At 62.7% G+C, this 57,671-nt stretch carries 45 protein-coding genes (2 of these 45 cut by a window edge); 14 read left to right on the top strand and 31 right to left on the bottom strand.

The annotated features are described in order from the left end of the window. Window positions 1-514: the end of a tetratricopeptide repeat protein gene (locus OKA05_RS23880; protein ID WP_264489722.1), read on the top strand. Its footprint begins 755 nt before the window's first position; the window shows 514 of its 1,269 coding nt (coding positions 756-1,269); the start codon falls outside the window, past its left edge; its stop codon occupies window positions 512-514. 193 nt (window positions 515-707) lie between these two features. Here OKA05_RS23880 and pheT read toward each other — a convergent pair whose 3' ends face one another. The 3 genes from pheT to OKA05_RS23865 all read right to left on the bottom strand — a co-directional run bounded on the left by pheT (window position 708) and on the right by OKA05_RS23865 (window position 6,006). Further along, the gene (pheT, locus tag OKA05_RS23875) at window positions 708-3,086 is read right to left on the bottom strand and encodes a phenylalanine--tRNA ligase subunit beta (protein WP_264489721.1); all 2,379 of its coding nucleotides are present in this window, start codon (window positions 3,084-3,086) and stop codon (window positions 708-710) included. 107 nt (window positions 3,087-3,193) lie between these two features. Continuing rightward, window positions 3,194-4,210 carry a phenylalanine--tRNA ligase subunit alpha gene (gene pheS / locus OKA05_RS23870; protein WP_264489720.1) on the bottom strand — a complete coding sequence of 339 codons (1,017 nt, stop codon included), beginning with the start codon at window positions 4,208-4,210 and terminating at the stop codon, window positions 3,194-3,196. Between the two features lie 59 nt (window positions 4,211-4,269). Further along, window positions 4,270-6,006: a cation:proton antiporter gene (locus OKA05_RS23865; protein WP_264489719.1), complete on the bottom strand. Its 1,737-nt coding sequence runs from the start codon at window positions 6,004-6,006 to the stop codon at window positions 4,270-4,272. Window positions 6,007-6,257: 251 nt separating this feature from the next. On the opposite strand from OKA05_RS23865, the gene OKA05_RS23860 reads away from it, so the two are divergent. Beyond that, window positions 6,258-6,788 carry a GNAT family N-acetyltransferase gene (locus OKA05_RS23860; protein ID WP_264489718.1) on the top strand — a complete coding sequence of 177 codons (531 nt, stop codon included), beginning with the start codon at window positions 6,258-6,260 and terminating at the stop codon, window positions 6,786-6,788. Window positions 6,789-6,925: 137 nt separating this feature from the next. Here the strand turns inward: OKA05_RS23860 and OKA05_RS23855 are convergent, their stop codons facing one another. Beyond that, on the bottom strand, window positions 6,926-8,140 hold the full coding sequence (locus OKA05_RS23855) for an MFS transporter (protein ID WP_264489717.1): 1,215 nt from the start codon (window positions 8,138-8,140) through the stop codon (window positions 6,926-6,928). A gap of 70 nt (window positions 8,141-8,210) precedes the next feature. On the opposite strand from OKA05_RS23855, the gene OKA05_RS23850 reads away from it, so the two are divergent. Continuing rightward, complete coding sequence (locus tag OKA05_RS23850) at window positions 8,211-9,086, top strand: LysR family transcriptional regulator (RefSeq protein WP_264489716.1); 876 nt, start codon at window positions 8,211-8,213, stop codon at window positions 9,084-9,086. Window positions 9,087-9,223: 137 nt separating this feature from the next. Here the strand turns inward: OKA05_RS23850 and OKA05_RS23845 are convergent, their stop codons facing one another. Then, window positions 9,224-10,306, bottom strand: coding sequence for a thiamine pyrophosphate-dependent dehydrogenase E1 component subunit alpha (locus OKA05_RS23845; protein ID WP_264489715.1), 1,083 nt, complete (start codon window positions 10,304-10,306; stop codon window positions 9,224-9,226). A 112-nt stretch (window positions 10,307-10,418) separates the two neighbouring features. Here OKA05_RS23845 and modA point away from each other — a divergent pair, with 112 nt between their 5' ends. The 3 genes from modA (at window position 10,419) to OKA05_RS23830 (ending at window position 15,326) form a co-directional block, all read left to right on the top strand. After that, window positions 10,419-11,147, top strand: coding sequence for a molybdate ABC transporter substrate-binding protein (gene modA / locus OKA05_RS23840; RefSeq protein ID WP_264489714.1), 729 nt, complete (start codon window positions 10,419-10,421; stop codon window positions 11,145-11,147). Next, complete coding sequence (gene modB, locus OKA05_RS23835; protein WP_264489713.1) at window positions 11,144-11,809, top strand: molybdate ABC transporter permease subunit; 666 nt, start codon at window positions 11,144-11,146, stop codon at window positions 11,807-11,809. Before modA ends, modB begins: the two co-directional genes overlap by 4 nt. Window positions 11,810-12,506: 697 nt before the next feature. Next, window positions 12,507-15,326 carry an FG-GAP-like repeat-containing protein gene (locus tag OKA05_RS23830; protein ID WP_264489712.1) on the top strand — a complete coding sequence of 940 codons (2,820 nt, stop codon included), beginning with the start codon at window positions 12,507-12,509 and terminating at the stop codon, window positions 15,324-15,326. A gap of 196 nt (window positions 15,327-15,522) precedes the next feature. On the opposite strand, the gene OKA05_RS23825 is transcribed toward OKA05_RS23830, so the two are convergent. The 9 genes from OKA05_RS23825 to OKA05_RS23785 form a co-directional block, all read right to left on the bottom strand. Beyond that, entirely contained in the window at window positions 15,523-15,807 is a 285-nt protein-coding gene (locus tag OKA05_RS23825) for a ribonuclease III domain-containing protein (RefSeq protein ID WP_264489711.1), read from the bottom strand. An 18-nt stretch (window positions 15,808-15,825) separates the two neighbouring features. Then, on the bottom strand, window positions 15,826-16,404 hold the full coding sequence (locus OKA05_RS23820) for an RbsD/FucU domain-containing protein (RefSeq protein WP_264489710.1): 579 nt from the start codon (window positions 16,402-16,404) through the stop codon (window positions 15,826-15,828). A 72-nt stretch (window positions 16,405-16,476) separates the two neighbouring features. Beyond that, the gene (locus OKA05_RS23815) at window positions 16,477-18,012 is read right to left on the bottom strand and encodes a PhoH family protein (RefSeq protein ID WP_264489709.1); all 1,536 of its coding nucleotides are present in this window, start codon (window positions 18,010-18,012) and stop codon (window positions 16,477-16,479) included. Window positions 18,013-18,164: 152 nt separating this feature from the next. Beyond that, the gene (locus OKA05_RS23810; RefSeq protein WP_264489773.1) at window positions 18,165-19,202 is read right to left on the bottom strand and encodes an AMP-binding protein; all 1,038 of its coding nucleotides are present in this window, start codon (window positions 19,200-19,202) and stop codon (window positions 18,165-18,167) included. A gap of 35 nt (window positions 19,203-19,237) precedes the next feature. Further along, window positions 19,238-20,200 carry an enolase C-terminal domain-like protein gene (locus tag OKA05_RS23805; RefSeq protein WP_264489708.1) on the bottom strand — a complete coding sequence of 321 codons (963 nt, stop codon included), beginning with the start codon at window positions 20,198-20,200 and terminating at the stop codon, window positions 19,238-19,240. A gap of 4 nt (window positions 20,201-20,204) precedes the next feature. After that, complete coding sequence (menA, locus tag OKA05_RS23800; protein WP_264489707.1) at window positions 20,205-21,080, bottom strand: 1,4-dihydroxy-2-naphthoate octaprenyltransferase; 876 nt, start codon at window positions 21,078-21,080, stop codon at window positions 20,205-20,207. 316 nt (window positions 21,081-21,396) lie between these two features. Then, the gene (locus tag OKA05_RS23795) at window positions 21,397-22,578 is read right to left on the bottom strand and encodes an autotransporter outer membrane beta-barrel domain-containing protein (RefSeq protein ID WP_264489706.1); all 1,182 of its coding nucleotides are present in this window, start codon (window positions 22,576-22,578) and stop codon (window positions 21,397-21,399) included. 193 nt (window positions 22,579-22,771) lie between these two features. Then, window positions 22,772-23,587 (bottom strand): 1,4-dihydroxy-2-naphthoyl-CoA synthase, encoded by an 816-nt coding sequence (gene menB / locus OKA05_RS23790; RefSeq protein ID WP_264489705.1) that lies wholly within the window; start codon window positions 23,585-23,587, stop codon window positions 22,772-22,774. Between the two features lie 18 nt (window positions 23,588-23,605). Next, window positions 23,606-24,442, bottom strand: a complete 837-nt coding sequence (locus OKA05_RS23785) for an alpha/beta fold hydrolase (RefSeq protein ID WP_264489704.1) — start codon at window positions 24,440-24,442, stop codon at window positions 23,606-23,608. An 84-nt stretch (window positions 24,443-24,526) separates the two neighbouring features. On the opposite strand from OKA05_RS23785, the gene OKA05_RS23780 reads away from it, so the two are divergent. Beyond that, window positions 24,527-24,913 (top strand): hypothetical protein, encoded by a 387-nt coding sequence (locus OKA05_RS23780; RefSeq protein ID WP_264489703.1) that lies wholly within the window; start codon window positions 24,527-24,529, stop codon window positions 24,911-24,913. A 3-nt stretch (window positions 24,914-24,916) separates the two neighbouring features. Here the strand turns inward: OKA05_RS23780 and OKA05_RS23775 are convergent, their stop codons facing one another. The 4 genes from OKA05_RS23775 to OKA05_RS23760 all read right to left on the bottom strand — a co-directional run bounded on the left by OKA05_RS23775 (window position 24,917) and on the right by OKA05_RS23760 (window position 27,510). Then, entirely contained in the window at window positions 24,917-25,210 is a 294-nt protein-coding gene (locus OKA05_RS23775) for a hypothetical protein (protein ID WP_264489702.1), read from the bottom strand. 815 nt (window positions 25,211-26,025) lie between these two features. After that, complete coding sequence (locus OKA05_RS23770) at window positions 26,026-26,469, bottom strand: hypothetical protein (protein WP_264489701.1); 444 nt, start codon at window positions 26,467-26,469, stop codon at window positions 26,026-26,028. 204 nt (window positions 26,470-26,673) lie between these two features. Next, window positions 26,674-27,048, bottom strand: coding sequence for a nuclear transport factor 2 family protein (locus tag OKA05_RS23765; RefSeq protein WP_264489700.1), 375 nt, complete (start codon window positions 27,046-27,048; stop codon window positions 26,674-26,676). Window positions 27,049-27,105: 57 nt separating this feature from the next. Next, window positions 27,106-27,510 carry a YybH family protein gene (locus tag OKA05_RS23760; protein ID WP_264489699.1) on the bottom strand — a complete coding sequence of 135 codons (405 nt, stop codon included), beginning with the start codon at window positions 27,508-27,510 and terminating at the stop codon, window positions 27,106-27,108. Window positions 27,511-27,601: 91 nt separating this feature from the next. On the opposite strand from OKA05_RS23760, the gene OKA05_RS23755 reads away from it, so the two are divergent. Further along, entirely contained in the window at window positions 27,602-30,079 is a 2,478-nt protein-coding gene (locus OKA05_RS23755) for a hypothetical protein (protein ID WP_264489698.1), read from the top strand. A 345-nt stretch (window positions 30,080-30,424) separates the two neighbouring features. Here OKA05_RS23755 and rplQ read toward each other — a convergent pair whose 3' ends face one another. Together rplQ and OKA05_RS23745 are read right to left on the bottom strand one after the other, a co-directional pair. Further along, a complete protein-coding gene (gene rplQ, locus OKA05_RS23750) occupies window positions 30,425-30,931 on the bottom strand; it encodes a 50S ribosomal protein L17 (RefSeq protein WP_319800666.1) in 507 nt (168 codons plus the stop codon). Between the two features lie 21 nt (window positions 30,932-30,952). Then, window positions 30,953-32,035: a DNA-directed RNA polymerase subunit alpha gene (locus OKA05_RS23745; RefSeq protein WP_264489697.1), complete on the bottom strand. Its 1,083-nt coding sequence runs from the start codon at window positions 32,033-32,035 to the stop codon at window positions 30,953-30,955. Window positions 32,036-32,316: 281 nt separating this feature from the next. Between OKA05_RS23745 and OKA05_RS23740 the strand changes: the two genes are divergently transcribed. Genes OKA05_RS23740 through OKA05_RS23730 form a run of 3 tightly spaced genes read left to right on the top strand, consistent with a single transcriptional unit; the run spans window position 32,317 to window position 34,744 of the window. Then, the gene (locus OKA05_RS23740) at window positions 32,317-32,577 is read left to right on the top strand and encodes a hypothetical protein (protein WP_264489696.1); all 261 of its coding nucleotides are present in this window, start codon (window positions 32,317-32,319) and stop codon (window positions 32,575-32,577) included. A gap of 50 nt (window positions 32,578-32,627) precedes the next feature. Further along, window positions 32,628-34,043: a cryptochrome/photolyase family protein gene (locus tag OKA05_RS23735; RefSeq protein WP_264489695.1), complete on the top strand. Its 1,416-nt coding sequence runs from the start codon at window positions 32,628-32,630 to the stop codon at window positions 34,041-34,043. Window positions 34,044-34,099: 56 nt separating this feature from the next. Next, entirely contained in the window at window positions 34,100-34,744 is a 645-nt protein-coding gene (locus tag OKA05_RS23730) for a hypothetical protein (protein WP_264489694.1), read from the top strand. Window positions 34,745-34,753: 9 nt separating this feature from the next. On the opposite strand, the gene OKA05_RS23725 is transcribed toward OKA05_RS23730, so the two are convergent. The 8 genes from OKA05_RS23725 to OKA05_RS23690 all read right to left on the bottom strand — a co-directional run bounded on the left by OKA05_RS23725 (window position 34,754) and on the right by OKA05_RS23690 (window position 40,531). Beyond that, entirely contained in the window at window positions 34,754-35,752 is a 999-nt protein-coding gene (locus OKA05_RS23725; RefSeq protein ID WP_264489693.1) for a S1C family serine protease, read from the bottom strand. Then, a complete protein-coding gene (locus OKA05_RS23720) occupies window positions 35,742-36,734 on the bottom strand; it encodes a S1C family serine protease (RefSeq protein ID WP_264489692.1) in 993 nt (330 codons plus the stop codon). The genes OKA05_RS23725 and OKA05_RS23720 overlap by 11 nt, the downstream gene beginning before the upstream one ends. 20 nt (window positions 36,735-36,754) lie before the next feature. Next, the gene (locus tag OKA05_RS23715) at window positions 36,755-37,387 is read right to left on the bottom strand and encodes a methyltransferase domain-containing protein (protein ID WP_264489691.1); all 633 of its coding nucleotides are present in this window, start codon (window positions 37,385-37,387) and stop codon (window positions 36,755-36,757) included. 4 nt (window positions 37,388-37,391) lie between these two features. Beyond that, a complete protein-coding gene (locus OKA05_RS23710; RefSeq protein ID WP_264489690.1) occupies window positions 37,392-38,399 on the bottom strand; it encodes a hypothetical protein in 1,008 nt (335 codons plus the stop codon). Then, a complete protein-coding gene (locus OKA05_RS23705; protein ID WP_264489689.1) occupies window positions 38,396-39,025 on the bottom strand; it encodes a TPM domain-containing protein in 630 nt (209 codons plus the stop codon). Before OKA05_RS23705 ends, OKA05_RS23710 begins: the two co-directional genes overlap by 4 nt. A 116-nt stretch (window positions 39,026-39,141) precedes the next feature. Then, a complete protein-coding gene (locus OKA05_RS23700; RefSeq protein ID WP_264489688.1) occupies window positions 39,142-39,531 on the bottom strand; it encodes an RNA-binding S4 domain-containing protein in 390 nt (129 codons plus the stop codon). Between the two features lie 78 nt (window positions 39,532-39,609). Beyond that, complete coding sequence (locus OKA05_RS23695; protein ID WP_264489687.1) at window positions 39,610-40,089, bottom strand: type II secretion system protein GspG; 480 nt, start codon at window positions 40,087-40,089, stop codon at window positions 39,610-39,612. Between the two features lie 34 nt (window positions 40,090-40,123). Further along, window positions 40,124-40,531: a type II secretion system protein GspG gene (locus OKA05_RS23690; RefSeq protein WP_264489686.1), complete on the bottom strand. Its 408-nt coding sequence runs from the start codon at window positions 40,529-40,531 to the stop codon at window positions 40,124-40,126. A 173-nt stretch (window positions 40,532-40,704) separates the two neighbouring features. On the opposite strand from OKA05_RS23690, the gene OKA05_RS23685 reads away from it, so the two are divergent. Further along, the gene (locus OKA05_RS23685) at window positions 40,705-43,239 is read left to right on the top strand and encodes a peptidase U32 family protein (protein WP_264489685.1); all 2,535 of its coding nucleotides are present in this window, start codon (window positions 40,705-40,707) and stop codon (window positions 43,237-43,239) included. Between the two features lie 385 nt (window positions 43,240-43,624). After that, window positions 43,625-45,172: a type II secretion system protein GspG gene (locus tag OKA05_RS23680; RefSeq protein ID WP_264489684.1), complete on the top strand. Its 1,548-nt coding sequence runs from the start codon at window positions 43,625-43,627 to the stop codon at window positions 45,170-45,172. Window positions 45,173-45,272: 100 nt separating this feature from the next. On the opposite strand, the gene OKA05_RS23675 is transcribed toward OKA05_RS23680, so the two are convergent. Then, entirely contained in the window at window positions 45,273-46,685 is a 1,413-nt protein-coding gene (locus tag OKA05_RS23675) for a retropepsin-like aspartic protease (protein ID WP_264489683.1), read from the bottom strand. An 8-nt stretch (window positions 46,686-46,693) separates the two neighbouring features. Continuing rightward, entirely contained in the window at window positions 46,694-47,944 is a 1,251-nt protein-coding gene (locus OKA05_RS23670; RefSeq protein WP_264489682.1) for a hypothetical protein, read from the bottom strand. A gap of 256 nt (window positions 47,945-48,200) precedes the next feature. Here OKA05_RS23670 and OKA05_RS23665 point away from each other — a divergent pair, with 256 nt between their 5' ends. Continuing rightward, a complete protein-coding gene (locus OKA05_RS23665; RefSeq protein ID WP_264489681.1) occupies window positions 48,201-51,698 on the top strand; it encodes a hypothetical protein in 3,498 nt (1,165 codons plus the stop codon). Window positions 51,699-51,898: 200 nt separating this feature from the next. Here the strand turns inward: OKA05_RS23665 and OKA05_RS23660 are convergent, their stop codons facing one another. Next, window positions 51,899-57,671, bottom strand: partial view of an alpha-2-macroglobulin family protein gene (locus tag OKA05_RS23660; protein ID WP_264489680.1) — the 3' portion only. It continues 191 nt past the right edge of the window; only the last 5,773 of its 5,964 coding nucleotides appear in the window; its start codon lies off the right edge, out of view; it ends in the stop codon at window positions 51,899-51,901.

Below are 57,671 nucleotides of genomic sequence, written 5' to 3'. Positions count from 1 at the left end.
GTCTGCATCGATCACACCGAACCACGACGCACTCGCCGCCTTGGTCACCCTCTATCAGCTCACGGGAGATCAGGAGAAGGCAAAGAAGCAGATCGAACGCGTGATCGCCTTTCACGAGGTGCATGAGCACGATGGCCATGCTCATTCACACGGCAGCGGCAATGCCCAGCTCGCGCGTTTCCTTGCCGACCTGGATCGCCAACCGGAACTGGCGCTGAAGGAAGCGCAGGCTTCCTACGAGACCTACAAGAACGTTGGCACCACCGACACTCTCGCCTGGTGCCTCCTGAAAGCCGGCAAGCCGGAGGAGGCCAAGCGAATGATCCAGCGCGCGATGAAATGGAACACGCCCGACGCCGAGATCTGGTTCCACGCCGGGATGATCGAGCAAGCACTCAAGAACCCCGACGCCGCCAAGCGCCATTTCAGCAAGGCGCTCAGCATGAATCCGCAGTTCCATCCGCAGCATGCGAAGACGGCTGCGGATCTGGTCTCGCAGCCGCCGTCGACTTGAGCCTTCTTATCGCTGGCTGACCGGCAGGTCGCCGGTCAGCGCGGCCACCAAGGACCCCGCATTTCTCTTCGTCCCAATCGGGACGACTCATAAAAGCCCGGCACGAAGTGCCGGGAAAAACGCGCAAAGCCAGCGTGTCCTGAAGGGACACCTCATGCTGGGCACGGTCCGCCTCACCAGACCGCCGAAGATCCTATCGCTGGCTCACCGGCAGTCCCCCGGTCAACGCCGTGACGACGATCTTGTGCGCAGCATCGATCTCTTCCGCCTTTAACGTGCGGTCCGACGCACGATAGTGCATGCGATAGGCGATCGACTTGCGATCGACAGCAAGCTTCTGCCCGCTTTCATCGCGGAACACGTCGAAGCATTCGAAGCCCGTCAGCAACGGCTCCTTCACCTTCGCCAGCACGCGCTCGATCTCGGCATTCGCCAGCACGGCCGGTGCCTCCAACGCAAGGTCCCGCGAGGATCCCGGGAACTGCGGCAGCTCGGCAATCTCGCGGCTTCCCGCGACAAACTTCCGCAGCTTCGACAGATCAAGCTCGGCCACGAACACCGGAGTGGGAGCATCGAGCTCGCGTTGGCGCGAGGGCAACAGCATCGCGAACGTGCCGAGGTTCTGGCCATCCGCCTGAATGTCCGCGGCAAGCGCGAAGCCTTCACGGGCGCGCGGCAAAAGCTGCAAGGAAGCCGTCGGCACCAGCGCAGCGATGACCGCCTTCAGGTCGTAGAGATCGGCAGCCGCCTCGGGATGCGCCCAGCTCGCAGGCGAGGCATGGCCGGATAGCAGCAGGCCGAGCGAATCGCTCTCGAGATCCTTTGCCTTGCCCCCGCCTGCATTGCGGAAGACGCGGCCGAGCTCGAAGAAACGCAGCGCCTTGTTCCCCTGGCGCACGTTGCGTTCAGCAGAAGCGACGAGCCCCGGGGTCAAGCTCGGGCGCATCACCGCGTGGTCCTCGCTGAGCGGCAGGCTCACGCGGATCGTGTCGCCCGGCTGCAGCGGCTTCAGCGTCAGCGCATCGGTCACCTGAACATCGGAGATCAGCTTGATCGTCTGGCACTCGTGGAAGCCGAGGCCCGCAAGTCGCTCGCGCAAGCGCATGTCGGCATCGTAAGCGGCATCCACCGCGCTCGATGGCACGAAGGTTCCGCGCAGGCGCGACGGCACCGCATCGAGGCCCTTCACGCGGACGATTTCCTCAACGAGATCGATATGGCGCTGCAAGTCGGCGCGGAACGAAGGAACGCGCCAAGAGCCATCCGCGTTCTTCGAAAGACCGAGGCGGGTGAGGATGGTCGCGGCCTCGTCGTGAGGAATGCTCGCACCCGTGAGTTGGTCGAGCTTGGCCAGATCGAGCGCCACCGGTTGCGTGAGCACGGGTGCCTCACCGGCCTTGATGGTCATCGCTTCGGCAGTGCCGCCCGCGATCTCCATGATCAGCTTGATTGCCAACGCCGAGCCCGCGAGCACGCCATCCGGATTCACACCGCGCTCGAAGCGATACGATGAATCCGAGGATAGCGCCGTGCGCCGCGAAGTGCGCCGGATGCGCGACGGCGTGAAGTACGCCGACTCCAGTAGAATGTCCGTGGTCGCCTCGGCCACGCCGCTGTCCGCGCCGCCCATCACGCCACCGAGGGCGAGGGCGTTGCCCGCTTCATCGGAAATCACGCAGTCATCGGCGAGCAGCGGATAGGTCTGCCCGTCGAGCGCGAGAAATTCTTCGCCATCCTTTGCAGTGCGAATCACCAGCGCACCGGAAACCTTCGCGGCATCGAAGGCATGCAGCGGCTGTCCAAGCTCGTGCAGCACGAAGTTGGTGATATCGACCACGTTGTTGATGGGCCGCAGTCCGATCGACTCGAGTCGTTCAACCAGCCACGCAGGGCTCGGGCCGATCTTCACGCCAGAAATGCGAACCGCGGTGTAGAACGGGCACGCGTCCGGGGCCTCGATCTTCACGCCATCCGCGACGAAACTCTCGCGCACCGGGATCTCAAGCGGCTTCAGCGGCACTTCTAACAGCGTCGCCATTTCCCGTGCCATGCCATGATGGCTGAGCAGGTCCGGACGATTCGGTGTCACCTCGACTTCCAGCAAAACATCGCCGTGAAAGAGTTCCTTCACGGGCTTCCCGATGGGAGAATCCGGCGGCAAAATCATCAGTCCGTCCTCGGCATCCACGAGGCCGATCTCCGAAGCGGAAGCGAGCATGCCCTTCGACTCCACGCCGCGCATCTTCGCTTCACCAATCGTGAAGCCACCCGGCAGCACCGCCCCGGGAAGACAGCAAGGCACCTTGTCGCCGACCTTGTAGTTCTTCGCGCCGCAGACGATCTGGCGGAGCTGGCCCTCACCGGCATCCACCTGCGTCACCTTCAGCTTCTCGGCATCCGGGTGCTGCACGGCCTCCATGATCTGTGCGACCACGATCTTGTCCGAAGCGACACCCTTCACCTCGATCCCTTCGACTTCCACACCGGCGAAAGTCAGAAGACGGTCCAACTCCTCAGGGGTCTTTCCTTTCAAATCGACGTGTGTCGCGAGCCAGTTGAGCGAAACATTCATGGTAGGTCGGGAGAAATGAGCACCGCAAGGACGCCAAGCAGGGCATGGTGAAAAATAAGATCAGAAAACTTGGCGAACTTTGCGTCTTGGCGGTTCCAACATCAGCCTCAAGCGAACTGCTTCAGGAAACGCGCGTCGTTCTCGATGAGGAGACGGATGTCCTTGATGCCCCAGCGGATCATCGCGAGACGGTCGAGGCCCATGCCGAAGGCGAAGCCAGTCACCTTCTCCGGATCGTAGGCACCATCCTTGCGCGACACATTGATCTGCGCGAAGACCGCAGGATCGACCATTCCGCAACCGGCGACCTCGATCCACCGCGGGGCCTGGCCCTTGACGTGGAGCTTCACATCGATCTCGAAGCTTGGCTCGGTGAAGGGGAAGAAGTGCGGGCGGAAACGGACCTCTGTCCCGGAGCCGAACATCTCCTGGAAGAAATACTCCAGCGTGCCCTTCAGGTCGCCGAGCGAGACGTCGGTGTCGACGTAGAGCCCTTCGAGCTGGTTGAAGACCGAGAGGTGGGTCGCGTCGATCTCGTCCCGGCGATACGCCGAGCCGGGGGCGATGATGCGCACCGGCGGCACCTGGCTTTCCATCGTGCGGACCTGCACCGAGGAGGTGTGCGTGCGCAGCAGCTTGCCGGAGTCGAAGTAGAAGGTGTCCTTTTCGTTACGCGCGGGGTGATCGGCCGGCGTGTTAAGCGCGTCGAAGCAGTGAAACTCATCCTCGATCTCCGGCCCCTCGGCGAGCGCGAAGCCCATGCGGCGCAAAATGGAAATCGCCTGATGGCGAAGGATCGTCAGTGGATGCAGCGAGCCGTGGTGCAGCGCGCGAGCAGGCAGGGTCAGGTCGATCCCTTCGAGCGCCTGCTTGTCGGCGGCGTCCTGCAGGGACTGCTGCTTTTCATCGAGCGCGGCGGTGATCGCGGTGCGGGCGGTATTGAGCAGCGCGCCCACGGCGGCCTTGTCCTCCTTCGGCACGTCGCGCATGCCGGCGGAGACCTCGGTGAGGGTGCCTTTTTTCCCGAGCACGGCGACACGGGCGTCCTCCAACGCGCGGGCGTCGTTGGCTGTGGCTATCCGGGCGAGCGCCTCGGCCTGAATGGCTTCGATCTGGTCCTTCATGGCAGGGATAAGCGGGGCGCAGGGCTTAGCGGCTGCCGCGGGCGGAGTCAAAGGCAGTTCTAGCCCGCCCGCGTAAAGAGCTCCCGGCGGATCCGCTCGCTCTCCCGCTCGATCTGCTCCGGCGTCGCCCCGAAGCTACCCAGGATGCTCTCTGTCATCGACAGCGCCACCTCGCCTTCTCCGGAGAAAACCGCGTTCGCCCCGGCCTCGATCAGCTCGTCCGCCTCTTTCAGATAGGTGGTCCGGGCGACCACCCGGATCTTCGGATTCAGCTTCCGCGCCTCGCGGATCACCTCCTGCCCCATGCCCACGCTGGACGCGCTCAGCACCAGGATGTCCGCCTTCGCCGTCCCGGCGGCTTCCAGCGTCGCGGGGTGGCTGGCGTCGCCATACTGCGCCTTTTCGCCCGAGGTATTCAGCTCCCGCACGGTATCCACGTTCATCTCGATGATGATCGGGGAGAATCCATTGTCCTTCAGCAGGCGCACCACCATCTTCCCCACCGGCCCGTACCCGACCACCACCGCGCGGCGGTGAATGCCATCATCCTCCCAATCCGCACCCTCGCCGGTAGGCCGGCGGTGAAAGATCTTCCACAAGGCCGGCCGCTTCGCCACCCAGCGCTCGACCGGATCGACGGCCTTGTAGAGCAGCGGAGCGAGGGTGATCGAGACGATCGCCGTGGCGACCAGCGCATTGAAAGCCTCTGCCGCCACCAGGCCATATTTCATCCCGAGTGTGGCGACGATGAATGAGAACTCACCGATCTGCGCCAGCACCGCACTCACGGAGAGCGCGGTTTTCAGCGGGTAACCGAGCGCCACCGTGATGACCAGAGCGGCCACCGGCTTGCCAATGATGACGATCGCCATGGTGGCCAGCGCCAGCCACGGATTCTCCAGCAACCCCTGGAAATCGAAGAGCATCCCGACGGAGACGAAGAACAGCACCGCGAAGGCGTCCTTCATCGGCAGCGCATCCGTCGCGGCGCGGTTGCTGAATTCCGAGCGGCCTACGACCATGCCGCCAAGGAACGCCCCGAGCTCCATCGACACGCCGAAGAACTTCGCCGCGCCCATCGCAATCCCGAGCGCCAGCACCAGGATCGCCAGGGTGAAGAGTTCCCCCGAGCCGGTCCGCGCGATCTTCGTCAGCAGCCGCGGGATCGCCCAGCCGCCGACCACGAAAGTGAAGGCGACCAGCGCGCCGATCTTCACCGTGGTGGTCAAGAGGGCCATGGCAATTGCTCCGACTCCACCGGCACCACTCATGGCTCCCACCTGCGGATCGAAGATGGCGGGGATTAAGACCAGCACGAAGACCGTGAAAATGTCTTCCACCACCAGCCAGCCGATCGCGATGTGCCCGACCGGCGTGTGCAGGTGCTTGTGATCCACCAGGATGCGGGTGAGCACCACGGTACTGGCCACCGCGATGGCCATGCCGAAGACCGCGCCGGACGTCCACGTCCAGCCGAAGCTCCGCATGATGATCATGCTCAAGACGGTGGCCACCGCACTCTGGACGATCGCTCCCGGCACCGCGATCCGCCGCACCGCCAGCAGCTCCTTGAAATGGAAATGCAGCCCGACCCCGAACATCAGCAGGATCACCCCGATGTGTGCCATCTGCTCCGCCAGATGCCGGTCCGCCACGAAGCCCGGCGTGTTCGGGCTCACCACGATCCCGGCTAGCAGGTAGCCGACGATCGGCGAGAGCCCCAGCCGGTGGGAGAGATAGCCCAAAACAAGAGCGATACCGAGGCCGCCAGTGAAGGTGAGGAGAAGATCATCCATGTTGGGATAAGGGGAAAAAGCCGCCCCACCCTACGGACCGATGCCGCCTTGTCCGCGATTTTTTAATCCAGTGGAAAATTTCGCTTATTCCCAATCAGAAATACCAATCGCATCGGATCAGCATGAGATTCCCGCTGTAAGGGCCACCCCCTACATGCGGTGTCACTGTAAGGAAATTCCCGGTTTCGCGGGTGGTGGAGCCGGCAACATCCGTCATCGCCAGAGCCGGGATACTGCGGGAATCTCTCGCGATGGCCCCCGGCGACCAAATCCACGATCGCATCTCGATCCGCCCATGGCGCGAGCACGACCCGATCCCGAAAATCACCCGGCTCTTGCATGCGGCCTATGCACCGCTCGCAGCGATGGGACTGCGCTACACCGCGACGCATCAGAGCGATGAGGTCACGCTCAGCCGCCTCCAGCGCGGGAGACCGTTTGTCGGCGAACTCGACGGTGAAATCGTAGCCACTGTCACGCTCTACCCCACCGCCGGACCGAATTCCTCATGCGCGTGGTATCGCGAGCCCGGCGTGTTTTCCTTCGGCCAATTCGCCGTGCGCCCGGACCTCCAGCGCCTCGGCCTGGGCCGTCGCATGATCGGGACGTTAGAGAATGAAGCCGTCGGACGCGAAGGCCGTGAACTCGCTCTCGATACCGCGGAGCAAGCGCATCACCTGCGGCAGTGGTATGAGAAGCTCGGCTACCGCTTCATCGAGTTCGCCGACTGGTCGACCACGAACTACCGCAGCGTCATCCTTTCCAAATCACTCGTCCCATGAACATCCGCGAATCCGTGCATTCCTCAGTAGGCGCATTGGTGACAATGCGGAAGCACGCGAACTGCCCGCCTCCAAAGACCGCTCCGCACTTCCACAAGTGCGACTACGCAAAAGGTACCTCGCGCTTCATGCCTACATCAGTCCGAAGATGATCCTGATGGCGCGCCGCTATTCACCGAAGCCCTCCCCAAAACCCCCGGCCCCCACACCGCAAGCAGCAGCGCGAACACGACCACCACGCCAAAGGCCCCGGGCAGCCCGATCCAGTGGCTGAGCCCACCGATCGCCGGCGGGCCAGCGAGGAAGCCGAAGTAGCCGATCATCGAAACGGTCGCAACCCCTTGGCCGACGCTTTCCTCGTGCGCCCGGCCACCGGCACCCACCAGCACGGGCACCAAATTCGCAAGGCCGAGGCCGGCAAAGCCAAGGCCGAGGAAAGTCACCGGCCACGCATGCCAAGCGATGATCAAGAGCAGTCCGACAAAGGTCAGCAGCCCGCTCACCCGCAGCACCGCGAGTCCACCATGGCGCGCCGTAACCCGGTCACCGAGCAAGCGGCCCGTCGCCATCGAAAGCGAGAACATCCCGTAAGCAAGCGGCGCCAGCCAGGCTTCCGCACCCGCCACGGTCCGCGTGTAAACGGCGCTCCAGTCCATCATCACACCCTCGGCAAACAACGCGAGAAACGCGAGTGCGCCGATCCGCAGGATCCTCCCATTCGGCAGCGCGAATCCGCGCTTGCGCTTCGTGGTCGAAGCATCGCCTCCCGCGAGCGCGCCGGAACTCACCAGCGCGGCCACCAAGAGCGCCGCGGCGATTACCAGCGTGGTCACGAGTGGGGCCACACCTTGCTTCAAGGCAAGCCCGACAAGAACCGCCGCGACCAGACCGCCGATGCTCCACAGCGCCTGAAACGTCGCCATGATCGGCTTGCTACCCGCGCTCTCGATCGTGATCGCCTGGGCATTCACCGACACGTCGAGCGACCCCTTGAAAGCCCCGAAAATCATCGCCGCCCCGAGCAACCAGCCGAAGCCAGGCGCGAGTGCGATCAAGGCCAGCGCGACCGCGTAGCCCGGTGCCAGCCACGCCAGCATCCTGCCGCTCCCATACCGCGACAAAGCCCGGCCGATCAGCGACATCGACATCAGCGCCCCGGCGACGATCGCCAGCAACACGATGCTCAGCCCGGATTCACTCAGGGCGAACTTCTGCTTCACCGACGGAATCATCGCCGCCCAGGTGCCGAAGCCGATGCCATCGACGAGGAACATGACTGATGCCGCCCAGCGGGCACGCGAGCGATCCAGCGGCGCGGTCGTCAGCCCCGTGCAAGTGGCTTCCCGATTCATGGGCGCATCATCCTCGCAATCTGGCGATTCTTCCAATGGCATGATTTCATGACGGTGATAACCTCGGGCGATGGAAATGCGCGAATTGAAATCCTTCGTCCTGCTCGCGGAGCAGCTTCATTTCGGCCGGGCCGCGCGGCTATTGAATCTGAGCCAGCCCGCCCTGACCAAGCAGATCCGCCGGATGGAAGACGAATTGGGCGCACCCCTTTTCGAGCGCGGACGCCATGGCACCACGCTCAGTTCACTGGGGAAGCAGTTCCTCAAGGACTCCCGCGACGTCGTCGCCAGCTTCGATCGCCTGCTGGGAAGCGCCCGCGCGGCGGCGCTCGGTGAATCGGGCAAGCTCGCCCTCGGCTTCGGCATGCACACGATGGAGTTGGTGCCGCGCGTGATCGTGAAGCTTCGCAAGAACGCTCCGGGCATCCAGATCGGCCTGCGCGACATGTCCACGGAGGAGCAGGTGGCCGGGCTGCGGAATGGCTCGCTGGACCTCGGCATCATCCGCCTGCCCGCACCGTCCGAGTTCAAGTTGCTACCGGTGATCAAGGACCGTCTTACGCTGGTCTCGTCGGCCGCCTTTCCCCTGCCTGCCAATGCCACGATCGCAAGCTGCCGCGATCTGCCCTTCGTTAGCATCTCGAAGGAGCGCTCGCCCGGCTTCTTCGGGCACGTGTTGCGGCTGTGCGGGAAGCACGGCTTTCACCCGCGCATCGTCCAGCAAGTGCCGGAATTCAGCACCGCCCTCGCCCTGGTCGAGGCCGGCCTCGGCGTCACCGTCATCCCCCAGTCCGGCGGTACCAGCCGCTTCCCCGACCTCCGCCAGCACCCGCTGCGCGACAAGGAAGCCGCCTGGTCCGTCGCCGCCGCGTGGCGGAAAGGCGACACCAATCCGGCCCTCGCGAAGTTCCTCGCGGTCCTCAAAGCCGAAGTAGAAGAGGCGTGAGCCACGGAGTGCGGGGACCCGTCACCGCTTTCGGGCAGGCGACTCGTCGCCGTGAAGAATCGTTCCAGGAACGTTTTACCCTCGGCAAGCCTCGGAAAGAAAAGCGCCGACAAGCCACCGCACTCCAAAGGCCGCACCTACTCGCCGAAGAAATGCCGCCCAATCCGCGACGCCTCCGTGTCGTGATCACTCTCCCAATACACATCGCGGACGATATCAGAAATCGAGGGCACTTCTCCTGCCCCGGCAAATCGGACGGCTTCCATCGCCTCCTCCTTGGCCTGCAGATCCAGGTCTCCAGCCGCCGCTTCATCGAGAATACCATCATCCAGCAAGTGCTTCCGCCAAAGCCCGAGTGGATCACGCGCCCTTCGTTCCTGGACTTCCTGCCGCGTGCGATACTTCTGGTGGTTCGCATCGGCGATGTGAAATCCGTAGAAGCGATACGTTTCGATTTCGACCACCGTCGGCCGGGATTCCAGACGAGCCCGCTGAAGCGCATCAGAAACGCGTGCCCGGATTTCGTAAGGATCACTGCCGCCAAAGTGATCCCAGTCGATGTCGTAGCCCTCCGCCCGCCGGGCGAGGCATTCCTTGAAGCGCGACGAGCGCGACACCGACATGCCCATCGCATACCCGTTGTTCTCGATTAAATAGACCACTGGCAGTCCGAACAGTCCGGCGAGGTTCAATGCCTCGTGATAGACGCCTTGATTGACCGAGCCATCGCCCATGAAACAAACTACCGCCCCGCGGATCTCCCGTTGCTTCAAGGCAAATGCCAACCCCGCAGCCAAAGGCGTGTGGGCGGCAGCCAGACCGTATGCACCCCAATGATGCAGAGCCGGGGAGTAATGAGAGACAGCGCCGCCCTTTCCTTTAGAGACGCCGTTCAACTTGCCGAACAACTCCGCCATGATCGGCCCCATTCCGATCCCCGCCGCCAACGCGTGCCCAATGCCGCGGAAGCCACTCAATGAGTGGTCGTCCATCCCCATCACCGACCGCACGGAGATCGCGATCGACTCTTGGCCGATGTCGAGCGGAAGCCAGCCACCAATTCGCCCTCCTTGGTAATACTTCATCGCCTCCTGCTCGAATCGCCGGATACGCAGCATCTGGCGGAACAGGTCGATCTTGTCCTCCGCGGACCAGTCCCGGTTGATGGCGTGCTCGCGATAATCCATGGCCACCGATTCTCTTGCCGGATCGCCGGGCAATTGGCCAGCATGGAGACATGCCTGAGGACCGTCCGCTGCATTCCCGCGCTCTTGCAGTATATGATGCCGGTGCTTCTGTCTGAGCCAAAGCTTCGCCCCAGACTCTCATTTCATGAAAGCCCTGTTTCTCCTCCTGCTCTCCTCGCTCGCCGCCGCAGCAGGTGAACTCCGCGTCGCCGCCGCCGCCAGTCTCGCGGAAGCCGTCAACGAAGTCGCCGCCGCGTACCAGAAAGCGCACGGCACCAAGGTCACGCCGGCCTTCGCCGGATCGAACGTGCTGGCCCGCCAGATCGAGGAAGGCGCGCCGCTCGATGTCTTCATTTCCGCCGACGAGGTGACGATGGCGAAACTCGAGAAGGCCAAGCTGGTGCGCGACGTCACCAAGCTGCTTACCAACTCCCTCGTCATTGCGGTGCCCGCCGAATCCGACGCCAAGGTGTCCAGCGGAGCCGACCTCGCGAATTTCAAGCGAATCGCGATCGGCGATCCCGTCGCGGTCCCGGCCGGCGTCTATGCCAAGACCTGGCTGACCCAGCAGAACCTCTGGGAAAGCATCGGCCCGAAGTGCGTGGGCAGCGAGAATGTCCGCGCCGCGCTCGCCGCCGTGGAAGCCGGCAACGCCGATGCTGCCATCGTTTACAAAACCGACGCCGCCATCTCGAAGAAGGTGAAGGTCACCTGGACCGTCCCCGCCGGGGAAGCTCCGGCGATCGTCTATCCGGTGGCCATCTGCACCGCGACCAAGCAGGCGGACGAAGCCAGGAAATTTGCAGACTTCCTGAAATCGGATGAAGCGTCGAAGATCTTCACAGCCCCCGGGTTCGGGCTGGCGGAGAAATGACGGCGGACGATTTCAGGCTCATCCTTTTCACGCTCGGCGTGTCGGCAGCGGCGATCATCGCGTCGCTGCCCTTCGGCCTTGCGTTCGGCTGGTGGCTCGCCCGCAAACAGTGGCCGGGCAAGGCCCTGGTCGAGACCCTCGTCATGCTGCCGCTGGTGGTGCCGCCGGTGGTCACGGGTTTGGTGCTGCTCAAGCTATTCGGGAGAAAAGGCCCGTTTGGCAGCATGTTAGATAAATGGGGCATTGAAGTCATCTTCACTTGGAAAGCAGTCGTTCTCGCGCTAGCGATCATGGCCTTCCCGCTGTTGCTGCGCTGCATCCGCACCGCCTTCGAGGAAGTTCCACGGCACCTTGAAGAAGCCGCCGCCACGCTCGGCAAAACCCCGTGGCAAGTCTTCTCCCGCGTCAGCGTCCCACTCGCACGGCGCGGTATCGCCGCGGGACTGGTACTCGGCTTCGCAAGGGCCCTCGGCGAATTCGGCGCCACCATGATGGTAGCCGGCCTCATCCCCGGCGTCACCGAGACCATCCCGCTCGCGATCTACCGCAGCTTCCACTCCGGTAATGACGACCGCGTCTGGATGCTCGCCGGCGTTTCCGCAGGGATCGCTTTCGTTGCCCTGTGGGTAGCGGGAAGGCTGACGAAGGGGCGGTCGCTGTAAGGCCAGCCTTCCTCGACCGCGTAACCCACGGCCCACCGCATACGGTGACCTGGTGTCGCATCGCGATACTGGAATCCGAGCTCTTGCGGAACGTTCCCATTGGCGGTTTGTCCCATGTCAGTTCCGATGTCCCTCTGCGACACGCTTCAAGACCATGCTATTCCTGTGGCTATACCGCCTGCCAAAAGCCATTGCCGGAACATGCATCATACACTCGTGCGATTGCTTTGAGAGGATCATGCCCGGGAATCTGCCATCCCCGTCAGCTTCCTAATCCTGTGACCTGTCCAGCTCGGAGATGTCCGGGCATGGGCAGCACCTGCTCCGGACGTGGCTGAAGCCGCGCAACGTCTGGTAGGATTAATGAAGCTGAGATATTCGCCAGTCAAAACGACCTTCATCGGCGCGCCATATTCGCTCGGCGGACGGCGGGCAACTGCGAGGGATCGCCACTTGCAAACGACGTTTGGCGGTGGCACAAGCCGCTGACCAAAAGCCGGTCGGGGTGGGTTCAGTCGGGGTGGGGGTTTTTGAACACACACTCCTCACGTGCTCTTTTCGGTTTCAGGCTACTGATATTCCCCCAGACCATACTCTTTCCTCCTATCGCCGCCGTCTTCACATGCCCCCTGTATCACGTAAATATCATAACCGCCTTTTTCTTGGGACTTCGTTGGCGGCTCTTTTGATCTCGGTCATGCCCGGCAGCCTCCGGGCCCAGACACCGGAATACACGAACTTGGGCAGCCTTTATGGCATCCAAATGGCACCTGCGACGACCGCCAACCTCCACTTGGACGTCGCGGATATCGACGGAGACGGCCTCGACGAGGTGGTCCGCACGGGCTTTCCCCGGGGCAACGCTTCCACCCATGCCCTGGTGTCGCGAGGCGGGATTCACCTCACGGTGGACGCCTACCCGATCGCCGGCTTCGGCATCCCGCGCTTCGGCGACGTCAACAAGGACGGCAAACTCGACATCGTGGTCGCACAGACCGGCACGTCCCAACTGAGCCCGTCCCTGGAGGTCTTGCTTGGCAACAGCAACGGCACCTTTCAGGCGGCGACCTCCGTGCCAATCACCTACACGGCCAGGGAAATGGACCTGGTGGACGTCGATCAGGACGGCAAACTCGACGTCGTGATGATCGGATACCCGGGCAGTCCGCAGCTGACGAGCGCGGTCGTCTTTCCGGGCAACGGGAACGGCACCTTCGGCTCGCCCGTGGCTTACTCCACGTCCGTGCGCAGCTTCGCCCCCATGGCCCGGTCGATGGCCGTCGGCGATATCAACGGGGACACCTGGCCCGATTTGGCCGTCGTGAACCAAGTGAACTTGGGTGAGGTGGGCATCCTGTTGAACGCGGGCGATGGCACCTTCAGCGAGCCGACCTTAGCCACCTCCTACGTCGCGACGGCCTCCTTGCAGATGTTTGTCCGGCTGGCGGACTTGAACCATGATGGGAAGCTGGACCTGATCACGGCGCTGGGCGACGAGCCCGGGGTGGGCAGCAGTTTTCCGGGCCACCTGATCGGCGTCCGGCTCGGCAACGGCGATGGAACTTTCGGCGCCTACACGGCCTACAATGTCGCCGCCGGCGCCGACTACCTCGGCAGCAATAACGCGCGCATCGACATCGCCGACATGAATGCCGACGGCCATCTCGACGTGTTGTTGCCGGCCTTGCCGATCTCGGGCGCCTTCAGCCCCATCTTCGCCGTGCTGCTCGGCAATGGCGACGGCACCCTGCGAGTCGGTTTGCGGGTCACCACGCCCGGCATTAATTTCATCAATACGGCCACGCTCAGGGTCAATGAAGACGCGGCACCGGACGTCGTCGTGTCCAGCAACTCGGCGAGCATCGAGTTTTACCGGGCCTCCATCCCACAAGTGCCGGTCACCTTTTCGACCACGGAGCTGACGCTGCGCGCCGATGCCGCCGCGGTGAATTTGGCAAGCGCCAGTGGAGCCGCGCCGGCCGGGGGAACCTTCTCCGGGCCGGGCGTAAGCGCCGGGATCTTCACCCCGGCGACCGCCGGCATTGGCGTTCACACCATCACCTACCAATCCCCGGCCAGTCCCACGGGCAATACGAGCTCGGGCACGCTGACCATCACCGTGACCGAATTGCCGGGCCTGACGGTCACCACGAGCTCGGATACGAGCACCTCGACCGACGGGATCACCAGCCTTCGCGAGGCGCTGGCTTACTCCCGGTCGCTCCCGGGTGCCCAGACCATCACCTTCTCGCCCACGCTCGCCGGCTCGACCATCACCCTTTCCCAAGGCTGGAACGACTCGAGCGACACGGCGGCGCTGAGGATCTTCGACACCGTCACCCTCCTCGGCCCGACCACAGCTCCGGGTATCACGCTCGATATCGCCAACGACTCCGGGCGCCGGCATTTCCTCGTCGAGGGTTCGGGCAGCCTGACCATCTCGCACCTGACCTTGCGCGGCGGCTCAGTCGAAGACTCCGGCGGCAGCATCTGGTCCTTTGGCTCGCTCGTGGTCCGGAGCTGCACCTTCACCGGAAACTCCGCCTACGAGGGCGGCGCGGTCCAGGCCTGGGGAGGATCTCCATTGCTGGAAATCGAAAACTCCACCTTCCATGGCAACACCGGCACCGGGCTCGCCTCGGCCATCAGCGCCGGAGCCGTCGCCACTTCGCTCCGTCACCTCACGGTGACCGGCAACACCTCCCCCGGCGGCATCCTGTGGATCTGGGAGACCCCGGTGACCCTGGTGAACTGCTTGCTCACCGGAAACTCGGACAACGCGATTCGCACCTTCGGCGGAAACGGAACCGGGACCATTTCCGCCGGAAGTTCCAACAACCTTTTTGGCGCGACCAGCGCCACCGGTGTGGTCCACGGAACGAATGGCAATCTCCTGGGTGTGACCTCCGCCCAGGTGTTGCTCGGTATCTTGGGAAACAATGGCGGCCCGACCGCCACCATCGCCCTGCAGCCCGGCAGCCTCGCGATCAATCGCGGAGGCGTGATCGCCGGCCTGGCTGGCGACCAGCGAGGTTCGACCCGTGAAAGCGGCCCGGCCCCCGATATCGGGGCATACGAATTCAGCTTCCCCGGTGAACTGGCTTACTGGCGCATGATCCACGGGCTCGCATCCGACGGCTCCCAAGACTTGTCCGAGCCGGCCGGCGATGGCGTCGAGAACCTGCTGAAATATGCCTTCAACCTGGCTTCGCAGGCGGGCGATCTGGCCACGCCGAACCGCACGATCTTGCCAGAAGGCGGCACCGCCGGGCTACCGCGCATCGAGGTCGATGACCAAGGCCGGCTGGTGATCGAGTTTGTGCGCCGTCGTGCCTCCGTGGCCCCGGGCATTCAGTACGAGGTTATAACCGCCGAAAACCTGTCGGACGTGAATGCGCTGGACCTCGCGGGAGCGATGATCACATCCATCGATGCTACTTGGGAGCGCGTCCGGGTGGTCGATCCCGTGGTCACGCCGCGGCGCTTTGGCCGCGTGCAAGTCACGGGCGAGCCGTGAGGAGATGGATTGACATGAGACGATGGCGAGTGCGCTGTAGAAGTTGATCGCAGCCAAGAAAGCCGAGTCATCGTCGGATCGCTTATCATGGCAGCGAGAACAATGGAATGGCACTTGTTCATGCCTGCCAAGAGACCGCAACCGACACATTTTCGAATAACGAGAGCAACTTCGTTTGCTCGTCAGCGCAAATCCCTTACCGCTTCGCCATCTGCTTCCTGAACAGCGGGATCAACTCCGCCTCGATCCACGCAAACGCCGCATCCAGCCCTTGCTCGCGGTAGATCTTGCCGATCTTCGCTTCCACCGCCGTCGGCGCTCCGAAGGCACTCAGGAAGCCATTCGACGTCAGCCGCGTGAACCACTCGCCGTCCATGTTCCCGCGCTCTTTCAATACCCACGAGCGGGCATAAAGCGCCAATACGGCATCGCCGATCCACGCGGATTCGCGCTCGATACGGATTTCCTCGGTCTTGTTCATCGCCGCGGCAGCCTGCCTTCAGGGAATCGGGCGGGCCAGCTTTTCCATCCGCTGGCGCTCCAACTTGTCGCGCAGGGCCGACTCGGAATCGGCATTCCAGTAGCCCGGCTGGAGTTCCATGAAAACGCTGCTGTAGGGCAGCGCGGTTTTGGTGCGGATCACCAGCACCTCGAAGGTCTTGTTCGAGTCCTCCATCAGCGTGAGCAGCGACTGCTGCTCCAGTTCCGTCGTCTCATGGGCGTGCATCGAGCCCTGAAGCCGCTTCCGGAACTCATCGATGCCCGGCGCGTAGTCGTTTTCCACCGAACGCAATTCCCGCGACACGTAAATCCGCGGCGTCACGTGCTCGGTGCGCTCCAGGGTCCGCAGCACCTCGTCCACCACCACGGGGATTTCCTCGTCGGCATTGATCTGGCGGACGCCGCCGCGGCTATGGGCCGGAAACGAGGCCTCGGCGATGACGATCCAGTTCCGGTAGCCGAGCTGGGCGGCGTGCATCGCCAGATCGTCGCGCCAGCCCCCGGACTGGGGAACCACCCCGCATCCTGGCATCAGGAGGGGGGTAAGGACCAAGCAGCGGCGGAGCCAGGGCGACATCGGCATGAGTAAAGGGCGGCGCCGATTGCCTGTCAACGGGGGCGCTTTCACACGCCCCCGTTACCGGACGATTCACATCAGTTGCGCACCGGCATCCGCCAGCTCCGAACGCTCGCCCCGGTTGAGGGAAACGTGCGCGACGAAGGGCAGGCCTTTGAGCCGGTTGCGGGTATAGACTAGGCCGTTGCTGCGGCTATCGACATACGGATTGTCGATCTGCGCGGGGTCCCCGAGCATGACCAGCTTCGAGCCACGGGACATGCGGGTCACCACGGTCTTGGCTTCCTGCGGCGTGAGCTGCTGGGCTTCATCCAGCACGAAGAAGCGGTTCGGAATCGAGCGGCCGCGGATATAGGCGAGCGCCTCGATCTCGATGATCCCCTGCTCCATTAGGTGCTCCCACGGCTTCTTGACCGGACCACCGCCTTCGCCGCCTTCGTTCTTCGGCTGTTTGCGGCGCGGGCCGAGCGGGGTCGCGGGGCGCATCAGCAGGTCGAGCGCGTCGTGGATCGGCTGTAGCCACGGCCGCATCTTTTCATCAAGCGTGCCGGGCAGGAAGCCGAGTTGCTCGCCCATCGCCACAACCGGGCGGCTGACGGTGAGGCCATTGTAGCGGCGGTTGAACATCTCGTGGAGACCCGCGGCCACGGCGACCAAGGTCTTGCCAGTGCCGGCCTGACCGTAACAAGTGACGAGGGAAATGTCGGGATTGAGCAGGGCATCGATCAGGCAGCGCTGGCCGAGGTTCATCGGCTTGAGCGCGCCGCCGTCCTGGATCTTCAGCGCCTCGGGGATTTGCAGGCGGACCAGCTTGCCACCGGAAGTCATGCGTGCAGGCATCGTCTGCCGCTCGCCGGCTTCCAGCAGCACGTACTGGTTCAGCACCAGCTCGGAAATCCGCTCACTTTCGATCTCCAGTTCTCCGGAACTCGCGAAACGCTGCATCTCCGATCCCTCGACCTCGATACGACGGACATCGTAGCTGGAGACCTCGCGGGCATCGACCTTGTCATTGAGATAGTCCTGACACTCGATCCCGACCGCGCGGGCCTTGAGCTGCATGTTGAGGTCCTTGGTGACCAGCACCACGGGAGCCTTGTTATAGGCCATCAGCAGCAACGTGCAGGCGAGGATGCGGTGATCGACGCGCTCCTTGTCGGGAAAGATCCGGTGGAAGCGCTGCAGCATGTCCGAGTTCTTCGGGCACAGCGCGGAATCATAGACCACCAGCCGGATCGTGCCGCCGCCATCGGTGGCCACGCCTTCGGTCACGCGCTGCGAGCAGGAAAACATTTCCGTCAGCTTGCGGTGGACCTTGCGGGCATTGGCACCGCGCTCGGATTGCTCGGTCTTGAAGCGATCGAGTTCAGCGAGGACATCCACCGGGATGCAGATGTGATTATCCGTGAAGCGACCGAGGCAGGCCGGGTCGTGGAGCAGCACGTTGGTGTCGAGAACGAAGCTCTTGGACGTTTGCGTGGGGGCTTTGAGTCCTAGATCGCCCGGCTGAGATCGTTGCTTGGCGGAACCGTTGGGTTTCCGGACGACGCCGCCCCCGTGTTGGATTTCGATCAGGCGCGATTGGACGTCCTCGGCACGGTGAAGCATGGCAGGGTTGGTTTTGGAGCGGGCGGAGTAAGAAGGGCCGAGTACCGGTCCGCCGCCGGTCTCTGGCAAGCCACCACGCGGTGGCAAAAAGTGGAGGGGTCTTTTAATCAAGACTCCTGAACTATTCGCTCCCGTCGAGCGGTTGGCAATCTTCAAATCTCCCGATTCTCGGCGATTTGTGACAGCTCTTTGCGCAGCGGTTTTCCCAGCGCACTCCGAGGAATCTTCTCAACGGAGAGACATGCCGAGATACGCCGGAAACCGGGACACGATGAGTGATAAGCCACAAGGACTTCCGGGAGACCAGAGGTGTCGCTTTCGTGAACCAGGAGCAAGCGGTTACCCGCGCGAATATCGGGAACGGGCACGACGACAAAGTCCCGGCGTGACGAAAGTGACAACAACTCCGCTTCCACCGCCACCGGATCCACCAGTTCGCCGAGGATCTTCACCTGCGCGTCAGCGCGGCCGGTGAGAAAGAGATTACGGCCATCGATTCTCCCGGAGTCGGAAGTGACGTGCCATTCACTACGACGTTCCTCGTACTTCCAGCCATCTCCCTCGGCAACAAGCATGCCGCTGAACAAGGCATCCCCTTTCAGCAGGATCCGGCCGTCCTCGTTCACCCGCGCTTCCCAGCACGGCAACAATGCGATGGGTAAGGATTGATACGGCGAACCTAGTAGATCAAGCCCTTGGGTCGCCACCTGCGACGCCGTCTCGGTCATCCCATAGCTCGCGAGAACCGGCCATCCGAGCTCCCTCGCGGCGCATCCAGTTGCTTCAGCAAGCACACCACCACCCACCACAATCGAACGCAAACTCTGCGGCGCGCGCAGCCCTGCAACAACGAGGTCATGGACCTGCGTCGGCACCAGCGAAAGATGGCTCGCGCCGCTATCTGAAAGCCAGGCGGCAAACTCCACCACCTCCCACTTCCGCCCGAACTCCGCCATGCGGCAGCCCGACTCGAAAACCCGCGCCGCGACACCAAACCCGCCGACGTGATCGACCGGCAAGGCGAGCGCCCAGCAACTCGACGACGTGACTTCGAGATGACGATTCACCGCCGCAGCGGAAACCAGCAAAGCCCGGCGGCTCAGGCCGATCCACTTCGGCACCCCTGTGCTGCCGGAGGTACGGAAAAAGACCAGTCCCGGCACGTCCGCCTCCGGCCCGCCGCCCATCATCACGGGAGCTTCGCTTTTCCAGAACTCCGGACGGATCAGGAGAGACGCTTCCATGGCAGCTTTCCTAAAAGCTCATCGAAGCCCAGCCCGTTGCCCGGTGCCGGATGGAACTCCGGCTTCCAAGGACCGAGCGCCTCGGTAAAGGCATCCGGCTCGAAAAGGTGATGCGTTTGCAAGCCACACAATCCCACCAAGCCGGGAAATTGCAGGGCCAGCCGCCCCGCTTCCCACGCCGCGAACGACTGCCCGAGCGGATGATCCATGTAGCTGGTCACCACCACCCGCTGGCCGAATCCCTGTGCCGCTTCCGCGAGCAACCACGGCTCATCGACCGCCGGCTTGATCACGGTGAACTGCGCCTCGACCCGGTGCGGCGCGGCTTCGCGATCCACGGCAAGCGGCACGCGGGTCTGGAGAAAAAGCTCCCGCCACTTCGTGTCAGAGAACGGACACGGGTCTTCAATGAAATCGATGCGGCTCCGTTCTTCCACCGTCAACGACATCAGCCATTCCGCAAGTTCACCAGCATCGCCGGTTTCGTTGAAATCGAGCCGCCACCTCAACGAAGGGTGCCTGGAAGAGCCCACCGCAATGAACTTCCGTTCGTGCGCGAAATCCCTCCCACATTTCAGTTTGATCGTGGAGAAGCCCGCGAGCACCGCCTGCTCCAGCAGCGCGGCATCGTAGTTCGGCAAGGTCGCATGACTCTGCGGCACTTCGAGATCGTCGAACAGCGGGTCCGGCAACGACCGCGCCGCACCGTCCATTTCCATGCAACGCAGGGCCCGGCGCACGATCGACCATCGCCGCGCGCCGGCCAGGTCTTCCAGACACTTCTTCAAGGTCGGATCACCGAGTTCCGGCCACGGCTGGACGCAGGCGTGACCGCCCTCCGCATCCTTCAGCAGCACGCCCTCGATGTCGCCACGTGAAGAACGGGCGTTGAGCCCTCGACGACTTTTCAGGCGATAGTGCCAATACCAGAGCAGAGTGGACATGAGATCAAAGTTTCACCGCGAAGAAATGGAACAGCACCGCGAACGCAACCAACTGCCCCGCGGCCATCGCCAGCAGGCGATTCATGCCGCGGCCTTCCGGCATCGTCAGCGCGCCCCAGATCAGACGCATGCCAAGGCTCAGCATCGGGAACGAAGCCAGCACCAGCCACGGCAGCTCGAAAATGAACCACACCAGCCCGAGGAAGGCCGCCAGCTTCACCTCCATCCAGACAATCACCCGCGCCGGCTTGGGTCCGAAGCGCACGGCCAACGTGCGCTTGCCCGTAGTGCTGTCCTCCTCGCGATCGCGCAGGTTGTTGATGGAAATCAGCACCGCCGACAGCAGGCCGACCTGTGCGCCTAACAGCAGCGCCTCCTTCCGCCACACCAGCGTCTGGATGAAGACCGTGCCGCCCACCGCCACCAGACCGAAGAACAGGATCACGAACAGCTCCCCCATCCCGCGGTAAGCCAGCGGGAACGGCCCGCCGGTGTAGCCGTAGGCCAGATAGAGCGAGGGAATCCCGATCGCCAGGATCGGCCAACCCACCGCCTGCCAGAGCACCACGCCGCATGCAATCGCCAGCGCGAGAAAAACCGCCGCCGCCGTCATCACCGCACGGCGCGACAGCAAGCCACTCGCCGTCACCCGCTGCGGCCCCAGGCGGCGCTCGGTGTCCGCGCCTTTCGCCGCGTCGATCGCATCGTTGAAGAGGTTCGTGGCGATCTGGATGAAGACCGCTCCGCCCACCGTGGCCAGCGCCAGCGGCAGGCTGAATTTCCCGGTCAATTTCCACGCCAGCACGCAGCCCACCCACACCGGCACGATGGCGGCCGGCAAGGTCTTGGGGCGGGTGGCGAGCAACAGCGGCGCGATCACGCCCGGAACAAGCCCGCCGCCGCCCGGCCACGCAAACAAAAAGGATCTCCGTCAGGCTTGCTGGATCTTAACCGCGAAGAAGCCGGATGAACTCGGATAACGACCGGATCTCCAGAGTCCCCGGGCTCTCCCGCCAAGCTCGGCTTAATCGCATTTTATCCCATTCATCCTATCCATCCTGGCCCCAATTCTCTCCCTCGATCACATCCATCTGCGTCCATCCCGTTCATCTGCGGTTGATTTACTGCCTTGGAAACAAAAAGCCCGCCCCGGCAATCACCGGGACGGGCAGATGCAATCCGAACAACGCAGGAAATCAGAATTCCTTGCCGATCTTCAGCGAGACGTAGTGTCCCTCGATGTTGCTGCTGAGGCGGGCCTCGTAGTCGAGCACCGCATTCCAGCCGCTGCTGCAGTAGTAGCCGATACCGGCTCCCAGCACGGCGACATCCTCGTCGCGCTCACCGAGCGGCACGCCGAAGATGGTATTGCCGTCGTCTTCAAACTCGTGCTCCCACGCGCCGCGAAGCTGCGGCACCAGCGTGCCGCGGCTCAGGCGAATCGGGAACGAAAGCTGGTAGCCGAGCGTGCTGGCCAGCGACTCGATGTCTTGCTCCGGGAAGAAGCCGCCTCCCGGGCCGACTTCGGTGTAGGAGTCGACCGAGCCGTCGATCCAGCGCAGGCCGCCGTAGGGGCCATGAACCACGCTGCCCGACCCGAAGTTCACACCGGTCGTGAATTCCAGTTGGTCGGTATCCGCATCCGGCGAGCCGGAGGCGAGGCCCAGGCCCGTCAACCGCTGGATGTCGAAGTCATGGAAGCCGTGCGAATACATCAGGTCCGCCCAGTAGTCGGCGGTCCCGAAGGCATCGGCCCGGAAGTAGGAAATGTAGGGAGTGACCGAAAAGGTGTCAGCGTCGCTGCTACCGGCGAAGGTCATGTCCACGTCGGTGTTCGCGAGGCCCAGGGCCAGACCGGCGCTCCAGTTCTCCGTGAAATGACGCTCGATGCCGATGTTCCCGCCGAAGATATCGACGTCCGTGCTCGGGTGGATCGGCACCAGACCGCCAGCAGGACCTCCTACGACTCCGGGGACGAAGCCAGATTGGGCGTCCTGTTCCTCGGTGTAGTAGTAGAGCGATCCGTAGATCTCCCAGCAGCGCAGGTGGCTGGTGGTCCGGGTGATCGGGCTCTTGGACATGCCGCCCTTGGGATCGGCGGCAGCGGCCTCGGCCTGCACGGTCTCTTCCATCGGGCGAATGCCGGCACGCATGGCGAACAGGCGGTCGCCGACGTCACGGGTCGCGGTGCGGGCGGTGGTCAGCGCCGCATTCCCGATGCCCGAAGCAACAAGGAACCCGGTGTCGAAGTCGACCTCCGGCTCTGGCTCCGGCTCTGGATCTGGTCCTTTGCCTCCCGCAAGGGCGACGGGAGTGATCGCTGCAAGTGCTAGCAAAGTGCAGCACAGCGGCATGATGGAGGGTAGTTGGTATTTCATGGGTTGCGTGTGTACTCGGCTTTCCGAGCATCCGCCTTCTAGCAGCTAGATTCCCTTGGGCAAGCCAGACCTCTCACCCCTGTATAAAACAAAGCGCCCGCCCCGGCGATCACCGGAGCGGGCGGCATTCGATCCGATTCAGTCCCGGAGATCAGAATTCGATACCGGCCTTGAGGCTCGCGCGGACGCCCCCTCAAGGCACCCGCGGGAACTTGGAAAAGTCGGGCTGCCGCTTCTCGATGAAGGCCTGTTTGCCCTCCTTGGCCTCCTCGCTCATGTAATAGAGCAGCGTGGCATTCCCCGCGAGATCAAGCAGGCCCATCTGGCCGTCGCAGTCGGCATTCAGCGCGGACTTCAGGCAGCGCAGCGCCAGCGGCGAGTGCTGGAGCATCTCGCGGCACCATTGCAGCGTCTCCTTCTCCAGGTCAGCCAGTGGTACCACGGTATTCACCAGCCCCATGTCGAGCGCCTGCTTCGCATCATATTGGCGGCACAGGTACCAGATCTCGCGCGCCTTCTTCTGGCCTACGATGCGGGCGAGGTAGCTGGACCCGAGCCCGCCATCGAAGGAACCGACCTTCGGGCCGGTCTGGCCGAAGCGGGCATTGTCCGCCGCGATCGTGAGATCGCAGACGATGTGAAGGACATGGCCGCCGCCGATCGCGTAGCCGGCCACCATCGCCACCACCGGTTTCGGCAAGCTGCGAATCTTCTTCTGAAGGTCGAGCACATTGAGGCGCGGCACGCCATCGCTGCCGATATAGCCGGCATGCCCGCGGACCTTCTGGTCGCCGCCGGAGCAAAAGGCATCCGGCCCCTCGCCGGTCAGGATGATGACGCCGACCTGCGGATCCTCATGCGCCATCTCGAAGGCCTTGAGCAGCTCCTTCACCGTCTGCGGCCGGAAGGCATTGCGCACCTCCGGGCGATTGATCGTGATCTTGGCGATCTGACCCTTGTCGGTGGTCTCAAAACGGATGTCCTTGAATTCGCAAACGGGGCTCCACATGGCGGCGGGAGTCTTGGCTCAGGAGAGGACCCGCTCAAGAAATTCCCCGACCCGCTGCCCGAAGGCCTCCGGCGCATCCCACGGCACCCGGTGCCCCGCACCCGGCGCCACCCACAATTCGCCCTCGTTCATAAGGGGAACCGCACGCTCACCGAGCGCCGTGAATTTCGCGTCCTGCTCGCCCGTGCACCACAGCACCGGGCAATCGATCTCCCCGAGCTCGTCCCAAAGCGGCTCCTGCGCCCCCAGCGACCAGTCGATAAAGCTCCGCGCCACCTCCCGGCGATAATGCACGGAAAGCAGCGATCGCGCGCTCGAAGCCGCCAGCACCGGCTGCGCATTCCACGCTTCCAGAAACTCCGCCCACTCCCCCGACAGCGCCTTGCTCCCCCACGCCGCATCGCTCCCCCGCCGCGCCTCACGTTCCTTCTCCGACTCCAGCCCCGGATGCGGCGCGACCAGCACCGCCGCATCCCACGGCCCGCCAGCCAGCAGTGCCTGCAACGCAAGCCGCCCCCCCATCGAGTAGCCGACCAGCACGTTTCTGGAGATCGCAGATGGCAGATCGTGGATAGTAGATGAAAGGCCTTCGCCAGCCGAAGGCTCCACCATGCTCCGAGCAGCCCCGCGCGCCAGCTCATCTGCCATCTGCCATCTGCCATCTACCATCTCCCTGCCGCTCCCCGCGGCCGCTTCCGCATTCAACGCCCGCCCGAACTCCGGCAGCGACATCGGACAGCAGGCGAGGAAACGCCACAGATCCACCCGCTTCACGCTCCACCCCGGCACGGCAAAGCCCTGCCAGTCCGCCGCTTGGCCGACCGCCCCGTGCAGGCACCACAACGTTCCCTTCACGCCCCGGGTTCTAGCGGATCCGGCACTCGGCGGAAGACTTTCAATCCGCTGGCCCCCGCGATTTCGGTCGCTAGGCTCGCCGCCATGAACCGCCGCCTGCTCCTTTCCTGCCTGCTTGCCACCGGTCTGCCCTCCTGCGGCTTGGTCAAGCTCCCCTTCCGCGTCGCCGGCGCGGTGGTCGAAGGCACCGCCGACGTCGGGAAGGCCGGCTACAAAGCCTCCAAGAAAGCCTTCGGCAAAACCGACGAAGAGAAAGCCAAGGAGAAGAAGGAAAAGGCAGAGAAGGCCAAGCAAGAGGCCGACGAAGAAAAGACCAAGCGCGCCGGCGAAATCAACCGCCACTCCGACGGCACCAAGCAACTCCAGCAGCCACAGACACCGCCCCCCTCCACCGGCGACACCCTGCCGCCCTTGCCTCCAGACAGCGCTCCATTGCCACAAGACGCGCCGCTGCCCTACCAAGGAAATTAGCGGCTAGTCCGTCGAGTAGTGTAGGTAGGCCTTCGTGAAGTCTCCGCTTACCCATAGCTGGCAGCGACTCGAGGTTTCATTCTGTTCCCACTGATAGTAATGCTTCACGCCAAACTTCGGGACGTTGGGAATGACGCTCGCCGGGAACGGTGGGCGGAACTCCGCAATCTCCATTCCCAGAGTTGGAGGCACCTTCTCTTCCTCGTAGGATCTGACCGTCAGAAGATTCCTCAGATCCTTCGGATCGATCTCGAAGAAGGCCGCGACCGAATAATCGGTCCAACTATCGATCCTCATTTTTTCATTTCGGAGCGAGCCAGGCAATCGGCGCACGCCCAATGCCACCTCAAGGTCTCGATCGGATGAGAATAAATGTAGCGACCCCGCCAGCAGCAATGCGGCGACGATTCCAGCAGCGATCCAGCGTCGCCTGACTTTCGGCCATGATACTGGCATACCGCTTCAACGCCGCTCACGCTGATTCCAGCCGGAACCATTTGCCTGATGCAGGAAGGACACCCGCCGAATGGCTTCTAACGGCTGCTTTCAAAATATCCATTCTCCCGGCCTTACTCGTAGTTCAGAAGAAAAAGGATCCCTCTCTCCCGGTCATAACCAAACCAGTATCCATCTGGACCGGATCTCCAAAGCAGCCCGTCGAACGACCGGAGCGAAGCCACCTCCCACCAATCCGGAACCGTCATTTTCTCCGGCCCTTGGAGAGATGAAGCCCCGAATCCGAAGGGACACAGCCCGAGGTCATCGCGGTCGTCGATTCGCACGCCCTCTCCTTCGCTTGCCAAAACAGCTTGGCGAAGACCGGCAAATTCCTCCGGAGAAAGCCGGATGCGATACAAGGACGTGTGATCTTGGAATCCATTGACCCACGCCTTATCGACGCAGCCCCCAGGCAAGCCAGTCCAATGGAAGTGCAACTCAAGTCCCTGCTTGAGCCACGACTCCCGCTCCTGCGGAGGATACTCCCTTCCAGCCGCGGTAAGGATCATCCCGTGATGGAACCACGCGAGGAAACCGATCACACTCGCCACCAGTGCCAGCACCATGCCGAGGCATCCCCATCGCATCGGTTGCGTTCCCTCTTCCATGTTTCCTCAGAGACCCGCCCTGCCTGGTAAGCATCCGCCACCACATCCGCGACTCGTCGAGGCGTAGAAACGATCCAGCTTCAGAAGCAGCACTTCGGCAGTCCTCATATCGTTGGTCGCCCCCATCACAAAGACCTGCTTCGTCCGGACGCTCGACACGGTTTGCAAAGGGTCTCCCTGCTTCCCGGCGTAGGCAAATGCCTTCGAGATCAGCTCCGCAGCGAAGGTCACATCAACGTGATGAAGCCTGATGAACTTGGTCGCGACGCTGATTCTCGGAAGGTCCACGACGGACTCCAGTTCACGCAGCCCTTCGTGGAGCCGCGAACTCCCGCCCGTCACCAGCACCTTGCTTCCCTCCACGCTGATCCTCGCGCCGGCCTCCTTGCCAACGACCGGAGCATACGCCCGCATCAGCTCCGAGGGTCGGACATGTTTGCATTCGAACACCGACCGGTTTTCGCCAACGGCTGGCTGGCCCAAGCCAACGAGAGCGAACAAAAAGAGGATCGGCCGATAGCGCATGGAGAGAGACACTTGGAGTCTCTCCATCAATTCCGCTGGGCGTGCTTCTTGTCGCTCATTTCAAGCCCGGCTCCACAGTCTTACTGGCATACCTGTGACGGACAAGATATCGGGCCTAGTGGAGCGCCATCACTTTGATTCCGGGCCAGCATCCGGGGACGTCTTGATCACAAAGGCCTTCAACTCGCAAATCTTGCCGTCACGGAAGCGCCAGACGTCGCAATAGGAGTGATCGGCCTCCTTCCCCTCCGCATCCTTGAGGGTGATCTCACCCAGCGCCGCGACGAAATCACCATCCGCGATCAACTGGGTCACCTTGAACTTCGGCGGCTCGACATACGCCGTTGCCATCCACTCCCGAACAGTCTCTTTCCCTTTAAGCGTCCTTTCGCCCAAGAAGTTCCATTCGGTATCCTCGGTGCAGAACGACAGGAAGCCTTCATGATCCCCCTGGGTGATCGCCAAATTCGCCTTCGTTAAGGTCGCCTTGTTGTTTTCCGACATCCCGGACCCTACGGCAGATCCGCGGCGGCTCAAGCCGGACACGGTTCCCTCACGACCTCACTTCTCCACCGGCGACAAGGTGTGGGCACCGCGGACCAAGATCCAGCGACCGTCGGGCTGTTCGCGGTAGATCGTGATTCGATGCCCGGCGAGCAGCGTTGCCGCCCCTCCCGAGCGTTGAGTCACGGACAAAGCGTCCCGGCTCCGCGTGTAAGCGACTTCGCCGACCACCACGACCTCTTCCAGCTCGCTGGTGCAATCGATCCGAAGCTGCTGGTGGGCGTTCCCGAAATTGGCGGAAAAACCCTCCCGCCCGAACGGCTCCTGGCCCGGATAGAGAAACACCGCATCGTCCGCCATCAAGCTGAGCAAGCAGCCAAGATCGCCGGCATTCACCGCATCGATCCAAGTCGAATGCACCTCGCGGATGCTCTGTTCCTCAGGTCCCGTGGGCGACTCCATTGCCAAAAGCATATTCACACGACTTTTGCAGCGCGAGGACCGAGGAAGCGGCGGAATTCAAGATTCAGAGTTACTGCATTAGCCCGTGCCATTGCAATCTGACCTCATTCAACCAACTCTATCGCAGGAGAGAAAGTACTTGCCGCCTCGTGGAATTTCTCGTGGGATAAAAACGATTATGGCCTCCCCTCATTCTCTTTCTCGTCGAAATTTCTCATGGCTCCTTCTCGCCGGTGGAACCTCCTTATCAGAGACATGGTGGAAAGCCAAAGCCCAAGACTTGCCTGTCGTGCCCGCAGATTTCACCCGCCACAAACTCGCCTACTTTGCAGGACAGAAGGTTCAAGAAGGCCTTAACAAGGCGGAAATAGGTGCCTTTATCAAAGCTGCAAGCGGAAGTAAGGACCTAGGGGTTTTACTCCAGAAAACTGACTTTGAATTGCTTCTTAAGGATCTTAAAGACTCAAGCCTCAGCCCCCGGAGCGACCGTCTCATTCATTGCGTTGGCAAGGCTCTCGCACTTCCCGGAAATGGCAGCCTAGTTTTTCAAGCCTGCGCCCCTAGATTATTGCCAAGATTGGCCTCCGCAGTCGTAAAGCTTAATCAAGCCAATGATCAAGATGTTGCAAAAGCAATTGAAGCGAGTGTGGAATCGTTAGACATTTCCTCCATGAGCGCCCTCGTGAATTGCCCGAGCGCCGAAATACTGCCTAAGAAACTAACCGAAGTATTACAGACCACCAGCAAAGCACATGATATCATACGCGGAGGATTTACTGCTGAGTCGTTGGCCAACTTAGGATTAGACATCATCAACCTAAAGTTTCCCAATGCCCCTCAAAAGGTTAAGGGCGCCCTGAAGGCGATGAGCGCGATCGGCACCCTAGCTGCAAAAATAGGCGGATCCGCCAGCCTCGGACCGGTAGGGGTAATAGGATGTATCGCTGGATCCCTATTCGGAGGGGGAGGCGGCGGAGGCGCCAATGAGAAGCAACTTGAAGAAATTACTCTACAACTAGAAGAAGTTATTACCCGATTATCAAGAATCGAAGCCACCGGCCTCCGAATTGAAGCTCAGATCAAAAGTTTGGTAGAGAAATTCGAGACTCAGGCTAAATTACAACGCCAACAGTTTGATTTGCTTCTTCAAAAAATAGATAATCTAATTCAGACCGGCTTAGTTGATTGGTTTGGGCAATTCCAAGTGGCCGCTGCGTGGGAAGACAATGCGATTACCCTGCAAGGAAATCTGAATTACATTGAAAATTTCACGGTAACTCGAAGCACACGATATTTCAACAGCGCACCGGCTGCTGCGGCAGGAGTCGGCACATTCTGCTACGTCGATTTCGAAGTGCGGAATCTCGGTGCTATATCCCAAAAATTCGGCCTTCCTCCAGTCGCGGTCGACTCCGAGGAAATTCCTAATCCAGTGATATGGGCCGCAGGGAGCCGAGCGTTCGTCGAGTTGACAGCACGAGCTCTCTCCGAGGGTATAGATATAAAAAGCCCCAAAGCTGCAATCGAGAGGATGATCAAACAAGGTTACGCCCTCAGACTATTCATCCAACGAAACATAACAAGTGAGCGCGTTTTGGAAGCGCTCAAAACCATTAATGAGAGGCATCTCGAAGCAATTAAGACTGCAGTAACCGTTTCGCCCGCGCGGCCTAAAAGAAAGGAGCCTGAAATGGCAGCTTACGAAGAATGGTATGGGAAGTGGAAAGCTTACCGCCCACTTCTCCACCCAGGGGAAATCCCGATACGATCCGCGCTAGCTGGCGCCGCCACTCTCATAGATGCTCCGGTTTATTTCGTGAAAGGTCAGGATCGGCCAATTAAGCAAGTTACCTTTAAGGATAGTTTTAACTTTGGATTTTCAGCCTCTAATTTGGCGGGCATAGCTCCGGCCATTAGCCTTCTCGATCAATTACGAGTTAGATCCAATGTTGAACGACATGAGGGAGGCTATGTCCGTGACGGCTTCACCTCCAAGGTTTCATTGAAGTACACCATAAATGACGCGGAACTCAACGGGGCGCAGATCTCGTTTGTGTGGCACCTTTGCGAGAAAGGTGACAATAGAACTCGTCGATTTCTCAATATTTTTCAATGCGAAGACCCCGAGGCCACTCACCGTGACCTCCTTAAGCTCTTCTGCGACGTCAATCGAAAGAGAATCGCGGAATATCTGAAAATAGTCTTGAATATCGCACTGATTTCGAAAGGTGAGTTCGCATCCGACATCTGCGGATTCAACGTGTTGGCCGAACTTGCGTTCTGGCGCTCGGAATTGTGCCCCTCAGGCTATCGTCCCTTGGTTCCTGGTGTCGCAGGACTCCCCACCACAACGAACGATTGGGCCCTCGCGATCACAAATGACCGGACGTTCTCGGAACTGCCCACTAGTAAGAAGAGATATATGGGAATGTTGGAGGCCGCGGTGGCCAATGTGTTCACCTCATACGCCAAAGGAATTGATGAGATCTTTGAAGCCACACAAGATAACGCTTCGATTGCCATGGTCGATGAATCAATTCTCCTGCTTGAAGATCAACTGCCACTCTAGCGGTCGTCTGGGGCACCCTTGCAACATCGTAGCGGGAGAACTCCCGTCCTTCTGGGTGGAAGCATTCACGCCCAGAAACCCACATGCCGATCCTAGGGATAACCCGCCCCCGCCGGAGGCACTAGAGCGCCTCCGCCACGTTCATGCGGAGCGATAATGAAAAAGGACATTCTTGGCCCGGTATCTCGCCTCCACCTCGACTCAGTTCAATTGATGATTAGAGAATTTGGGCTTAGTGATTTTCCGCTCCTGCTCTCCTTGATGATTGGTGGATTTGCCAAAAAAGAGCCCCTGCCGGATTTCTCCAGCAGGGGCTTTCAGAATCAATCTGTCGAACCTGACCGATTACTCGGCGTCGGCTTCGGCCTTTGCCTTTTTGGTGGCCTTCTTCTTGGCCGGCTTGGCTTCGGCTTCCTCGGCGGCGGGCGCTTCAGCGACGACCGGGGTCGGTTCGGCGGCCGCTTCTTCAGGAGCGTCCACGGTTTCGACTTCGGCAGGCTGGTCGACCCACTCGATGACGGCCATCGGAGCGGAGTCGGTCATGCGTGGCCCGAGCTTGGTGATCCGGCAGTAGCCGCCCGGACGGTCCTTCGACAGAGGGGCGACCTCGTCGAAGAGCTTCTTGGCGATGTCCTTCTGGCGGAGGAAGGCGACGGCCTGACGGCGGGCGTGCAGGTCGCCACGCTTGCCGAGACCGATCATCTTTTCGGCTACGGGGCGCAGGGCCTTGGCCTTGGCGAGCGTGGTGCGGATGCTGCCGTGCTCAATCAGGCTGCAGGCGAGGTTTGCAAGCAGCGAGCGCCGGTGGGCGGCGGTGCGCTTGAGCTTGGTGGTATTGCGGCGATGTCTCATCGGGTGCGGTCCCTTTCTTAATTAGTCGTCTAGATTCTGGGCGATCAGGTCGGCAAGACCCACCGGGGCTTCTTCTTCGACACCCAGGCGCGGGCCGCGAACGGCCGGCACCGGGCCGGAGAGGAGGGAGGGATCGAGGGACATTCCGAGGCCGAGGCCGAGTTCGGAAAGCTTGTCCTTGATCTCGTTAAGCGACTTCTTGCCGAAGTTGCGGTACTTGAGCATCTCCGCTTCCGACTTCATGGCCAGCTGGCCGACGGACGTGATGTTCGCGTTGTTGAGGCAGTTGGCGGCACGGACCGAAAGCTCGATCTCGTTGACGCTCATGTTGAGAAGCTTCTTGAGCGCGGCGTTCTCCTCGTTGGACTCGGTCGGCGCTTCCTCGAAGTCCACGGCGTTCTCGTCGTAGTTGACGAAGACGTCGAGGTGGTGGCGGAGGATCGCGGAGGCCTGCAGGAGGGCGTCCTGCGGGGTGATGCGGCCGTCGGTCCAGATATCCAGCACCAGCTTGTCGTAGTCGGTCATCTGGCCGACGCGGGTGGTATCGACCGCGTACTTCACGCGGGTGACCGGGGAGAAGATCGAGTCGATGGCGATGACGCCGATCGGCTGGTCCTTGCGCTTGTTCTCGTCGCCAGTGAAGAAGCCGCGTCCGACGCGGACCTCGAACTCGCAATCGAACTTCACCTTCTTGTCGAGGGTGCAGATGACCTGGTCTTTATTAACCACGTCGTAAATGTTGTCGCCTTGGATGTCACCGGCGGTGACCACGCCTTCCTTCTCGATCTTGATCGTCAGGATGCGGGGCTCCTTGTCGTGGTGGGCGAATTTGACCTTCTTCAGGTTCAGGACGATGTCGGTGACATCTTCCACCACGCCCGGGAGGCTGGAGAATTCATGCTGCACGCCGGCGATGCGGACGGAAGTGATGGCGGCACCTTCCAGGGAGCCGAGCAGCACGCGGCGGAGCGAGTTGCCAAGGGTGTGCCCGTAGCCACGCTCGAAAGGCTCGGCGGTGAACTGGGCGTAGGTCTCGGTCGCGGTGTCCTCGTGCTTGACGAGGCGGTTAGGAAGCTCGAATCGAGCAAGTTTCGTGGCGGACATGTCGTGTTTGGTGGCCGGGTTACCCTCCCGCGAGCGGGTCACGGACGCGGATGCGGCGTGGCTGGAGGACCTACGGCGGCTGTCGGGGCTCGCGCGGGCGGGGACTTAAGGAGATGCCCCCCGGCTTGGCAACGAATTTTTTTAATACGGGAAATCCGGCAAAACCCTAGCAAATCGGGCGTTCCCAGCGGTCTCTAACATTTCTCAAACAAAAATGGAGTGGCCACAGCCCCGAATCGGTGGCATAGTTTCACATGAATGCTCTCGACACAGCCCCCTCCATGAAATCGAAGCGCAACCTGACTCGATTCACTTACGAGAATACCGCATTCCAAGGCTGGCGGCTCTGCCTGAGCCGCGGAGGTGTTACCTTCACGAAGTACTTTTCCGACAAACACTACGGTGGTGGTCGGAAAGCACTTGAAGCAGCCGAGGATACCCTGGAGAACCTCAAGTCTCTCCTGGAAGGTTCGAAAAAGGTGAACGGTCGCCTGAGCAACATCACCGTCAAGAAGGCGGAGAAGTTGCTGGGAACGCCGTGATCGTGTCAGCGCGCTTGCGTGGGTAGAGGCTCCGGCTTTGGTTAGCCGGCATGGCCTCCCCCTACCGTCTTGCGCTCCACTGGCACCGTCGCGACTTGCGAATTCTCGATAATACGGCTCTGCACCACGCAGCGGCCGGCGCAGAAGCTGTGGTCCCGGTTTACCTCCTGAGTAATTGGAGGAAAGAGCACCTGTGGACCGGGGAAAAACGGCAGGCGTTCCTCTGCCGCTGTCTAAAGTCGCTGGGGGCGAATCTGGAAACCATCGGCGGCCGTCTGGTCATTCGCTGCGGGAGGGCAGCAACGGAGCTGGAAAAATTGGCAAAAGAGACCGGCGCGGACGCGATTTTTTACAATCGCGACCCTGATCCCTTCGGCGGAGCTGCCGAAAAGGAGGTCGAGGCGATGGCATTGCGGCTCGGAATCGCCTGCTACGGCCACGACGACGTCGCCCTGCACACCCCGGAGGAAATCCTGACCCAAGACGGGAAGCCGTATCGGGTCTACACCCCCTACAGCAAGAACTGGCTGTCGCAGGAGAAGCCGCAGCCACTGCCCAAGCCGCGCTCGCTGAACACCCCGCCGGGGATTTCCTCGCTGCCCCTGCCCGACAATGCCCACTGGGGATGGGCGGAGTCGGAGGCCGACCTGATAGAGGCCGGCGAACGGGCAGCCCACCAGCGTCTGAAGACCGCCTTGGCCAGCCGGCTGGGTAATTACGGGGAAACCCGCGACTTCCCCGCCGTGCCCGGGACCTCCCGGCTGTCGCAGGATCTCCGTTTCGGCCTGCTCTCGCCGCGGACGATTTATGCGAAATCCGCCGCCGCCCTTGGGGAAACCCTCTCCACCCCGGCGCGGTCGGGAATCGAGAAGTACATCAAGGAGCTGGCGTGGCGGGAGTTCTACCTGGCGATCCTCTGGCACTTCCCGAACGTGCTGGAGGAAGAGTTCAACCCCGACTGGCGCGGACTCGGGTGGGCGGAGCCGGACGGGAAGTTCGAGGCCTGGAAACAGGGACTCACCGGTTTTCCCATCGTCGATGCCGGGATGCGCGAGCTGCTTGCCACCGGCTTCATGCACAATCGCGTGCGGATGATCTCCGCCATGTTCCTCACAAAGGACCTCCACATCGACTGGCGGCTGGGCGAACACCACTTCATGCAGCACCTCCTGGACGGCGAGATCGCCTCGAACAACGGCGGCTGGCAATGGAGCGCCGGCACCGGGGCCGATGCCGCACCGTATTTCCGCATCCAGAACCCGTGGACCCAGGCGAAACGCTACGATCCGGACGGCACCTACATGAAGCGCTGGCTCCCGGAACTGGCCAAGGTGCCGGTGGACGCGCTCTTCGCTCCGCCGAAAGACGGCCACCCCCTCGCCCCGGGCTACCCCCTCCCCTGCGTCGATCACGCCACCGAGCGCGACCGCACGCTAGCGATTTTCAAGAAGCACCGGCAGCGCTGAAGTTAAATCGACTTCAAAATAGGATGGAATCCGGAACAGGCTGTTAAAACCAAGACGTGAACGATTTCATCCGCGACCGCGCATGCTTCCCGGTGGAAGGAACAAATGGCTCTTTCATGCACTGGTTCGGCGGCGAACTGGAAACCCCGGTCATACCGCCGGGAGGCAATGAACCCTGCCACCTGCTCTATACCATCGACACCGCAGACCCGCTCTTCCCGGTCCGCATCGAGGGCACTCGCTTCCTGCCGCTCATTTACTGCCAGCAATACAATGCGGCGGCGATGTCCTACCGGGTGGAAAATGGAAACATCGCCGTGGACTGGATTGAATCGTTGGAGTGGGACCCGGATTTCCCCTACGACGCGTATCCATGCACTTTTCCTCGTCGGCAGGTGACCTTGATGCTCGCTGATGAAGAGGCATTACGCCTCTTGGAACTGGCCAATGAAGACCACCAGACCAAGGATTACGAGTCCCGCTTTGGCGGATGGCATTGGCTATGCCAAGACGTGCCGGCGGTCGAATGCAAAAACCCACGCTGCAGTGGCGGATCGTTGGACGTGTTCGGCGTGATCTACCAATCTCCGGTGAAGGGCGTGCGAATCTGGGATCCGGACTTGGAGTGGAGCGATGTTGAGATCATCTACCAGATCTGCAGTTCCTGCGCCTCCATCCAAGTCTGCAACCGCTGCACCTGAGTCCACCGATCACTTCGCCTGCGACATCAGCCGGTCAGCGATGCTCTTCAGGTCGCTCGCCGGGATGGCAAAAGTCTCGCAGCGGTTCGCGCGGGCGATGTTCATGCCGAGGCAGCGGCCATCGAGGTCGAGCACAGGACCGCCGATCCGGTGACGGTCTGCAATGATGTCGTGCTGAATGACCCGGGGGAAACCACTGCGGCGTTCGGAGAAGCGGCCGCTCATCACGTCGTTGCGAGTGAGTTCCTCGCCGAAGACATCGCTACGGCCTTTGAGCTCGATCTTGAACTCCATCTTCTTGCCCTTTCGCTCGACGGTCAGGGACATCTGGTCGCCGACGTGATGCTTGTTGACCAGTTCGCCAAGGCCTTCCGCATTCTTGATCTTCTCACCGTCGGCAAGCAGCAGCACGTCGTCTTTCTCGACACCGGCGGTCGCGGCACCGCTCTTTTCGGCGATCTCGGTGACCACCAGCTTCTTGTTCTTCTCCTCGAAGCTAACGCCAAGCACCGGGCCGCCCGCATGGGGGATCTCACGGGCGGTAGCCGCGATAATGCCGATCTGGATCCGCCGCTGGGTGCGGGTGGTCGCGCCATTCGCGACGACCCACGTGCCCCGGGCGGGGTCGGGCTGATCCAGCGCCAGGTTGGCCGGCTTCAGACCTTCCGCGGGAACCTTCAGCAAGGCCACATCCCACGCGGGATCGGTCGAAAGCAGCTCGGGATCCGGATAAACCTTGTCGCCGATGGCGACCGAGAGGCCGCTGGCATCTCCCAGCTCACTAGCCTTGGTGAGGATGAAACCGTCGGCAGACATCACCGTGCCGTAGGCGATTTCCTTGCGCCCGCGCTGGATGACAGCGCTGCAGTCCTGCAGCACGATGCGCACCGGCTCGAAAGCGGCTTGAACGGCCGACCCGTTGGTGCGGTAGGTCGTTTCGAGTGTCTGAGCCGCGGATGCCAATCCGGTGGCCAGCAGCAAGACGGCGGAGATAGCTTTAGCGTTCACCAAGTCGCAGGGTGAGAGTTTCGGGCTTGCCGTCACGGAGCAGTTCGAGGGCCACCCGGTCATCGGGAGCCTTTTCCTTCAGCAAATCCTGGAACTGCTCCTTCGATTTGAGGTCCACACCGTCCATCTTGAGCAGGATGTCACCCGCCTTGAGCCCGGCCTTTTCGGCAGGCGATTCGCGGCCGACCTTATCGACGCTCAGGCCGCCTTCGGGACGAACTGCCGTGCCGATGCCGAGGAATCCCTTCCCCTTCTCCGGCTTCTTCGCAAAGGGACCTTCGCCGACGAACTCGCTCTTTTGCAGGGCGTCCCAGTTCTTCAGGAACTCGCGGATCGGCACGTGCATGTTCTCCTGCGTGCGCTGGCCGACGCGTGAGTGGATCCCGATCAGCTTGCCATTCAGGTCGAAGAGCGGGCCGCCCGAATCGCCGCCGATGAGCGAGCAATCGGACTGCACCGTGTCATCCCTCACCTGCACCAGCCGGCCGAGGCGGACATTCACGCCGCGCTCCTTGTCGAAGCCGCCCGAGTGGCCAAGCGAATAGACCCAGTCGCCCAGCTTGGCAGAGTCCTCGCGGTCGATCTCGACGTGTGGCCAAGTGCCGGGCTCGGTGATCCGCGCCATGGCGCAGTCGCTGGTCGAGACCAGCCCGAGCGACTCGGCCTTCGCCTTCTTGCCGTCTTCAAAAATCACCGTGAATTCCTTCCCCACCCCCCCCGAGACGTGCGCCGCAGTGAGGATCAGGCCATCCGCCGTCACCACCACGCCGCTGCCGGAGCCTTCGCCGAGGTCGATGCACACCGTAGCCTTGCGGGTCGCCGGCAAGGCCTCCGTCAAATGCTTCTGAATCACCTCCAGATCGTGGCGACCCTCGGGAGCCTTCTTGTCATTGATATAGGGCCGGGCCGCCTCGGCCTGCGTGGAAAACAGCAGCAAACCGGTGAACACGCCGAGCAGAAGGCCAGAAGAGTAATCCGTCATTCGGGGAAGCACCTCACACTCTATGCAATCGGAGCCGCCTCCGCAACTCCGGGGTTCGGGCAGCGCTCTAACACCGCCAACCACTCCCGTCCCTCCCGGCCGGGATAGGCTTTCGTCGGCATCCGTTCGTCCTTCAGCACGAACCACGGCGCAAACAGAGTCAGTATTTCCTCCCGCGACGCCGCAAAAGGCGGGCCCTGCTCCGCCTCACCCGGATCCCACGGCGTCAGGAAAAACACCCCGGTGAGATGCCCGCCCACCGGCAGGATTTCCGCCATCGCCTTCGCATACGCCGGGCGCAGCGAGGGATCGATTGCGCAAAAACACGTGTGCTCCCACACCGCGTCGAACTCGCGGCCAATCCGCCAGTCCGCCTCGAAAAGGTCGCCACAGACGTAGTCCTCGCCCCCAGCCGGGGTCTCCTGCCGGGCCCGCTCGACCGCTGCCGCCGAAAGATCGAGGCCGCTCGCCCCGATTCCATGCCGCGCCAACTCCCGCACGTCGTGCCCGCTGCCGCAGCCCGGTACCAGCACCCGGCGGGCGCGGTGCAACTCGGTCGCGCCTGACTCCAGATACTCGCTGAGCGGCGGCGCCGCGTAGCCTTTTTCCCACGGCGTGTCGCCCTGCCGCCAGCGCTCGTCCCAGTCGGTCATCGGCTCAGAGTCCGAGGTAGTCCGGGACGTCATTCCGCTGTGAGGACGGGGACTGCGTGGTGCTTCCAAAAGAAATCACCGCACCAATCCCGGCCGCATGCGCACCACCCAAGCGGGGCGCGACGTCAAACACCGGAAAACGGTAGCGTGCGCGCCGGCGGGCAAATGCCAGCCCGCCGACAACCGTGAAAATCGCGCCGCCCATGATGCCCGCCGCGGGACCGTAGCGGACGCCCCATTCCCTCGCTCGCACCAGCATCTCCGGCTCCGCTTGCGCCACCGGCTCCTGGACTCTCGCACGGCGCGGCAGCGGCGTCGCCACCACGTCGGTCACCAGCCCGGCCGCCCGCTCCATCCAGTAGATACGGATCGAAAGCTGCACGCAAAACGCCTCGAACTGCGCCAGCGCGTCCGGCTTCTCCAAAGCCTCCTCCACCGAGGAAATCAGCGCGCGCCGTTGTTCCACCGCCGACACCGTCTCGCTGAGCTGCGGGCTCACGTAGATGTCCGACTTCTGCGGCGCGCCGAGGAAGTAGTAGACCACCACCGCCGGCTTTCCTTCGGAGAAGAACCGCTCGACGATTTCCTCCTCACGCACCTCCGAGGGGATCGATTGGTGCCCGTCGAAAAGGTAAACGAACAGGTCCACCTCCGAATCCCCGGCGTGGTATTTCAAGAAGCTCTCGCGGTCGCGGGCATCCTTCGTGCCCAGCAGCCCCTGCGGATCCACCAGAAACGACGTCGGACGCTCACCGAAGTAGGCCTCCAAGTACTGCTCCGGCACCTCGGTCGCGGCCTTTTCCTTTTCCGCCAGCTCCTCCGCCGTCGGCTGGGGCACCTCCGGTTCGGCGGGCGCGCCTTCCGGCGAATCCTCGCCCAGCAGCAGCAACAGGCCTGGCACCAGTTCGCCTTTCTCCAGCGCCGTCTTGTCGGCGGCGCTCCATTCCGGCAGCGGCGGCTTCACCGCGCCCGCGGCCAGTCCGGCGGAAAGTAGCCACACCAGTCCCTTCACGGAATCACCTCCGTCGGTTTCACCGGCACTTGGCGATGTCCCTCGCGGATTCGCCGGGCGATTTCCCCGGTCCGCGGCGGCGGTGCCACCTTGCGCTCAAAGCGCTCCGGATCGCGGCGCGCCTGGGCGGCGCGCTTGCACAGGACTTTGCCGAGTTGCTCGACCAGCCGCACCGTTCCTTCCGCGAAGCGACCTTCCAGAAAATAGGCATGCGCCCGGCTGAGGCATACGAAGGTGTCCTCCTCGGTCAAAAATGGATCGAGCTGGTAGCCCCAGGTCAGCGCGGCGGACTTCGCTTCGGGATCGATGACCAGCAGGATGCCCGCCTCATTCGGCCGGTCCACCGGCACGTCCTCGAAGGCCGCGCGATTCAGCAGCCAGAATCCAAACTGGCGCAGATTTCCCCCGCCCTGCGCCGAGCCGGTATAGACGGCGAAAAACAACTGCGGGAAGCGCCGGCAAAAACCATCGAGCGCCGACTGCACCTTGCCCCGTTCGCGGCTGCGCATCAGGCCGGCAACGTCCGCCAGCCGGCGCAGCGAAACGTTGTCCCCGCCGTGCCGCGCATCCATCTCCGCGATGCCGAACCCGCAGTGCGGGCACAGACCCGCTCCTCGGTGGATCACTTGCACGCAGCGGGGGCACTTCATTGCTCCGGACACCCTAGAAATCCGCAGGTATTTCGTCAAAACGAAATATCAATCAATACGCATTGAATCGTAGCGGCCACCGCCGAGGCTGCTTACTCGAAGAATCCGCGGTGCTTCTCGATCTCGCGGCGGTCTTTCTTGGTCGGCCGCCCTTGATCGCCTTCGAGGCGATGCAGCCGGCTCTCGCTCCAGATCTTGCGCTGCTCGATCACCTCCGGCGGCGTGATTTCCTCGCAGGCCAGCCGCGCTTCCGGCGCGCCGACGCGTTTCTCGATCAGCCCAAGCACCCGCACCGTCCGCGTCCCCGGCCCTTCCGGCCACGGCAGCTCAAGCAACTCGCCCCCTTTCAGCTCCGACGCTGGCTTGAGGATTTTCTCACCGCACTTCACCCGGTTCGCCTCGCACGCCTTCGCCGCTTGGTTGCGGGTCTTGAACAACCGCACCGCCCACAGCCACTTGTCCACACGCACCGCCTCGCTCATGCAGTGAGAAATTGTCCGGGAGTCATGACGAGAGGCTAGCGGGGAGAGGACGGGGATCAAGGGGCGTTCAACAATCGCTCAATACGAGGGAGTAGAATCCCCGTTCCCTTGAGCCTGCACAGCCTTTGAGATAAGGTTGTCACCCGACTCATACTCGCTCGCCAAGTCATCGGGACTACCGAAATCCCGATCCGGCCCAGCACTGCGAAGCTCCCAGCGCCACTCCCGTTCCTTGGGTGCCAAAAGGGTGAAGCGATAAGGTGTATTCCAGGGATCCACTGGCAGCCTCTTTACGATCTGCGTCCAGCGCCTCGGCTTCGGACCCGTCATGGGTTCGTTGAGGAGAGCCTCCAGCCCTTGGGCCGGGGTCGGCGGACGTCCCGCGTTGATCTCGTAGGTTTTGAGCGCATTGCCCATCCACACGAAGTCCTGCTCCACACGCATCGACTTCGACGCGCCACCACCGGTATCAAAAAATACCAGCCACACCACCAAACCGAAGAACAACGAACCCGCCGCGCAGAAGGTCGCCAATCCGTAGAACGTGGACTTTCTCATTCGTTGATCCTCCTAACAGAAAACACTCGGTTCCTCACTTGCCTGTCAAGGTTCCCACTTGAAACTCCGACGCGCAATCATCCCCGGTCTGCAACTTCCCATCGATGCCAAGGCTTCGAATCTCGTAGCGCCACCCGCGATTTCCCTCCGCTACAATCCGGTAACCATAGGGCCACCCCCACGGGTCCGTCGGGGCCTTGTTCATGACCTGCACCCAACGCCGCGGCTTCGGCCCTGCCACCGGCTCCTTCACCAATGCCATCAACCCTTGCTCCGTCGAAGGAGGCCGTCCCGCGTTGATGATGTAGATCCCGATCGCGTTTGAAAGCACCACGTCATCACGTTCCACACGCGCGAGCTTCGCTCCCTCAGGTCGCCCCAAGGTGAAGAACCACACGAGCGCCATGGCAGCGATGAGGACAAATGCGCCGACGACTCTCATACCGGGACTTCATCGGTAGAAAGCCCTCAGCCCGCCAAATTGCCTCTTCTTCCCCCTGCCTCCCAAATTTCGCGAGCTTTCGCGTCGTTTCGTTGTTCCCCTCTGCCCCCGTTAGGCTCCCCCACCCCGCGCCGCCCTTCCCAAGCGCGGGAATCCGTGGCATCGGTCCCCGCATGCACGCCGATTTGACGCCCGAACTCCTCAGTCCCGCCGGCAATTGGGACTGCGCCCGTGCCGCCGTGGCCGCCGGGGCGGATGCGATCTACTTCGGCCTGCCCAAGTTCAACGCCCGCCTCCGCGCCGACAATTTCACCGAGGCCGACCTGCCCGAGCTGATGGACTTCCTTCACAAGCACGGCGTGAAGGGCTTCATCGCGATGAACACCCTCATCTTCACCGGCGAGCTTGAGGCCGCCGAGCGCCAACTCCGCCTCATCGCCGATGCCGGGGTCGATGCCCTGATCATCCAGGACCTCGGCCTCGCGAAGATGGCCCGTGAAATCACGCCGCAGGTCGAGCTGCACGCCTCGACCCAGATGACCATCACCTCGCCGGAGGGCCTGCGCTTCATCGAGTCCCTCTTCCCCCTCGAACGCGCCGTCCTCGCCCGCGAACTCTCCGTAAAGGAAATCGAACGCTTCCAAGCTTCTTCACCGATCACTGATCACCGATCACCCGGCACACCTCTGGAAGTCTTCGTCCACGGCGCGCTCTGCGTCGCCTACTCGGGCCAATGCCTCACCAGCGAATCGCTCGGCCAGCGCTCCGCCAATCGCGGCGAATGCGCCCAAGCCTGCCGCATGCCCTACGAGATCGAAGTCGATGGCGTCCTGCGCGAACTCGGCGAAGTCCGCTACCTGCTCAGCCCGCAGGATCTCGCCGCCGTCGACCTCATCCCTGACCTCGTCAGAGCCGGCGTAAAGTCCTTCAAGATCGAAGGCCGCCTCAAGACCCCCGAATACGTCGCCGCCGTCACCCGCGTCTATCGCAAGGCACTCGACGCCTGCCTCTCCCCCGAAAGCACCGGCCATCAGCCCGGCTCTTCTTCTCTCAACTCTCAACCATCAACCATCAACCATCAGGACCGCTACGAGCTGGAAATGACCTTCTCCCGCGGCCTCACCACCGGCTGGCTTGGCGGATCCAATCATCCCTACCTCACCCATGGTCGCTTCGGGAAGAAGCGCGGCCCGTTGCTCGGCACCATCTCAGCCTGCGGCGGAACCTGGATCGAACTCACCGACCGCACCGGGATCCCGCTCAAGCCCGGCGATGGCGTGGTCTTCGATGCCGGTGAAAACCGCGACCTCGAGCAAGGAGCCAAGATCTGGAAAATCGAAGGCGAGCGCATCGTCTTCCACCGCACCTTCAGCGGTATCAATTTCACCCGGCTCCGGCCCGGCCAGACGCTCTACAAGACCTCGGACGAGAAGCTCGAGTCCGACATCCGCCGCTTCTGGCAGACGGCCAAGCTGCGCGAGCGGAAGTCGTCGCTTCATCTCACCATCACCGGCAAGCCCGGCGAGCTGCTCCATGTCACGGCGGACTGCGACGGTCGCACTTCATCCGCCGTCTCCACCATTCCGCTCCAGATCGCGTCCAAGCATCCTCTGAGCGCCGAGACCCTCACCGCTCAATTCGGCCGCCTCGGCGATACCTCTTACGAACTCGCCTCGCTCGATTTCCTGCTCGAAGGCGACTGCCACCTCGCGCTCTCCGAACTCAACCGCCTCCGCCGCGAGCTCGTGGAGACACTGCAACAAGCTTCCGAGGAAACCGCAACTCCCCGAAGAAGTGCCACCGGCATCACAGTGGCCGACCTGTTGCCTTCTCCCAATCCGCAATCCGAGATCCGCAATCCGCAATTGTCGGTCCTTTGCCGCAGCCTCCCGCAAGTGGAAGCCGCCCTCGATTCCGGCATCACCACCATCTATTGCGACTTCGAGGACCCGCGCCGCTACAAGGAAGCCGTCGCGCTGAAAACATCTGCCACCTCCCATCCGCCATCCACCATCTCCCTAGCCACCCCGCGTATCCTCAAGCCCGGAGAAACCGGCTACCTCAAGCTCATCGAACGCGCCGAGCCCGACGGAGTCCTCCTCCGCAACCTCGCCGCGCTCGACTACTATAAGCATCGTAGTGACCTGAAGAAGACCGGCGACTTCTCGCTCAATGTCGCAAACCCCATCACCGCGATGCTGCTGAAGGAAGCCGCGAACCTCGACACGCTGACGATCTCATACGACCTCAACATCGGGCAGGTGATGGACCTGCTCGAAGGCGCGCCACCGGAATGGTTCGAGCTCACGCTGCACCAGCACATGCCGATGTTCCATATGGAGCACTGCGTCTTCTGCACCTTCCTCAGCAAGGGCACCACCTACAAGGACTGCGGCCGGCCCTGCGAAAGCCACGTCGTCCACCTGCGTGACCGCGTGGGCCAGAAGCACCGCCTGATGGCCGATGTCGGCTGCCGCAACACGCTCTTCAACGGCCGCGCCCAGACCGGCGCGCGCTTCTACGATGACCTTCGTACCACGGGCCTGGCGAGATTCCGCATCGAGCTGCTCGATGAGGACGACCTCGGTGCCCTGCGCACCATAGCCGCCTACCAAGACCTCCTCTCCGGCCGCACCGACGCCGCCACCCTGCTCGACAATGTGAAGGCCTTCGAAAAACTCGGCGTCACCGAGGGCACGCTGGTCTGAGCCGGATCGCGGCAGCGGCATCCGACAGAAGCCAAAAACGGACCGGCATGCTTCAGCCCCAACGGGTCGATATTCTTCATCCCCAACGGGCCGGTATTCTTCGTCCCCAACGGCCCAAGACTCTTCAGCCCCAACGGGGCGAGATCCCTCAGCCCAGGGCAAGCGCAGCGACGCCCTGGGTAAAGGCAGAGAGCATCCCAGGCACCCTGTAAGGGAGCGATAAGTTCGCGGTCCGAATCAATAACGCGTGCCGGCTTCATGAATCCCGTTGCCATGCCCCCTCACCGGTATCGCACGGCTCCCATCCAAACGCCGGATGCCCTTCCCCCCACTCCATCGCCTGCAAGAACTGTGAGGTTTCCTCCAACCCCCACGTAATAGCGACATGCGCTTCCCCTCCCCCATGATCGTCGCGGTGATGATCGGCAGCTTCGCCCCCCGGGTCGAAGCGACCAATGTCGGCGTTGGCACCATCGAGCAACCCGTCAATCTCGGCGCCTTCGCGGATCCCGCCTCCATTCCGCTCGGCCCGGTGGCCATGGAGAGCAACTACGGCTACGACACCCACTCCATCATTAGCGCTCCCCGGCCCTCCTTGTTTGGTGCCATGGAGTGGAAGGAAGGCACCGCGCTCGACCAAAACCTAGCCCACGTCTTCGGCATCGTCGTCGATCCCCAGGACTCGACCCAAGTCCCCGCCAAGCCCGTGAACCTGCGCGTGAAGGCATGGCCCGCCCCAGCCTACAGCCCCTACACCCGCGAGCAGGTGATGGCCGCCACGTTGCAGTGCTTGCTCCGCTCGACGAACGCCACGCCGAAGTTCCCGCTACAGATCGAAGTCATCTGCGACAACCCCGCCGACAAGTCATGGGCAGACAAATTTGCCGGCAGATATGTCGTGCTGGCGGATCCCGAGGAGCCGCCGATCGCGCCCACACCCGTCCCCGGCTGTCGCGTGGAGACCGACCGCTCCGGGATCGCCCGCGTCGTCTTCCCCGGCGTCACGAAAACCGCGGCCACTCCCGCACGTCCGCCGGTGCTGATTCCATTCCGTCCCCGCAGCGAGGATGAGAGCGAGCGGCCGACATGGTACCTGCTCCCGGTCTGGACCGGCGACACCTACGACAAGCCCCTCAATATCCTCGGACAACCCTACACTCTCTACTACGATCGATTCAATCCCTCCGACTCCGCCAACCCGCAGCTCAATGCCTTGTTCGAGGGGGGCTCGTGGCTTCACTGGTCGATCCATGAATCACCCACTGGCACCGCGGCTTTCCTTGGCTTCGGCCTCATCGATCCGGGGAATCTGGCAGCCTTTCTCCACGCGGTCGTTTTCTCAGTGCAGCCCTCCGCCGCCAAGCCGCTGACCATCACCCTGTCCTCAAACGGCAGGACACCCCCGCAGTATTTCCAGGATTGCCTAGACGCTGGCGGGTGGGTCTCCAGCCAGCACGGCGACTCGCCCGCGCTGACCGGCACGTTTGTCCTCTCACCCGAGACGAATACCCTGGTCCAGGGCAGCATTCCCGGCGTCACCGTCGTGCGCGACCGGAACAAACTCATCCGGCTCACAGCCCCCACCGAGGAGGAACTGAAAGACACCGAGGAATTGCGCTCCAAGCGGGAGCAAGTGAGGGACGACAGCGACGTCCTCGGTGCTGCCCTCGACGCCTACCGGATCACCAGCGGTGCCTATCCCACGGAGCAGCAGGGCTTCGCCGCCCTCGTGGAAAGACCGCGTGGAGCCCCGCTCCCCAGGCGCTGGGTGAAGCTCATCGAAAGCGTTCCCGTCGATCCATGGGGACGCCCTTACCGCCTGGTCATCCGGGAGAAGGCCGGCAACCCCCAGGCCATCATCGCCAGCCAAGGCCCCGATCCCGCGATCACCAGCGACGACATCGAGGTCCCGATAAAGGCGGAGCACGAGTGAGAGCTCCAGCAGCAGCCGGAGCTCTCTAACAACGTCCAGGACCCGGCCTATTCGGTTTCTTCAACGGCTCATCGCGCCTGGCGACGACTCGCGAACAGGTTCACTTCTTCGGATCCACCGGGGCCACTGGCATGGCGCGCTGTATAAGGAAGATCCGGTTCTCGCGATAGGTGATCACGGCTTCCAGCTCGCGCATGAAATCGGCACCGAACAACCCGACGTGACCCATTGCCTCGGCTCCGCCTCCGCGGTTGAGATCGGTGGAGAGGATCTTGCGGTTGGTCAGCACGGCGTCGCCCATGGTGAGCTTCGGGATCATCGTGACGGCGGCGGGTGCCTTGCCACCAATGCCATAGACCCACACATCCAACGGGCCGACTTCACAACCGTACTTCTTGGCCGCCTCGATGTGCAGGCAAGTGCCGTCGGCACCGGTGTCGATCATGTAGGTGACCTTGTTGTCGTTGAGCGTGCCATCCACGAAGATGTGATTGCCCCGGCGCTCGTACTCGAAGGACTGGTATTTGCGAAGCTCCAGCAGCTCCTGGATCTTGAGACTCTGGCAGTGCTGGAGGAAGAAGGCCCCGGCCTCGCTCCAGTTCGAGACATACTCGGCATCGGCCGGCTGCAACTTTGAAACGGGCACCTGCAAGGTCTTGCCACCGACCAAGCTCAGGGTGACCACCGTCGGGGTCTTGGAGGTCACCTTGCCCCGGTAGGTCTGGTTGTCCTTGGTCTTGAAAATCCGGAAGGCCACCGCCTCGTCGCCTTCCTCGGCTTCATCCACGCCTTCGACCGCTGCTTCGTCGGACTTGTCCGGGCGCAGGAAAATGCGGCGCTCAGGATAGGAGATCACCGCATCGAGCTGGCTCAGGATGTCTGCGCCGAGGATGGCGTCCTCCGGTGCCTTCGAGCCCTCGGGCAAGCCATTGGTCAGGTCCGTGGCGAGAATCTTGCGCCCTTTGAAAACAGACTCGCCGAAGGCCACGGTCGGCACGTCGGTCCAGCCAGCCGGAGCCTCGCCGGCCACGCCACGGATCACTTCATCCAGCGGCCCGACCTCGCAATTGGCGGTCTTGGCAAAGGGAATGTGGAGCAGGCTGGTGCCGGCACCGGTGTCGATGAGGAACTTGCCGGGCGTCCCGTTGAGCTTGCCGTCGATGAAGATCGAGTTGTTCTCGAAGCGGAAGACGAAGGACTCGTAGCCGCGCAGCTCGAGGACCTGGCGAATGGTCAGATTTCGGCACTTCTGCAGGAAGACCGCCTTCTCCTTGCTCCAGGAGGAGATGTAGTCGCGATCGAGCGGGCCGAGCTTGTCGAGCGCCACCGTGGTGCGCTTGCCGTTCTTCAGGAGCAGGACCACCTCGGTGTCGGTCTTGTCCACGATCACAGCCGAGATCGGCTTGCCGCCAGGACCGACAAAGTCGCGGTACTCGACGGCACCGGCGGCGTCCTGGGCGGAAACGACCGGCGAAAGGGCAAGCAACAGGGCAGCGAAAAGAGTGCGTTTCATGGGGCAGCTTACTTGAAGGGTCCTTCCTTGATGAATTTGGTCCAGTCAGCGTTGAAGGCCTCGACGCTGTCGAAGCCGAAGAGCGTCGCGATCTCAACCGGAGCCGGCACCTGGTTCGAGGATTCGATCCGGCGGACCATCGCGGCGAAGCTGTTCAGACGCGCCGGGGTGCTCTCCATGTAGTAGGCGAAGGCGTAGATCATCACGATCTTCTCGGGCTTCAGCTCCTCGGCGGTCCACTTGAGCATCGGCTCGAGTTCCGGCTTGATGTCGCCCTTGCGGACCATCGACTTCAACTCGCGGGCCCACGAAGTGCCGTCCTCGAAGCCCTTCTTCGATTCAAATCCCTCACCGTCCGTGCCGGTGGCGGCCAGCAGCTGGGTCTCGCTCTTTCCTCCAAGCGAGATCTCCTTGTAGAAACCGTGGCCGGTCAGGATGGCGAAGTAACCCTCGGCACCGTAGGAGCTCACGTTGCCCATTTGCTTGCCCAACAGATCCTTCGAGAGCGAGTGGATCAGGAAAGGCGTCATCGGCTTCTTGTATTGGCTCGCGTCCGTGACGTTGAAGACCGGCGCCTCGTCGAAGAGGTTGAAGCGCTTCATGATGGTCTCATCGAGATTGATCGAGGTTGCACCAGCTTTCTCCCACATGGCACCGACCCGGACGGCAGCGTCGCCAGCATCCTTGCCGCGGAGGAATTCCTTGTACCAATTGCCAAGCGCGGTGTAGGCCTCACGCTTTTCGGCCAGGATGATCAGCATCTTCTTGTCCTCCCAGTCGCGGCGGAAATTCATGTGCTGGAAGGCCATCCCATGCCAGACCCGCTCGGCGGTCTCGGCCGCGGCATTCGCGCGCACGTCACCGGCACTGGCGATCAGGAAATGCTCGCTCTCGGTGAGTTCGAAAGTCGCTTCCGACTCCGACCCGAATTCCAGGGTCTGGTCCTTGAGCTTCTTGATGGTGGAGGTGTCGATCCGGACCTGCTTCTCGGGTTCGCCTACCTCGCCGGTGACCAGGATCTTGGGATCCGCCCCGCCGGTTTCGACGAGGAACTGGCGGTCGGCCAGACTCAGGTCGTCCAGCTTGAGGACGAGTTGCTTGCCGTCCTTGGGGAGGAGGGTGGCATTGACGCCGTCCTGCTTGAGCAGTTCGGCTTCAACGGTACTGCCCTTGCGGGAGGTCCAGATTCGCGTCTCCCCCGCGTTCAGCACGGGGAGGCACAGGGAGGCGAGGAGCCAGAGTGCGGGTGTCCTTTTCACGGATAGACTTGCTAAGCGACGCGCGGCGCGGCTCCAACCTAAAATCGGAGAATTTCGCGGGGACTAAACCTCCGGACAGAGGGCAATTTCCGCCGCGGACAGATCGCCCCGCGCGACAACAGCCCATCGTCAGCCTACGGGAAAACACGAAAGTCACATCATGACCCGGGCAAATCGCCATTCCCGATGATGCGGAAAGAACATGTCTTGCCTAACTTGCTTGATCCTAGCGAGCGAGCGCCACAGCCTCCCGCCCGTGCGCGCACCCCGCTTTCTCCCTATCCTCGCCCTGCTTGGCAGCATGCCCTCCGCGTGGTCGGCTGAACTTCCCTTGGACGAGGATCCCGGCTTCATCCCCTATCTCGCGGAGCCCTCGCGCCAGGCTCCCGCCGGCTTCGCCACGGCCAATGGCGACTACCTGAATGGGATTCTCTGCGGCTCCGTCGCCCTGATCCCGGCCAAGAACTCGTGGGGAGCTCCTAACGGCATCGAGAAAGCCTACCATTGGCAAAACGGCACCTGGCAGGAAGGCGCGCCCTGGCTGCCCGCCGACCGCTGGCCGACTTCCATCCGGAACGGCTACCTGCTCTACAATTACTGGGATCCGGAAGACTCTGCCTACCGGGTGGACGTTCTCGCCTCCGCCACCGGCGAACAACTCTGGTCCATCGCCGATCTCTACTTGGGAAGCTCCGACATCGGCGAAAACACCTTCGTCGCGACGGACGGCCGGCTCTCATTCGCGATCTACCCGCGCGAGGGCGAAAGCCTGTCCATTCCCTCCCGCGGCTATTACGTCCACAAGTTGATGCTCGACGGTGGCGAGCTGCTGGTGCTTTCCGCCGATGACCTCGGCGATGGCCAGCGCTGGCTCGAACGCCGCAGCGTCGCCACCGGCGCAGTGCTAGAATCCTGGACTCTCCCCGCTCGCTCGGAGGTCTTCGCGTTTCATCACGGGAAGATCATCATCGGGGAGATGGACGCGCAGCGCGCGCTTCGTCCGATGCTGATTCGCTCCGGAAGCCAGGACCGCGAGCCGCTGGACCTCCCGGAGTCCGCCCAACCCCGCTCCCGCGTGCTGCTCGGCCCCGCGCTGGACGTCAATGTCAATGCCCGCACCCCCACCGGGATGTGGTTCACCTTGCCCGGCACGTCGAACGATCCGTCGGTGATACTGCATTGTGATCTTTCCGGTAGCGATCCCGTGTGGACCCTGGGCATCGATTCCAGCCCGATATCCTTCAATGGCTACCAGGTGGTCACGCGCAAGGCTTGGAACCAGCCGCTGCAGATCGCCGACGCCACTCCCGGGACGGCTGCCACCGCCTTCCTGATCCCCAGCCGCAGCCCGGAAATCTCCGGGGTGCTGCCGGTAAAAGCGCGGCTCGACCGCCCGTCCGCCGCCACAGTGCGCGTGCGCGTCGCCAGCAAGAATGGCGGCACCGCCACGCCGGGTGCCGACTACACTGTCTTCGACCAATGGATCACCTTCCCGCCCGGAGCGGTGGAAGCCGAAGGCTCTTTGGTTCTCAAGGAAGATCTCACGCCCGAGCCCCACGAAACACTGCTGCTGGAGATCACCGGCATCGAGAACGCCAATCTCCCCCTCAAGACCGATGAGGTGGCCGTGATCGAAGGCAGCGGCGTCCAGAGGTGGATCTCCGCGGACCCCGCCCCGGCACTGCCCCCTCCCTACGACCGGTTGCCATTAATCCTCACCGGGGGAGACGGCCTCCTCTATCAGGCTATCGGCCGCAATCAACTTCAAGTGAGCGACCCCCTCACAGGAACCTTGCTGGAAACCGTCGAACTCTCGCTCGACAGCCAGCGGATCGATACCACTTCCATCAATGGCTATTACGGTCCCTCCGGAGGCATGGGACTGACCGCCACGGCGGACGGCGTGACCTGCCGCCTTGGTGGCGGCACGACCTACGGCTCAAACTCGGTTCAGTGGTCCCTTTCCGGAAGGCGCACGCTGCCCGGCTGGCACCTCCGCATCGCGAATGCCGTCGAAGGCGGCGCTCCCGGCCTGATCGAAGCAACGGCGGCCGAGCGCACGACCGCCGCGATCCCCGCGAGGCTCGTCGTCAGTTCCGCACGAATGGAACACGGCACCGAAGGCCTCCATGCGGAGTACTGCCCGCTGAGCCCCGCCGATCTGGCGATCCCGGCGGATGGCACTACTCTGCGCTTCGACCTGCCGATCAATTCCGAAATGGTCACCCACCGGGAACGAGCTCCCATCCGGCTGCAATTCTACGACTCCGCCGGCTTCATCGCCGAGCAATACCTGCTCGAGCCTTCGCCCAGCGACTACGAGGCCCAGTACACGCAAATCCCTCTGGACCCCGCCCTTGCCAAGGACGGCATCGGCGGCTTCATGCGCCGCGGCGACAGCCTCTGGGTAGGCTTCCCGGAAGCGCGCCAGCCGGCGTCCAAGAAGTCCAGCGGCTGCATCCAGGAACTCGACGCCGCGACCTACGAGGTCCGTCGTACCATCTGGGCACCCGCGAAGCTCAAGCACCGGGGATTCGGCGAGCGGATCATCGACATGGGCAAGGACATCTTCGTCGAGGCAATCCAATATGTGGACTCTCCCAACAGCTCCACCAAGACGACGCGCACGATCTGCATCCTGGATGCGGCCACCGGCAATGACCGCGCGGTGATTCCTTGGAAATACTATGACGATCCGACCGTGGCCTTCGACGACAAGTACGTCGCCATCGCCTCGGCCAGCGACCAGCACGGCAAGCGCAAGACTCCGGGCGGCCTCCATCTCTACAGCCGCGCAACCTTCAAGCAGGTCGCCAGCGTGAAGCTCGCTGGCGAGAGCGGAGGCAGCAGCATGACCTTCGCCGGCGGGGCCCTGTGGCTCGGCGTGCCAAATGCCGAGTGGCGCCCGCCCGGCCTTCCCAAGAAGGAACACGGTGCACTCTTCGCCGGTGCCGTGATTCGCTTCGGATCCCTCCCATCGCTGAAAACCGGACAGGTGTTCCACTCCCCGGCAGCCACGTGGGCACCATCGCAATTCGGCATCAACGTCGATCTCGCGGACGATGGCAGCGTGATCGCCCGCGCCTTCAATGGCGTCTTCCGTTTCGACCCGGTGACCTTGGAAATCACTCCGTCGCCATCGTCGGCGCGCTTGCTGCCACTCAGGAACTTCTCGCGAGGCGAGGGCCTGCGGGCCGATGACTATTACCACGCCATCTATGACGAGGAAACGGGGCTTCGCCTGACCGACCTGTCGAGCTTCGGCAAGAGCGTCATCAGCAAGGACAGCTTCCTCTATTCCGTCTGGGAGGGGATCCTCTCCGTGCCCTTCGACCGCGCCGGCAGCTTCGCACTCTGGCAGCGCTACGCCCCGGAACTCCCCGGCGATACCCGTCCCGATCTCCAGCGCTACGTCGAAGAACAGGTGGGAAGCCTGCCGGTGGTCACGCTGACCCACGACGACACCTACTACCGGGGTTACCCGACGGTGAGCATTTCCGCGCCGATGCCGCCCGACATGACCATGCTCGTCGAGACCTCGGTCGCCGGCGGACCGTGGGAAGTCGTCGCCCTTCGCAATGGCGCCGGCCCGGTCCGCAACCGCTTCGGCGTGTCTAACAAGACGGCCCCGAACGAGATCTCGACCCCCTATTCGATCCCGCTGAGAGGAGCCCGCTTCCGCGCCCGCTACGACCTCACCACCAACCTCCCGCTCAGCCTCTCCGACTATCGCTTCTTCTACGTCAAACCGTGATGAAGCCCGCTGCCACGATTGGCACAGCTTCCGAAACGTAGACGCGGTGGCACACAGCGGAAGCCACCCTCGCCAGCCCGCCCTTCCGACCGAGCGACTCGCCAGTCTGAGCAGTCACTGGGAACGCGGAATTCATTCCGCCCGAATGGTCCCTCAAGCGGACCAAATCCCGCGCTCCCCATAGACTCACCAGTCCCCCCTCACTCCACCGTCATCTCCACGCTCCCGCTATGCGCATTGAATTCCGGCGCATACATGCAGCGGATCTCGGCGATGCCAGTCTGATACTTGCCCGCATGTTGCACCCGCACGCTGGTCTCAAAGACATGCGTCCCAGGCGGCAAACGATCGATGAAGAAGTGGCTGGCGGTATCACGCGTCACCTCATAGTAGCCAAAGCCATCCTGCCAACGATAGCCGCTCAGCACATTGACCGGCTCGGTGCCGCTGCCACGGAGATCCTTGAGGTGGATGTACTCCATCGCGCGGTCGTTCTTCAGGATCACGCGAGTCACGAGCTCGTCGCCGACCTTCACGGGGCCATTCAGTGGTTCGAGCACCGGGCCCTTGTCGGTATTCTTGCGGAGGAACAGCGACTTCTCGAGCGTCATCGAACTCTGCCCGTGCGACGTGACCTTCGCCATGTCCTCGAGATACTGCCAATGCACGCTGGCCCAGCTCACGCCCTCGTCCTCCTTCTTCAACTCGATCTTGCCCAGCTCCGGCTTCACCGCCTCGCCCGCGAAGCGGCTCTCATAGAAGCCGGTGCCGGCCTCGACGCTCTCCGGTTTCACCTCGGTGCCGCCGAGTGAAATCTTGAGCACGGCATCCGAGGCCAGCCAGTTCTTGCCGCCCCGCAGCAGCGCGTAAACGGCATCGGAAGTGGCCTTGGTCGTCTTCCAATCGGAAACCTGCTTCTGCTTGAGCAGCCAGACCTGGCAATCCTCGACCGCCTTGGTGTCGGCATCGATGTCGCGGAAGGCCTCGATCATCATCGCCTGCGTTTCGACCGGGGCCTGCCACCACCACCAGCCGTCGCCGTCGCGGTCCTTCCAATACATCCCCTGCTCCTCGTTGACCGTCGCATGTTCCTTCAGCGAGCGGGTGATCAAGGCAGGCACCTCCTTGTCGCCGAGGCGATGCAGTGCCAGCGCCACGTGGGCGCGCGACATGCGGCTTCCAAGCTTGGTCCAATGCTTGCGGGCCTGGCCGGCGAAGTAGTCGAAGGCCACCTTGTCACCCGCCTTGAGCGCCTTGTCCTTCAGGAAGAAGGTCCGCAGGTAGAGGTGGAAGGCGATCTCCGGATCGAGGTTCTCGTTGCCCAGCAGCTTGTGCTCCACGAGACGCTCGTAGCGATCGGTGATATCGGCATCGAGGACGGTCAGCGCTTTCAAGGCCGGCGTGATGTCAGTCGCAACCCCGAGCGCACGCAACCGGGCAAAACCACTCACCACATAGCGTGTGATGTATTCATCACCACGGCCGCCGGGAAACCACGGCCACAAGCCATTGCCAAGCTGCATTCCGTTGAGCTTGGCCAGCGCCTTCTCCAGCTCGCGGTCCATGTGGTTGTCATCGAACAAGAGCCCGACGCGACGCCGTGCAGCCGACTCGTCCTTCGCCTCGCGCAGCCACGGCGTCTCATCTAACAAGATACCCTTGAGGTCCGCGTTCTTTTCCAGCGGGCTGTCGAGTGCGGCGCCTCCCGCTTTCCAACGATCGAAGACCTTGCGGATCTTCGGATCGGAGCCGGCGATGTGCCGGGCGAGCGCGTTGGCGTAGTAGCGGTTGAAGGTCTGCTCCGAGCACTCGTGCGGGAACTCCATCAGATAGGGCAAGGCCATCACCGCATACCACGCCGGCTGCGAGGCGACCTGCACATGGACGAAGCGATTCTCCAGCGTCGGCGAACCGCCGCTCTTGGCGAGCTTCTCGAAGTCGAAGGCCTTGGTGCCCGCATTGCGGATCGGCAGCGAAAGCGATTCCGTGACGAGGATGCGCCGCGGGATGACCGGCAGCCAGCCTTCCTCGCCATCACTCAGCGCGCCACTGGTCGCGACCGCCTTGTAGCGCAGGAACCCGGCACCATCCGGCACGGCCAGCTTCCACTTCAGGCTGCGGCTTTCCTTCGCCGGCACCGTGAATGGCTGGTCCGGCGCGGTGACGCCGAGCGCGGCGGTCTTGTCTGCATCGGTCCCGGCATCGGCCAGCGTGAGCCGTGCGGTGCCCGCCTGCTCCTTGTCGCTGGTGTTGGTGATCTTCACCGTGAACCACAGCTCATCGCCCTCGCGCAGGAAGCGCGGCGGATTCGGCTGCACCATCAGGTCCTTCGCAGTGACCGTCTCGCCTTCTAACAATCCGCTGCGCATCTCCTTGTCGTGCGCCAAGCCAAAGAAGCGCCACTTCGTCAGGGCCTCCGGCATCGTGAAGGTCATCCGCACCTTGCCATCGTCGCCACTGACGAGATCGGGGTAGAAGAAGGCTGTCTCCTGCAAGTTCGCGCGTGCGGCGACCTGGCCCACGTCCACCGCCGGGGGCTGATCGCGGTCCGACTTATCCTGAATGGCGTCGATGGCGTTGCCAGCGACCGCGCCGTCTCTGGAGCGCATCCCATCGCCGGCCATCTCCGCCGCCATGGGGGCAGCCGCCAAGGAAGCGGGAGCCTCGGCCATTCGGGAAAACTTGGCGACGCCTCCTCCACCACCGAAGCCGCTCCCCACCCCGCGACCAAGATAGAGCCGATTACCGCCAAAGATCTCCAACTCATCCCGGAAGCGCCGGAACGGTTCGCCGAGGTCGAAGTAATCCGGCACCGGAAAACCCCACTGATCTTCGAAGCGCCGTTGGACGCTGCTGAATTGCCAGTAGGGCGGATTGGGCCACTCGCGACGAAGCAGGCCGGCCAAGCCGTGGAAGGCATGGGGCGCGAAGGCATCCAGCGAAGCATCGTAGAGCGTCGCCACCAACTCCGCCGCGACGGCGTCACCGCCCGCGCCCTCGATCACCGCAGTCCAGGTTTCCTTGGCACCAGGCTCCAGCTTTGAAACCAGATGCTCCCAGCGCAGTTTCAGCTCCTTGTTCGCCCACGGGACATTCACCAGGTGATCGATCTGGTGCAGGCGATTCATCGTGATCTGCGTCACCGACACGGAAATCCCGCCGCGATGCTTCTCCTCGATGGGAAAACGAAATACCTGCTGCGTCCGGCCCTCGGCCGACGACTCGCGCTTGAGAATCTTACCCGCCATCCTCCACTCGACACAGGCACGCGCTTTCTCATGACCGCTGCCCCATAGCAGCACCACTTCCTTGCCCGGCTCCACAGACTCGGAAACGAAGCCGGTGTAGAATGGCATCATCGTCGGGAAATCCGCGGCGTCCGGCGCGACCACCTGAATGCCCAGGATGCCCTTCACCGCGCGCCCGTTTGCATCCTTGGTCTCGAAGATCAGCCGGTAAGCTCCCGCATCGAGCGCACGCTTCACGGTACCCTTGCCCTCCTTGTCAGTCTCGACCGGCAACTCGGCCACCACTTCGCCCGGCTCCCACTTGTCCGGATCCGGCGACGGGCGAGTGGGATCGGTTTCTTCCACCGGCCCGCGCCAAGGCATCCCTGCTCCGTCCGGCCGGGGACAGGTCGCTGGCTCCTTCAGCCGGTGAATCTTGATCACGCCCTTCGCCGCACGGCCTTCGCCATCATGCGACATCGTCTTCACCCGCAGCTCGATCTCCTTGCCGGCTTCGAGCCAGTCATCGGCCGCAAGCTCCGCCTTGAGCGCGGTATAAGCGACCGACACCATCCGCGTTGCGGAGCGCGTCTCACCCGCGGAATCGGTCACATCCGCGGTGACTTGGAAGTCGAAAACCGGCTCCACATCCTCGCGGATGGTCGTGTCGGGCCGGGCGGTGAATTCGATCATGATCGATCCATCCGCCGCGGACTCCGCGACGCCATGGGCGATCTCCTCGGAGTTCTCCGACATCGGTGGGCACCACCAGCACCAGCGCGACCAGATCGGCAAGCGGGTCATGCGCGTGACGCGCCATGAGACTTTCGCGCCATCGACCGGCGCACCGGTGTACGATTCCCCTCGTACTTTGACGCGCACGATCTTCCCGAGCACCGCGGGTTCCGCGGGCGGATCGATCTCCGTGAAAAACTTCGGCCGCTTGTATTCCTCCACGCGCACCCGACCGGCACCGGGCACGCCTTCCAACTGGATCGAGCAGACCCCGAGCACGCTTCCTTCCGGGGCGGTGAAGGTCCCGCTGAACGAGCCGCGCTCATTGCTCGTCACGGCAACCCTGCCGGCTTCCTTGCGATTGGGATCGCGCAGCACCACCGTGCCATTCTGATTCGCCAGCGTCCGGTATTTCCCGCCTTCGACGTCCGCCTCGCACCAGATCCCCTTGAAGTGGATCGTCTGCCCCGGCCGGTAGATCGCGCGGTCGGTGAAGAAGACCGCCTGTCGCCGCACTTCCACTTTCCGGTCGGCGCGCCCCCCCGCCCATGCCCGGACGATGGCGCGCTCTTTCCCTCGTTCAGCAACGGCGAGGTAGCGATTGCCGGAAACGCCCGTGATCTCGAAACGGCCGTCCGCATCGGTCTTCGCCGACAGCTTGCGGGTCACGGGCAAGGCATCGCGCTCGATCCACACGCCCACGTCCACCCCAGCCAGAGGGGCGCCGCCGACCGCGTCAGTCACGGTGCCTTCAATCCCACCGGAACGCGAGTTCCGCACGGTCATCGCCAGCGGCGTCACGTGCACACCGACCATTGCCACTGTATTGTCCTCTTTCGAGAAGTCCGCCTTCGCGCTGGCGGTGAGCACGTAGTAGCCGGGCGGCAGATCGACAGGCGCGTTCACCCACGTCGTGCGCTGGCGGAAATCGCCGTCATCCGGCAGCGCGCTGTCCCATGCACGGACCGGTTCCGCATTGCCCATCAGCGGCAGCGGGTCTTCCTCCAAGGTCGATTTCCCCGGCGTGAAGGTCACCGCATGCAGGCGGAACCAGACCTGCCTCAGATTCTTATGCGTCACCCGGACCTCCTCGCCAGCAGGAGTCCAGTGAGTCTCGGTCTGCAATGAAATCTCGCGCTGCTCAAGTTGCTGCACCCCATTTGCGCACAGCTTGCCGAAAGCATGGCCCGGGAAAGCCGTCGCCCCCGCTTTGAGAACTTCATGCGCTTCCTTCGTCTTCTTCTCGCCTAACAGCTCCGCCAGCGACACCCGCGCCCAAGCGCTCACCGGACTCGCCGCGTTGTCCGCGATGAAGCGCCGCAGCGCTGCTTCAAAGCGCGCTTCCCGGCCCTCGATCGTGGCCGCGATCCCGCCCCAACGCAGCCGCTCCAGATCCGCCAGCAGGAGCGCCCCGCGGTCCGCGTCCGCCCGATGGAAGCTGAGCAGCTCCTGAAAAATCTTCAGCGCCCGCAGCTTCGGCGACGCCGCGTCCGCGGTCTCCGGCTTCCACGCGAGGAACTCATCCACCGTCCCGAACACCGCCGACTCCGCCGCGATCTCGAAGCTGTCCTTCGGCCGCGATACCGCCACTTCCTCCGCCGAGTAGAAGTCGAGCGCCACATGCGCGACGAAGTCATACATCGTCGGCCGCAAATCATCGCCAAGCGATCCCGTCTCCAGCAGTTCCGCGAACTCCGCGACCGGAATTTTCTTCAGAGCCTCACCATCCGCCAGCGACCGTTGCAGTCGCGCATCGACCTCAGTCAAAATCCGCGCGAGGTCCCACGTTTCGATATCATCGCCCACCGGCTCGCCGGTCGAACTGCGGTGCATGAAACGCCATTGGTTCGCCTGATAGTAGCCGGCCATCCAGCGCGCCACGAGAGCCCGCAACACCGGGCGGGCCTGCTCCGGAGCCGTCTCGATGGCGGCTTCGAGCTTCTTGATCGGCCCCGCCTGCTGCTCGATCGCCGCCTCCTGCGCGATCCGCGAGGCCAGGGCGCGGGTGCCT

Source organism: Luteolibacter arcticus, from assembly GCF_025950235.1.
Lineage (GTDB): Bacteria > Verrucomicrobiota > Verrucomicrobiia > Verrucomicrobiales > Akkermansiaceae > Haloferula > Haloferula arctica.
This window is presented reverse-complemented; position numbering and strand designations above follow the sequence as displayed.

What these genes read in the sequence shown, in the direction of transcription:
- pheT (WP_264489721.1), bottom strand. Translation starts at nt 3,086, where the DNA reads ATGAATGTTTCGCTCAACTGGCTCGCGACACACGTCGATTTGAAAGGA.
- pheS (WP_264489720.1), bottom strand. Translation starts at nt 4,210, where the DNA reads ATGAAGGACCAGATCGAAGCCATTCAGGCCGAGGCGCTCGCCCGGATA.
- OKA05_RS23865 (WP_264489719.1), bottom strand. Translation starts at nt 6,006, where the DNA reads ATGGATGATCTTCTCCTCACCTTCACTGGCGGCCTCGGTATCGCTCTT.
- OKA05_RS23860 (WP_264489718.1), top strand. Translation starts at nt 6,258, where the DNA reads ATGGCCCCCGGCGACCAAATCCACGATCGCATCTCGATCCGCCCATGG.
- OKA05_RS23855 (WP_264489717.1), bottom strand. Translation starts at nt 8,140, where the DNA reads ATGAATCGGGAAGCCACTTGCACGGGGCTGACGACCGCGCCGCTGGAT.
- OKA05_RS23850 (WP_264489716.1), top strand. Translation starts at nt 8,211, where the DNA reads ATGGAAATGCGCGAATTGAAATCCTTCGTCCTGCTCGCGGAGCAGCTT.
- modA (WP_264489714.1), top strand. Translation starts at nt 10,419, where the DNA reads ATGAAAGCCCTGTTTCTCCTCCTGCTCTCCTCGCTCGCCGCCGCAGCA.
- modB (WP_264489713.1), top strand. Translation starts at nt 11,144, where the DNA reads ATGACGGCGGACGATTTCAGGCTCATCCTTTTCACGCTCGGCGTGTCG.
- OKA05_RS23830 (WP_264489712.1), top strand. Translation starts at nt 12,507, where the DNA reads ATGCCCGGCAGCCTCCGGGCCCAGACACCGGAATACACGAACTTGGGC.
- OKA05_RS23825 (WP_264489711.1), bottom strand. Translation starts at nt 15,807, where the DNA reads ATGAACAAGACCGAGGAAATCCGTATCGAGCGCGAATCCGCGTGGATC.
- OKA05_RS23820 (WP_264489710.1), bottom strand. Translation starts at nt 16,404, where the DNA reads ATGTCGCCCTGGCTCCGCCGCTGCTTGGTCCTTACCCCCCTCCTGATG.
- OKA05_RS23815 (WP_264489709.1), bottom strand. Translation starts at nt 18,012, where the DNA reads ATGCTTCACCGTGCCGAGGACGTCCAATCGCGCCTGATCGAAATCCAA.
- OKA05_RS23810 (WP_264489773.1), bottom strand. Translation starts at nt 19,202, where the DNA reads ATGATGGGCGGCGGGCCGGAGGCGGACGTGCCGGGACTGGTCTTTTTC.
- OKA05_RS23805 (WP_264489708.1), bottom strand. Translation starts at nt 20,200, where the DNA reads ATGTCCACTCTGCTCTGGTATTGGCACTATCGCCTGAAAAGTCGTCGA.
- OKA05_RS23795 (WP_264489706.1), bottom strand. Translation starts at nt 22,578, where the DNA reads ATGAAATACCAACTACCCTCCATCATGCCGCTGTGCTGCACTTTGCTA.
- menB (WP_264489705.1), bottom strand. Translation starts at nt 23,587, where the DNA reads ATGTGGAGCCCCGTTTGCGAATTCAAGGACATCCGTTTTGAGACCACC.
- OKA05_RS23780 (WP_264489703.1), top strand. Translation starts at nt 24,527, where the DNA reads ATGAACCGCCGCCTGCTCCTTTCCTGCCTGCTTGCCACCGGTCTGCCC.
- OKA05_RS23775 (WP_264489702.1), bottom strand. Translation starts at nt 25,210, where the DNA reads ATGAGGATCGATAGTTGGACCGATTATTCGGTCGCGGCCTTCTTCGAG.
- OKA05_RS23765 (WP_264489700.1), bottom strand. Translation starts at nt 27,048, where the DNA reads ATGTCGGAAAACAACAAGGCGACCTTAACGAAGGCGAATTTGGCGATC.
- OKA05_RS23760 (WP_264489699.1), bottom strand. Translation starts at nt 27,510, where the DNA reads ATGGAGTCGCCCACGGGACCTGAGGAACAGAGCATCCGCGAGGTGCAT.
- rplQ (WP_319800666.1), bottom strand. Translation starts at nt 30,931, where the DNA reads ATGAGACATCGCCGCAATACCACCAAGCTCAAGCGCACCGCCGCCCAC.
- OKA05_RS23745 (WP_264489697.1), bottom strand. Translation starts at nt 32,035, where the DNA reads ATGTCCGCCACGAAACTTGCTCGATTCGAGCTTCCTAACCGCCTCGTC.
- OKA05_RS23740 (WP_264489696.1), top strand. Translation starts at nt 32,317, where the DNA reads ATGAAATCGAAGCGCAACCTGACTCGATTCACTTACGAGAATACCGCA.
- OKA05_RS23735 (WP_264489695.1), top strand. Translation starts at nt 32,628, where the DNA reads ATGGCCTCCCCCTACCGTCTTGCGCTCCACTGGCACCGTCGCGACTTG.
- OKA05_RS23720 (WP_264489692.1), bottom strand. Translation starts at nt 36,734, where the DNA reads ATGACGGATTACTCTTCTGGCCTTCTGCTCGGCGTGTTCACCGGTTTG.
- OKA05_RS23715 (WP_264489691.1), bottom strand. Translation starts at nt 37,387, where the DNA reads ATGACCGACTGGGACGAGCGCTGGCGGCAGGGCGACACGCCGTGGGAA.
- OKA05_RS23700 (WP_264489688.1), bottom strand. Translation starts at nt 39,531, where the DNA reads ATGAGCGAGGCGGTGCGTGTGGACAAGTGGCTGTGGGCGGTGCGGTTG.
- OKA05_RS23695 (WP_264489687.1), bottom strand. Translation starts at nt 40,089, where the DNA reads ATGAGAAAGTCCACGTTCTACGGATTGGCGACCTTCTGCGCGGCGGGT.
- OKA05_RS23690 (WP_264489686.1), bottom strand. Translation starts at nt 40,531, where the DNA reads ATGAGAGTCGTCGGCGCATTTGTCCTCATCGCTGCCATGGCGCTCGTG.
- OKA05_RS23685 (WP_264489685.1), top strand. Translation starts at nt 40,705, where the DNA reads ATGCACGCCGATTTGACGCCCGAACTCCTCAGTCCCGCCGGCAATTGG.
- OKA05_RS23680 (WP_264489684.1), top strand. Translation starts at nt 43,625, where the DNA reads ATGCGCTTCCCCTCCCCCATGATCGTCGCGGTGATGATCGGCAGCTTC.
- OKA05_RS23675 (WP_264489683.1), bottom strand. Translation starts at nt 46,685, where the DNA reads ATGAAACGCACTCTTTTCGCTGCCCTGTTGCTTGCCCTTTCGCCGGTC.